We start from the raw sequence: 57208 nt of genomic DNA on the forward strand, positions 1-57208 counted from the left end.
GCAGACTTTAAAACTCGTAGGTTTCCCATTAGGCAATTTAGCGATTAACTGCTAGGTTGTATAAATTAACCCGCATATATTTTCATTACGGACAAAAGGACTAAGCAAGCATGACGCAAAACAAGCGTGCGTTGATTACTGGTATTACTGGTCAAGATGGTTCATACTTGAGTGAATTTTTACTAGAGCAAGGTTATGAGGTTCATGGTATAATTCGCCGGACTTCTACCTTTAATACTGACCGTATCGATCATATTTATGAAGACCCCCACAAAGAAGGCGTACGGTTGTTTCTGCACTACGGCGACTTGACCGATGGTACAACCCTGCGACGGATTTTAGAGGAAGTCCAACCTACAGAAATTTATAATCTAGGCGCTCAATCCCATGTGCGGGTAAGCTTTGATTCACCTGAATATACAGTGGATGCAGTGGGAATGGGAACACTGCGGTTGCTAGAAGCCATCCGCGACTATCAGCGACGCACTGGGATTCAGGTGCGATTTTATCAAGCTGGTTCTTCAGAAATGTATGGTTTGGTACAAGCTGTACCCCAAAGTGAAACAACACCGTTTTATCCCCGTAGTCCCTACGCCTGTGCCAAAGTTTACGCCCACTGGCAAACTGTAAATTACCGTGAGTCCTACGGGATGTTTGCTTGTAATGGCATACTTTTTAACCACGAATCACCCCGTCGTGGTGAAACCTTTGTCACCCGCAAAATTACTAGAGCTGTTGCCCGCATTGTTACTGGTAAGCAGAAAAAAATCTATATGGGTAATTTGGATGCTAAAAGAGATTGGGGCTACGCTAAAGATTATGTCCGGGCAATGTGGCTGATGTTGCAACAGGATCAACCAGATGATTATGTGATTGCCACAGGTGAAACCCACTCAGTACGTGAGTTTTTGGAGTTGGCGTTTAGTCATGTGAATCTCAATTGGCAAGATTATGTAGAGTTCGATGAGCGTTATCTGCGCCCAGCAGAAGTAGATTTATTAATTGGCGACCCAACTAAAGCCCAGCAAAAGTTAGGCTGGAAACCTTCAGTCACTTTTAAAGAGTTAGTGTCTTTGATGGTAGAAGCAGACTTACAAGTATTAGGTCATAAATCAGGCAACGGTAATGGTTCACTCCTGCCCCACGACCTTGCTACTATTCGTCAAGAACTGGGTGCTGTCCACTTCTGATTAATTCTTGTCAAGGATAAATATATGACCGCCTTAGAACTCAAAAATAAACGAATTCTCGTCACTGGTGGGGCGGGGTTTCTAGGTCGTCAGGTAATAAGTCAGCTTTGTCAGGCTGGGGCTGATCCAGCCAAGATTACCATACCGCGATCGCGCGAATTGGATTTACGTGTTTGGGAAAACTGCCAACGTGCAGTAGATCAACAAGATATCGTTATCCACTTAGCAGCTCATGTTGGCGGTATTGGTCTGAACCGTGAAAAACCGGCGGAGTTATTCTACGATAACTTGATGATGGGGACTCAACTAATTCATGCTGCCCATCAATCAAGTGTAGAAAAATTCGTCTGTGTGGGTACAATCTGCGCTTATCCGAAGTTTACTCCCGTACCATTCAAAGAAGATGACCTGTGGAATGGTTATCCAGAAGAAACTAACGCCCCATACGGAGTTGCTAAAAAAGCTCTTTTAGTTCAATTACAATCTTATCGTCAGCAGTACGGCTTTAATGGCATTTACTTGCTGCCAGTAAATTTATATGGACCAGAAGATAACTTTGATCCTGGGAGTTCCCACGTTATCCCGGCGTTAATTCGTAAAGTTCATGAAGCTCAAATTAACCAAGACAAGGAACTACCAGTTTGGGGTGATGGTAGTCCTACCCGTGAGTTTCTGTATTCAGAAGATGCTGCACGGGGCATTGTTATGGGAACTCAATTCTACAACGACTCCGAACCAGTGAACCTGGGAACGGGTTATGAAATCTCCATCCGCGATTTAGTAACTCTGATTTGCGAACTGATGGAATTTGACGGTGAGATTGTTTGGCAAACTGATCAACCCAATGGTCAACCCCGTCGTTGTTTAGATACTGAGCGAGCTAAGACTGCTTTTAATTTTACTGCTCAGGTAGAGTTTAAGCAGGGACTCAAGAATACTATTGATTGGTATCGTCAAAACGCTGCTTAGGATATGGGGAATTAGAGGGATGAGGAAGATGAGGAGGATGAGGGAGAAAATTAAGAATTGATTTCCCCTTCTCCTTTTCCTACTCTCTAGTCCCTACTCCTAATAAGTACAAAAATCAACGATATTATTAGTTGACGCTCTCAACTCATCTTCATGGCAACAGTTGACTGTCAACTTAATAAGGTAAAATTACGCCGGACTCTTTTAAAAACTCGCCAGTCAATGTCTGTGGAAGAATGGCGAGAAAAAAGCGATCGCATCTGTCATCTATTACAAAATTCTCTGATTTTTCAGCAAGCTAAGACTATACTTGCTTATTTTAGTTTTCGCCAAGAACCTGATATTAGCTGCCTATTTGCAGATACTACATACCGTTGGGGATTTCCTCGCTGCATTGATCAATCCCTGCACTGGCATATTTGGCAAACTGGGGAATCTTTACATATTAATGACTATGGGATTCAAGAACCCCATCATCAAGCACCAACTATTCATCCAGAAGAAGTTGATTTAATTCTCATCCCCAGCGTAGCTTGCGATCGCTGTGGATATCGTCTAGGTTATGGTGGCGGTTATTATGATCGTCTGCTCAGTTCGACTGCATGGGCAGATAAGCCAACCATCGGTATTGTTTTTGACTCTGCTTATTTACACCAACTGCCTATTCAACCGTGGGATAAACCTTTAGCTGCGGTTGCTACGGAAACTAAATTTTACAGCATATGATGAAATTAAAATTTAAAAATACCCTGACGCAAACAGTAATGATGTACTGTTTACTGGGAGCGATCGCTATCATCACGCTTTTCCCATTACTTTGGCTGATTAGCACAGCTTTAAAATCGCCCACAGAAAATATTTTGCAGTCGCCACCGCAGTTATTACCGAGTCAACCTACAATAGACAACTTCTCTAAAGTTTGGCAATCTTTACCGTTTGGGCAGTACCTCTATAACAGTACCTTGGTAGCAGTGCTGACTGTTGGTTTAAATCTGCTGTTCTGCTCCTTAGCGGCTTACCCCTTAGCTAGACTATCATTTCCAGGTAGGAATAGCATTTTTATTGCGATCGTGTCTACAATTATGATTCCTTTCCAAATTGTGATGATCCCCCTGTATATTTTGACAGTACAGTTAGGGTTAAGAAATACTTACTTAGGAATGATTTTCCCTAGCTTGGCATCTGCTTTTGGTATCTTTCTGTTAAGACAAGCTTTTATGGGTGTTCCTAAAGAAATAGAAGAAGCCGCCCGTATGGATGGTAGCTCAGAATTGGGTTTATGGTGGCATATTATGTTACCAGCCGTCAGACCAGCACTGGTAACTCTGGCTATTTTTGTATTTATCGGCTCTTGGAGTGACTTTCTTTGGCCTTTGATTGTCATTCAAGACGAAAACTTATATACCCTGCCCTTGGGAGTAGCCAAATTAGCAGGGACATTTTCTCTAGACTGGCGTTTAGTCGCTGCTGGTTCAGTGATTGCGATCGCACCTGTATTAATTTTATTTTTAGTTTTGCAGCGTTACATCGTAGCAACAGATACTGGTAGTGGGGTTAAGGGTTAGGATTGGGGATTGGGGATTGGGAAAACTTCTGATCTTCCTTATCTTCCCCTACACCCTTACACCCTTACACCCCTAACTACGAAATCAACGGTATATGGTTCATCCAAGGACTGCTGAGTGCTGGCTTTAATCGCATTTAGATAGCGATGGAGAATTTGTAATTGTGAGAAATTAGGACGATAAGTGAGATTGCCTTGTTTTTCAAATAGTGGTGCGGAGGCGATCGCTTGATAATCTAAATTAGCCTGAGAGTTTTGTGTCAGCCAGGTAGATTCGGGGGTTGCAGGAATCAAACCCGGAGGTAATTCCCCTTCTAAAAAGGCTAAAAGTCTTTGCTGACAAATACTGGTATTGATACCTCGTGCTTCAAATAGTTGCAGAACTTCGCCAAAGGCTAGGGTACGGTTTGGCAATAACCGCAGCAATTCTGTAAACAGAAAATAATCAGTGTATTGATGGCGAGATTCTTCTAAAACTTGGGGATGTAAAGGTAGTAATGCCAAACCATAAGCTACTCGACTACAGTTAGGCGCACCATTTTCACCCATGTAAGCATCCTGAATAATTTTGGCATTGGGGAGTTTCTGCCGTAGCCAACGGTTAACAACGCCCAAAGTTGCCACCCCACCAGTCAAAATTGCTTGATTAATCGCTTCTGTGGGGATACCACGCGCTACTAATAACTTGTTCAGTTCGCGATTGAGGCGACGGACAAACGGCACAAACACTTGACTTTCTAAATCTCGTCGCTGTAAAGTCCAGCATTGATCGGCTAATTCAAAGCTAAACGCATCTTGGTGTTGCAAAATCAGCTTCAAGGCTAAGGCTGCATCTAGTAGCGCCTGTCCAATTAAGGAGCTTTCTAATCGTTGCTGGAGACAAATCCGAGTCTGGATATCAGGTTCTCCGACGCGAGGTAACTCGAATTCATCTAATCCTAAACTCTGCCACTGAATCTGATCTAAACCTGTAAAAGCTGATTGCCATGGCCAAGGGTTACTACTAATTTTTTGACTATCTTCTGAGTTTTCCCAACGAGATTTGCGGTATTTGGGCGGTAAAAGTAACTGACAGATAATATCTTGCTCAATCCCCTTACTGGCATAAGCAAAACTGTGGAGCATGAAATGATTGTGGGTGAGTTGTTGCAGGCTATCTGGCACATCCAGTAGCCCCATTTCTGTGGCAGTTGCTCCCAGATTGATCACCAGGGTATTGCCTAGCAAGGAATGATCATTGATTTTGGCAGGAATTAAACCCTGGTAAGTGCTAAATTGTACTTTTTCACTGTTAGCACCATCTAGGATACTCAGTAAACTAGCGATCGCTTCCTCTACAAAAAATACTTGTTGGGGATGTTGGGCTAGTTTACTTGTCAGTAAAGCCTCCCGCACATTGAAACGATATTGTTCTGACCAACTAGAGGGACAGTTACAAATTACACCAGCAACGTTATTGATAATTTGGTGAAAGCTGTGTTCATCTAAACCAATAGCTGTAGCAATTAATCCTTGAGTGGTACTATGGCGGTCGGCTTTGAGAGTTAACAGTAATTTTGAAAGCGATCGCACCACCCAAATTAAAGGCCCGGCAGAAAACTGATTAAATTGCAGTACAGGCTCCCATTTTTGTTGTTCATTTTTATAGGGAATAGCTACCTGTAAATATGGTTTCAACTGTGCTGAACACGGATGATTCTTCGGATAAGCCGCTTGTGCTGGTGTTTTTGTGCTTTCAGTCTCTCCAGATGATGCAGACGTTGTAGGTAAATAAACCTCTGCGGGTAGACGAAAGGATTGCTGAAAGGAATGGCTGCCTGATTGGTGTTCTGCTGACCAGCAAATGGGATAAACAACACCCGTGGCGCGATTTAACAAGGTTGCAGAAATTCCTGTGGTACCCAAATCAATCCCTAAATACCAAACTGAGTCCAGAGTATCAGGCGCAACTTCTCCATTGTTGATCGTACTTCCAGAGGTGACTACAGAAGCTTCTGGAGTCGCAATTGTGGCTTCCTTTTTTTTTTCAGTCGTGGGACTAAAATCCAGGGCAGTTTCTGTCTGTGGTAAAGAAATAGGGTTTGCCGGTGAAACTTCTGGAGCGGAAACAGCAGGATTATATGTGCCGTCTACTACTTCTGGATGAAGATTTTGTTGGCGATTGCTCACCCAAAAATCAGCACTATCTAACCCAATTAAAGGTTGTGATTGTACCTGATGCTCATCAAGTTGGGCTAAATCCTGATGCAATTTGAGCCACTGCTCTTCATTGAGAGAAATTTCTGGCAGATCAGCTAAATAAGTTACTTCTGGTGACAGCAAATTCTCTTGGGGTGAAGCCGGAATAAATTCCTCGACAAAATGTTGTGGCTGTTCGTCTTGTTCTTGGTAAGTGGCTACTGATGGTTTTGGTTCAATAGTAACTACGGTCGATTTTTTGGCATCCTCTACAGGAGAATCTAGTACCGAGAATTGTTCTTGATGTGCTGCAAAATCTACATCTGCCAATAAATCTGTTAACGATGTGATTATATCTTCACTATTGGGCTGTATAGGGTTAATTTCTGTGAGTGGTACATTTGCCAACTCTACGGATGCGGGTTGAGTCGTTTCCTCAAAGAATAATGATTCTAGGGGTTGTATGGGCGGATCTGGTATCCCTGGTGAATCAAGGTGATCAAAAATATCTGCATCTGACTGGTCAAACCAAGCATCTGGCATCATTGCCGCAGTATCTGCTTCTGCTAGAGGATTGGTAGGAGGTAGAGGATCAGTAGGATTCAACTCAGGTAAATCCTTTGTAATAGACTCTGGGTTTAGCTCCAGACTGACATCACTGAAATTATGATCACCAAATAAGCTGGCATAGATCAGGTCAACTTCGTCATCACCATCTTCACCAATTAATTCCACAGCATCCTGGGATAATGTGGTCGGGTTTGACAAGTTCTGAGCCACAAACGGTTCATCAGCACCCAGCAGCAACAACATTTCATCCAATTCATCGGTTGCTATGTCAAAGCTGTCTTCTAAGATGCGTTCACCTTCTTCGGTGGGGCGTAGCCCATCGCCTTCCTCGAAACTTGCCTCATCGCTCATCAACGACAATTCTATAGATGCTGATTCCTCAATCGCTGTATCGAAGCTGTCTTCTAAGATGCGTTCACCTTCGGTGGGGCGTAGCCCATCGCCTTCGGTGGGGCGTAGCCCATCGCCTTCGGTGGGGCGTTGGCGAAGCCTCTCTCCGAGAAGCCCATCGCTCACCAACGGCAATTCTACTGTTTCTAGATTGATATCCTCTGTAGATAGAGACTCCAACTCTATAGATAAAGGACTAGCTGCTGATTGTGGCTCTTGAGTAATGGTACTGGCTGGCTTAGAACATGATAGTACGGTAGCTAGAGTCGGATTTGCGCCCTCAACTTTAGATGGCTGAAAACTGGATAACTGTTGCGTTAAATTATTCAGTAAATTTGCCACCAACTGTTCACCTTGCAATCCCGTACTGTGCATTCTTGCCAATGCTTGAGCTAAGGACTCATGATAAGTATTGATATTGCGCTGTAAGGCATCAAATACAACATTAACAGTGCCATCTAGAGATAACAATTTTTGATCTAACTCTTGAGTTATGTGTGCTAACTGCTCTGTTTGGGGTGATGGTTCCCAGAAGGTTTGCTGGTGTGGCGGCGTAAGTTCTATACTTGTTTGACTATTGTCCTGAGTATAATTACGCTCATCAACGGTTGTCTCAGCTATCTGGGATTTTAAAGTCGGTACTAGGCGACTCATCAGCACCTGTAAAAATTCAGTAATAATCTGCTCTTGGTTCGCCAGTTGCTGACTTAAGGAATAATTATGTAATCGCTTTTGCTCTAGCTGTCTAATTTCTTGTTCCAGAATGGTTCGCTCTTGCAAAAGTGCGGTAATTTCCCCTTTTAATGGCTGAATAAAAGTAGATAATTCGGTTTTTAATTGCTCGGCGATCGCATGAGTCTGTTCTTCTTGACTGGGAACTAGAGGTGTAACAGGCTGATTCTGAGCCTGATCAACAAACTTCAGCAATAGAGGCGATTTATGACCATAACCCACAGATGGCTGTGGTTCAAGATGTTCTGATGTCTCAGCTTCTTGTAAATTCATCAAAAAATGGCGAATTCGCTCTAAAACCTCTTTCGGCTCTGGCGCTTGACTAGAAAAAAGCCTAGACAAACGCTTACCACTGTTGTTTAGTAAGTTGTCAATATCTGCAATTAGGTTTTGAATTTCATTATTAGGGGAAGTCACTTTAAATTACCTGATCTAGAATTTTAGGTTAACTGAATGTGTAAATTAATTTACAATTATTTAAGTAACAAGGATAACTTAGTGCAATTGTTGTATGGATGAATAAAAGTGGTAGCTTGCCGTGAAGTTGTAGCAGGTATCACCTATGAACAACTATTTTGGGGTGATTAGCCCTCCTAAACTCTGGGATTGCCAGTATTCAGATAGTGTACAAGGGGATGTTACAGCCTCTAGGACTTCATAGTATAAAAACACAAAAAAATCCAAATCGCCAAGCCAGTTGTATAGCTGATGGATAATCGGGATAGTAAGGTAGCATTTGTTTTACTCACCTCCTGATGACAATGAAGGGTAAAAATTTTTTAGCAAAAATTAACTACTTTGAGTATCATTATTGTTGATTAACTATATTTTTGGAGTATTCATTTTTTCTGGGAGCTAGTCTGAACGCAATTTCACATCAAAGTTAAACATTGTCTAGAAAAAAGTTCTGATCACTTGCCTGTGTAACATAATTAATTTGCTTTTAAGAAATTGTACTTTTATCGCTTAGGCTGAATTTAACGCTCTTGTTTGCTTTATATACCTGCTTTGATAAAAAATCTCGTAATGGAAGACCGATATAACTTACAGGCAAACACTAACCCCTGGATAATCTCGGCTCCCTTTTTTCAAGGTTTACCAGAAACCTCTGTAGAAATAGCCCTCAACCACCTTGTAACTCGTACACATCCAGCTAATCAAGTAATTTTACTAGAAAATGACTGGGGTGGTTCTGTATACTTTATAGTTGAAGGCTGGGTAAAAATTCGTACTTACAATTTAGAAGGTAAAGAAGTAACACTGAATATTCTGGGTAAAGGAGAATTATTTGGTGAAATGGCAGCTTTAGATGAAGTCCCCCGTTCTACAGATGTCATTACTCTTACTACTACAATGATTGGTAGTATGCCATCCCAAGATTTTGTCAAGTTACTGCATACAGAACCTTTGGCGGGGGTTCACTTATCTCAACTGATGGCTCGACGCTTACGGCAAGTCAATCGAAGGTTGCGGCTACGGGAATCTGATAGTCAGTCAAGGGTAGCAGATACACTATTATTTTTGGCAGAAGGCCAAGGAAAACGGGGACAGACAGGAACCGAAATTCCTAACTTACCTCACCGGGAACTGAGTAGTTTGAGTGGATTAGCACGAGAAACAGTGACGAGAGTATTGACAAGATTTGAAAAAAAAGGCTTGATTAAGCGAGATCAGGATAATATTTGTATTCCCGATTTGTCAGCCTTAGAAAAAATGATAGTTTAACAACTTTTTCCCGATGAGTATTCTCAATTCTCTGCCAGATGAGCCAGAGGAAAATTCATCCCCTGAATCTCACAACTCACTAAATCAAGATTTAGATCAGCAAGAACAGCTCAAGCAGCCTCAATTAAAGGTAGATGCACCCTTGAGAATGGTAGAAACTGCATTTTTAGCAAGTGCTGCCAGTCTAATTTGGTTCATTAATTTTTACTTTCCCTTGGGGCCAGTATTGCGGATATTTTTCCCTGTACCCATTGCTTTAGTTTATCTGCGTTGGGGCAAACGAGCCTCATGGATGGCGGCTGTTACCTCTGGCTTACTGCTATCAGTTTTGATGGGGCCAGTTCGTAGTCTGTTATTCGTTATGCCCTTTGCGTTTATGGGTGTGCTATTGGGTGCAACATGGTATCGTCGTGTGCCTTGGCTTGTTTCTATTACTCTAGGAACTGTATTAGGCACTTTAGGTGTATTTTTTCGCCTGTGGTTGCTATCTATCTTGTCAGGTGAAGATTTATGGATTTATGTAATTAACCAAGTCACAGAACTGACAGAGTGGATATTTCTGAGGTTAGGACTATTAGCTACCCCTAGTGTATTTGTAATTCAAATAGGGGCGATCGCCTTAATTGTCATCAATAATTTTATCTACCTGTTTATAGTACATTTAGCTGCATGGCTATTGTTAGACCGTTTGGGAAATCCCATACCCCGTCCACCAAATTGGGTGCAAGTGTTGATGGATTATTAATCAGGTGGGAGTGGGGAGTTGTCCAGAAAACCCTGGTTTTAGGGTATCGGGGTCGTATATATGGTTCGTATTTATACACAAGCAGAGCAAGGAGAAGCATGGCTACGGCGTTATCGTGGTGATGTGCCTTTGTTTGTCTGTGTTTTAGGTTTTACCGAAACTGGTTTGATTCCAGGAATTTCAGCAGCTGGTTGCACTCCAGAGGATCGAAAATATACTGCTTGTGCTGATGCAGAATTTTTATACTATGGTGCCAAACATCAGCCTCAATATCCTTTACCACCACTGGCGGCGGGAGCATCCCCTGTACTAATATCTCGCGCTGTGGTGGAAGCATTTAACATACCTGTTTATTTATTTAATGCTGGACTACCTCAACCCCCAGCTGCGCCTATTATTGATTTGGGGGGTTTTCCGGCGAAGTGTTTAAGCACAGGCGCAGCAATGGCATTAACCAATGTCAATCATTTATTTAAGCAAGGATTGCTTTGGGGTGAACGCCTAGCGGCTAAATCTCAGACAGGTTATCTGATTTTAAGTGAATGTGTTGTTGGTGGTACTACTACTGCTTTAGGGATTTTAACTGGCTTGGGTATAGACGCGCTAGGAAAGGTCAACAGTAGTCACCCCATTTGTAATCACGAACAGAAGTGGCAAGTGGTGCAGGAAGGGTTGGAGAGGATGAAAAAGAGACACAAGGTAAAAGATCATTCTTCTCTCCCTATTGATCCTCTAGAACTAGCTGCGTCAGTAGGTGATCCCATGCAGGTAGTAGTGGCTGGAATGGCGATCGCAGCTAGTCGCCGTTGTGGTGTACTATTGGCTGGTGGTACGCAAATGCTAGCAGTTTATGCGCTCATGAATGCGATCGCACAGACTTACAGCTTATCTTGGCAACCAACAGCAGTAGCTGTCGGTACAACCCGTTGGGTAGCAGAAGATCCAACGGGTGATACTGTTAAACTTGCCCTGAGTTTAAATGAGCCAATCCCTACCCTATTAGCAACTGGACTGAGTTTTGCCGATTCTCGCTACTCCCAACTCCAAGCTTATGAACAAGGTTTTGTGAAAGAAGGCGTAGGTGCTGGTGCAGCTTGTATCGCCGCCCATCTTTGTCAAGATTGGCAGCAACATCAACTTTTGGCAGCCATTGAGAACCAGATTGAGCAACTTACCCAACTCCGTAGCTCATAGCAAAAATACCGGAATTTTTGATTCCGGCATTTTTTAGGAATATTGACTATTGACTATTGACTATGGATTATTGACTGCCACAACAAAAAATTTACGATAGCTGCGTAAGTCATTTTAATTAATGAATTCTCTCTTTGAGTAGTTGTTCTTCTAAAGCGGCAATACGATTGTATGCTGCCGTTAATTGCGCCGTCAGTCTTTGTATTTGAATTTCGGGTGATAAAGTTCTTTCTCCATCTTGGCGATTCATGTCTAGATAAATGCCATCTGTCAATATATCCTTATGTTCCAGTTCTGCACTGAAACTCATATTATGTCTTTTTAACTGAGAGTAACCAGTATCACGATTTTCCTGCAAATTATCCTTGGCTTCTGTTCTGGCTAAGGAGCATTCTGAAAAAGCTTGAGCGACTTTCAAGTCAAGCTGCTCTATGAACTGGTAGAGGGCATCCAGTTTATGACTCACAGTTAGGATCTGCTGTTGTAATGGCTCCATTTAATACCCTCGTCCGCACATTTTCTATATGTTATTCAATTTACTGGCAATGTTAAACATACTTATGAATTATTTAATGATTCAAATCTTCCGTTGGAATGCTACATACAGTGAATCATTTATAAATCTAATTCAATGATAACTAGAGCTATTACTCATGATTTTATTGAGATTAATTAACTTATATTGGTTAATGATGACAGATTTTTCCAGTTAATTAATACTGCTTTAGCCGCGAATGTGACCAATAACTGGATTTTAAAGCCATTAATCTTGTGATTTGAACTTTAATGTTGATTTTCAGTCTTTTGAAACTGAATTCGTAGACACAGAGGATAAACCACAAGGTACAGGGTATAGGAAAGAAGGGTTCTTTAGATGTACTGAGTTGTTTGAATCAAAAAGCGAAGCAGACTACTGTATCTGATAATTGCTAAAAACGGCAGGTGGTACATTGAATGACGGCTAGGTATGAGATAAGAGATATATTTGGAAAAATAGTAATTTTTTTACTGCTGAATAATAACTTATCTTTATATAACTTTATATCTTTATAGTTTTAAAGCAATGGATAGACGAGCTTTTTTAATCAGCGTGGGTGGATTGGCACTTTCACAACTGCTTGTTGGGTGTAATAACAGCAAACAAGCAAAACTTAACGTGCAATTGCTCAAAAGTTCTATACCTGCTCAAGTAGTTGATCAGTTTCGCCAAAATTTGCAGCAATCGGTGCAAGTCAAGTTTGCGCCAGTGGCACAGTTACAAGACATCTTTAAGCAATTACAAACTTGGCAGCAGCCGACAGCTAAAGAGGATCAAGGCTGGACTCGCCTCATTCCCTTTAGACAATCTCAATCATCTGCTGTAGCTAATTTGGTGACATTGGGAGATTACTGGCTCAAAACGGTAATTGAACAACGACTGATTCAACCACTAGAACCAGCACAATTAAAACAGTGGACTGAGTTGGATGCTAGATGGCAGCAATTGGTAAGGCGTAATGATCAAGGTTTCCCAGATCCCCAAGGAAAGGTTTGGGCTGCGCCTTATCGTTGGGGTAGTACAGTCATTGTTTATAACCAAGATAAGTTTAAAGACTTGGGATGGATGCCCCAAGATTGGAGTGATTTATGGCGAGAAGAGATGCGATCGCGTTTTTCTTTATTAGACCATCCCAGAGAAGTTATTGGTTTAGTTTTAAAGAAACTGGGCAAATCATATAACACCGAAAATTTAGATGCAGTTCCACAATTAGAGCAAGAACTACGAACATTAAACCAACAGGCTAAATTCTACAGTTCCAATACTTACCTGCAACCTCTGATTATTGGCGATACTTGGCTAGCAGTTGGTTGGTCAAATGATGTAGTACCAATTTTGAGTCGTTATCCCCAAATGAAGATGATTATTCCCCGTTCAGGAACAGCAATCTGGGCTGATTTGTGGGTAAGTCCAAAAGGTGCGAATCAAGATGATAATTTATCATCTCAATGGATTGATTTTTGTTGGCAGCCAAACATTGCCAAGCAAATTGTTGTGAGGACTAAAAGTAATTCACCAATTCCTACCAATATCGCCGATGATGATATTCAAGGGTCATTCGCTAGTTTGTTACTGAATAATCAGGAAGTCTTCGACAAGAGTGAATTTTTGCTGCCTCTACAGCTGACTACAGCCAAGCAGTACGAATCTTTATTTAATAACATTAAAGCTTAAATATGAGTCCTCTATTAATTTGGAGGTAAACCTAACTTGTTTTGGAAATTCATTTGAATATTGCAAGCAACTGCTTTAGGAGCAAAATTACAGGTATAGGTTGCCAACAGATCTTCTTGGTAGTTAAACACCCGCACGTTGTAATTGTCCTTCCTAGCTGTGTTACCCAAGCGATTTACAAAGTTGTAACGTTCTAGATAATCTAGTAAACTCCAGATTTGTTGATTAACTATTACATCTACTCTAGCTACTTCTTTCTCTGTAGCTGGGTATGCTATCCAGTTATCTAACAGCTTGTTCTCAGAAAGTGCTTGTGTCAGCCATAAACTAGGGATGGTCAATCCTTGTAACTTAATGGTGTTACCTGTGACTATAGATTGCTTTGGGTTAGTTAATAAACTGAGTTCCAAAGGTGCATCTGAGTGTTTTGGGATAGATGGTGTTTCAGCGATTGAGCTTGAAACTGGAAACAGAAAAATCGGGCTGAGAGTTATGGTTAATAATGATAATAATCTGTATCGGAGCATAACCAAACTTACTGTTTTGCAAAGTCAACTACCCACAATGTAACTGCTTTAGGTGAGTGTAGATATTTTAACAGGACTTACGCAAAGAAAGTTTTCGCTGGGCGGGGTATAAGGGTTTTGAACACCTACACCCCCATACCCTTTTGGTTGATAGTTACCCAGACGGCTATTCTTCAGCCCCTGGCAGCCTGGGGTGTTGAGCTGAGTATCTAGCAACTAATTTGGATATCTCAGGATTATACAGTCGGAGATAATTCCAATAGTTACCAAACACTTGGCGCACATAATCTCTGGTTTCGTTAAAAGGAATTGCTTCGACAAACTCATCTGGATCTTGAGTAGGTAGAGTTTGCACCCATCTGGCAACGTTACCGGGTCCGGCATTGTAACTAGCGATCGCTAACATAGAATTATTACCGTATCGCTCATGGGTATAATTCAAATACCATGTTCCCAGCATGATGTTATCGTTAGGATTTTCTAAATCAAGAGTTTTAGGATCTAACGAAATTTTAGAAGCTATCCATTTACCTGTATCTGGCATTACCTGCATCAAACCAGTAGCCCCGACCACAGATTTGATTTTCGGCTCAAATCTTGACTCTTGACGCATCAGTGCAGTTACCAACAAAGGATTAAGTTGGCGCTCAGATGACCATTTCTCAATTTCTCGCAGGTAAGGAAAAGGATAACGAGCTTGCCAGTAGATAATCTGTTGACTCAATTCCTGATATTGGGCTTGTTCTTGTGGTGTTTCCCGGTCTTCTAATTTAGATATGATGTCAATACCGGAGAGATTTTCACCGCGTGCCAGACGCATCAACCCTTCCGTAAATTGCTCTGCTACAGTGGGCTGCTGTTTATTGAGATATTCTGTTTCCCATTGCAACCAAGCATCACGGTCTTGAGCCAGCAGATACAATTCTTTAAAGGTTGCAGAACCAGCTGGCGGAATGGGACGCTGATGTGGTACTACTTCGGGGTTGAGTTGGCGGATATTGTTAAAATCGCCCACATTCAACCCTAAAAGATTCGCCGATCGCCAGGCATAATAAGATTGAGGAAAATTGCTAACTACATACTCATAAGCCGTTTTAGCCTCGTCCTCTTTACTTAGGTTATTTGCCCATTTCCCTACCCAAAAACCTGCTCTGGGAGCCAAAATATGATTTGGGTTATCGGTGACAATTGGCCTGGCCCATTTCCATGCAGCAACATAATCTCTAGCTTTAGCTTTTTCTTGAGCCATTTTCCAACGGTATTCTGCGGCTTCATCCGATTTACCGTACTGGTTAAGCAACACTTCCCAGGCTTGTTGCGCTGATTTTTGATCCTTGAGGGCTTGAAAAATTTCGGCTTTTTTCACCAAGGCCTTACTAGCTTGATCTGGGAACTTGACAATGATGCGGTCAAGATAGGGTAAGGCATCTTTGCCCGTTCTCGTCATTTCAGCTAGACGTAATAAGCCTAAACCGGTTTCTTTGGCCTCTGGAAATTGCTGTATGAGTTGATTATAAGTGGCGATCGCCTTTTCTCTGTTTTTACCACCTACTTGCCATCCCCGTGCAGTCCGGTAAAGGTTACGTGGTGTTTTAGGTGCTTTGCTGTAAGCATCTGCCGCTTTGCTAAATTGATTATTTTCCCAGTAAGCTGTACCAATGATGTCCCATTCTTCCGGTTTGAGGGTGGGTTGTTTCATTAATTGATCCAACACACCGACTATACCAGGCTGCTGATAAGCATATCTAGCCAAAGTTAACTGTAACTGTGGCTGATTGGGATTTTCCTGCAACCGCTTTCTGATAATTTCCCAAGTTAGGGGATGGGAAGGAAATTGCGCGATCGCTGTATCATGTAGCTTGGGTTGAGCTATGAGATACTTAGCTTTTACCGCCGCCGCTTCCTGGGGATATTCTTTTAGTACCTTTTGTCTCAAATCGGAAGCTTTGCCATCTGCACCCAACATATCTTGGGCTTGGGCCTGTTTTAATAAAATATAAGGCGCTAGAGCGGGATAATCTTTTTCTAGCCCTGTCAGTAATGGCAGTGCTTTTTGAGCTTGTTTCCTGTCTATATAGTCACTTGCCAACAAATAACGGGCCCGTTGACGGTCTAAGGAACTGCCATTTTGGACAATAGATTCTAATTGTGTGGCTCGTTCTGCGGGTGCTTGCGCGATGAGTGGGAACACAGCTGATTTGGCCTTGGTGGCTTCAGTTAGCTGTTCTGGCTGATTTTTAGATAAATTCAGCCATTGTCCCAAGGATTGGCCAATTTGAGGTGCTGACACCATTGCTCCAGCTGAAAAAGCAAACAGTGCCGCACCTGCAATGATAGCCATTGGTTTTTCTTGTAGTTTCTTCAGCATGAATACTCGCTGAAAAGTTGCGATGAATTTCCTGAAACTCTAGCATTCCTTGCCATGAGTGTAATCACCTTTTTACTAGAGATTTCTAATTTTATAAAAAACACCTGAAATTATAGATGATACCGTTGTTTGGATTGTGTAGCTAAAGCATACTTTTGGTGATGACATCTATCCTCAGAAGGTGTTCTGTTAATATTTTGGTATTTATGTAGATAATTACAGTTTTTTGGTAGCGATCGCCATGAATTTGGTATTCTGATTTATGATGCAATTATCAAAGTATTTTGGTTACATTAACCTATTGTATACCTAATCAATTTTAGTAATTGATCATCTGACTTAAGACTGTGACTTTCCTAAATTTTTAATACAGTCAACCAGAAAAATTTAATTTTCTGATCTTCTGAGGAGGGATATAGCACACTGGTTTTAAGAAATGCAGAGACCCCATATGTGATCAAAAATAGTCAAACTGATCTGATGAACTAAAGACTACAACCTAATCCTGTCAAAGCCTTAGAGAAACTGACTAATTCTAGGAAATCTGGGTTGTCCACAAAATTCTTTGCTGCTAATAATCCGGCAATGCTCCAAGTTTGATAAATCCTGGCTTCTTTACCAATTAAACGACCATTGTTACCATCGTAGTATTCTGGAAATTTGTCCTGAGTTAAACGAGCTTCAGCAATAGCGATCGCCTCTTGGGCTAGTTCTACCCTGCCAGTTTTGATGGCCGCAGCTGTAAACAACCATAATAAAACCGGCCAATGACCGCCATTATGGTACGACCAAGGTATATTTTTTGGGTCACATCCTGTAATAATCCGCCACTCTAAACCTTCTATAGCCGGGTAGCAGATTTTCACAGGCATATAGCCAATTAGGTCTTGCCAGCGATGGACAAATAAATTCATGATGCTTTGGGATTCTGCCTCCGTAGCTAAAGAAGCCAAAATCGCCATCAGATTACCCAAGGCAAAAAAGCGAAAATCCATCCGTCCCGGCCCTAGATTCCCAGCTAAATATCCGCCAGATTCGGGTAGCCATTCGATTACCCAACTAGGAATTGACTCTGAGTAGATATTGAATTTATTGGCGACTTCTTTACCAAATTCGTCACCTTTGTAACGGTAGATTTCTCGCAATCGTTTCAGGTTAAGCCAGTAATAGTTACTGATGTGATAGTGCAGAGCGCCCAATCGTCCATTGAGTTTATCGAGATAGCGTCCTCCATCCCCATCTGGCAAGAGTAATTCCTGTGCCGCCCGCAAAGTTGCGTAGAATAGCACTTGAATTTCTAAGGGGTGTTCATAAACTCCCATGCGGCGATCAATCATAAATGCGCCATCGGGAACTAACATTGTGGGGTACATGGCAAAGCGATGTACCAAGCACAAATCTAAAATGAGCTTGATTCCGGCTTGAAATTGTGGCTGACGGGCTAGTTCTGTATCGCCTGTGGCTTTTTCATAAGCACGCAATAGCAGAATCCACCACAAACAGGAATCAACGGGAGGAACCCGTGCGATCGCCTGTTCACCAAAATCAGCCACTAAATGTTCTTCACCATCATTGCATTCCACTTTAAAGCTAGCAGGCATCAACCCCGACCCTGGTTGAAAACAGTCCATCTGCTTTTCGTGACTTTGTAGTTTCAGTGTTTCTACTAAAAAGTTACGAACAATTTCTGACTTACCTGCCATGAGAAACACCAAAGCAGAAGGCACAAAATCCCGCAGAAAACACTGATCATAGTTGAGTTGATGAGATTCAGGATCTTGTGCTGCTACAGTACCAATGGGTCTTCCCTGGTAATAAATGATGGATTTTTCCAGGAGTTCCCAAGCTTCTGCTTGCAGGAAATATTTTTGATTGATTGTGCGAGTTGTCATAGGTAATATAGTTGCGCTACTACTATCTGCTCAATCTGGGAAAGCACCAAAACCAAACGCTGGAATTCTGGGCGGACTAAGGTAAAATCAAGGTTTTCTAGCCTGGGGAGACGGACTTTACTCGTGTAGCCGCGATTTTATTCTTTAGGTGCAAGATTCAGAGCCGGAGAAATTATTGGTATCTTTGATTTGGTGAAATGGTATCAACTCTCCAGTCAAGCTAGATAATATCTAAGTTCACCCCATAAATAGCCGTCAAATAGCAACTACTCCACACCAAAATCTTCTGTATTCTGACAATCTTGATGCCATGTCACTGTTTCCACATCGACCCTACTGTGGGGTTGTAGTAGTCATTTACGGCAATATTACAGGCTATTGGGCAAGTTGTAGTTATCGGCTGACAAATGCCTGCACTCACGCCTTAATTTCAGGCGTTCTTTCTTTTTAACCCTATCACACATTTCTCTGGTAGTGGTTGGGGGCTGGGGATTGGGATAACATCTTCCTTGCCCTAAACCCCTGCTTCCTCTTAACGCAAATTAGCTGGTATTTCTTCAGGAATCACCCAGTAGTAAATAGTTTTGCCATCTACTTGTAGGGTTTTGTCTGGTTTCCAATCACCCATATCAAAAGCGTGGGAGACTACCCTAGTACCGGGTTTGAGTTCTTTAAAGAGCTTAGGGCGTAGTTTGAGATTAATATCAGGTAACAGATAAAGGGTAACTACCGTCGCTTCACTCAAGTCAGTATTGAACAAGTCTTGCTGAATAAACTTTACCCGATCAGTTACTCCTGCTTTCTGGGCATTAGCGTTAGCTTCTTGAACACGTTCTGGATCAATGTCTATACCTACACCTCTTGTGCCATATTTTTGAGCAGCTGTATTCACAATTCGTCCATCACCACTACCCAAGTCGTAAAGAACATCGTCTTTATTGACTTTGGCTACTTCTAACATGGCATCTACCACTGGCTGAGGTGTTGGTACGTAAGGAACATCAGCAGGACGTTCTTGGGGTTTGGTGGGAGTTTCCGTTTCAGTTTGCGCTGTTAAAGTTGGTGCAGCAGGTTTTGCTTCTGCTTCTAAATCCTGTGTTTGTGTTGTGCATCCAGCAATGCCCAAACTAGCAATACTCAATCCTGTCAGCAATAAAAGCAGGATTTTTGGCAATTTCATGATTTTCTCCAATGTCTTTGTTTGAATTGTGAATTTTGTAGCCAGATACCGTAGGGTTTTGGGAATGTCTTATGTCCTCTTTTGGTGGTAACGATTCCAAACTAAAAAAGGAATACCAGCTACTACTACCAAAACACCAACCAATGCGCCCACATTTGTATAAACCAAGCTGGAGTAAAGTAAGTAGCCGCAGACGATACAAAAAAGTAAGGGTGTGAGAGGATAAAAAGGCACACGAAAAGGTCGAGTGATGTATGGTTCACGGTGGCGTAATACCAGTAGTGATATGCCAGAAAGCAGAAAAAAGAACCAAAATACAGGGGCGGTATAATCCACCATTGTTTCAAACCCTTTGCGGGTAAATGTGCCTAATACAACCAATGCTAGAGCGATCGCAGCTTGTACAACTAAGGCGGAGGAGGGAGAACTGGGGCGTTCCTGCCAACGTCCCATAAAACCAAATAAGGAAAAATCTTGTCCGAGAGCGTAATTGGTACGGGAACCTGTAAAAATCGTGGCGTTGAGTGCGCCTAATGTACAAATAGCAATCAAAACGCTGATTAGTAAAGCGCCTGGTTCACCCCAAATTGAGCGCATTAAATCTGCGGCTACGGCTTCTGATTTGCCCATGTTGGCTAACCCTAAGCCTTGCAAGTAAGCAAAATTGATCAGCAGGTAAATAGCAGTGATGATGCCGATACTCCAAAATAGCGATCGCGCTATGTTACGCTGTCTATTTTGGATTTCGGCTGAGATGTAAGCTGCCTCGTTCCAACCTCCATAAGACAGCAACACAAATACCATTGCTAGTCCCCAAGAGCCTGATCCAGCAGATTCCGTTGGCACAGGATCGGAATTACCAGTAACACTCAATCCTAGTATCACTACCAATAACAAACCTAAGACTTTGGCAACTGTTAGTAAGTTTTGTGTCCACTTACCTTGTTGTAAACCTACAATATTCAAGGCTGTTAATAAAGTAATCGCAACTGCTGCATATACAGCAGAGGAAAATGTGCCTAGTCGCCATATCTGAGAAGCATAGTCACCAAAAACAAATGCTAACAGAGTAATTGAACCAGTTTGAATTACCATGAGCCTCGCCCAGGCAAATAAAAATGCAATCACCCGTCCAAATGCCCGCTTCAGATAATAGTAAACACCACCGACATTAGGATAGGTTGTTGCTAACTCTGCATAGCACAATGCACCGATAATTGAAACTACACCACCAGCTAGCCAAAATAGCATTACAGCAATATTACTACCCGCTTGATTTGCTACCAATGCAGGTGTTTGAAAAATGCCTGCACCAATAACAATGCCCACAATTAGAGCAACTGCATCTGGTAAGGTTAACAGTGGCTTGGGTGCTGCTACATCAGTTATCTGTGTCTCCTCAAGAAAACTGTAATCTTGATGTCTGCTCACATTAGCTCCTTACAAGTTTTTGTACTGAGTGACAAATCTTGACCCTCCGAATTTTAGATTTTAAATTTTGGATTTTGGATTGTTTTTGGTACAAGCCCCAACGCCACTTGCTACCCTGCGGGAACGCTTGCAGCGAATATGCCCTCCGGGTTCGCAGTGGCTCCCCCTGGTGGATGGAACAAATCTAAAAGACGCTACGCACAGTCGGCTCTAAGCGTTGGCGCAGCCTCTCGCAGAGAAGCTATGGCGCAGGCTTTACGCTACGCTATCGTCAATCTAAAATCCCCAAGCTGCACCCATAAAGGGATGCAGTCAATCTAAAATCTAAAATCCAAAATCTAAAATTGATTGACCACTGGTTGTTAATACTCCTAATATTGAGGACTTGATAGTGCAGATATGGCAGTAAACATTGACTGTACCATGAATCTTTGATCATTATTTTCAGCAATAAATGTGACGAGAAAATGACAAATATAAAGGAAATATTAAAAGTACCAGCTTACATTTATTCATATAGTAATTAGATTCTCAGTACAAATTAAACCTACTCATTTCTGGTAGATATTTTGCCAGAATTAATAGATCATAAATTTAAGGTCAAATTATCTACTAACAGGCTATCTTCTAAGTCATTGACAATCTTTCCTCATTTGCTGTAATTCTAGTTAATCAAAGTCTTTCCATCGTTGATCCTAGTATCAGATGGCTGTTTTAGATAGTATAAAAATTGACATGATTTAGCGTCTGCCATTAGTAAGATTTACCAACGACTAAAGAAGTATTATCCAATCTCATGGTTATGAAGAAAAATTATGGACTTACCCAACTGGCGAACTCAAACAAGAAGTTAAGGGACTTCCAGATCAAAAAATATCCAAAATTTAGGGTGCGTCAGTGCGAGAAAACCTAGCTGTACCCAGAAATTATTCATACTGACGTACCCTACTAACCGTCAATTTGGAATAATTTATTTTTTTGTGTTCTCTAAGCAACACACATATTTTAGTATCTACCACTGGGTAGAAGTAAGATATCTATGATTTCACCAACCACCAAACCCAAACTAGCTAAAACAGTGATTGTCAAAAATGAATCTAGTTTGTTGAAACCAGCAAAACGCATTTCTAAGTCAGCTAAAAGTGTACTGGCTAAAGGGATAAGAAACAGACTAAATAATAATGACCAAGTTGCCACTAAAGCAATTGATATGCTTAAAAATAAAATTACTACTAAAGTACGAGAACCCAAAGCCACTAAATTTTCTAACCAAGAGATACTCTTGCGGACTATGGCTATAGCAACAGTGATGATAAAAGCTCCTACTAACCAGATAATATGATGAGCAGCGAGATACCATCCTAGAACAGCATAAGCTAGCCAGAGTAAGACTAGCGGTATGATAGGAATTTTCTGATTAGAGGGTAAATTGATGTTTTCCATACTGTATAAAAGAGGTAAAAATTACTATTAAGACTTCTATTAATCAATCGTAACTTTTATCTTACATTACAGGTGTAGCAAATTCTTGAAAAGAAATACTCGATTGCCAAGAAAAACTTAATTATATTTATGTTAATTTTCTGAGTACAACGCGGCGTAAATAGACCACCTATTCCCAATCAACAAAACATTTTGTAGCTTGCTTTCCTGCGGAGGCGTAAGCCTACTCTGGTGCGTAGTGTCTCCCATAGGAGAAGAGTATTTTAAATTTTCAAGAATGGGGTGTAGAGGTGTATAAATAAATCCCTAAACCTATGAGACTAGAAGGAGACAAGGCGAATAATTGATACCTGAAACATGACCCATTTTTTTCAACCAAAATTCTTCGCTTATGATAGGGTGAGTTTTGGTAAAATTCACATGGACAACAACCATCTCAAGACAGATAAAGTTTTTGGTGTGGTGGCGATCGCCACTTTTTTGGTAACTTGTTCTATTACTGTAGCCATGCTTTTGGCATCCCGAAATAACCAATCAGCAAACACTACTCAAGCTTTACCCATTCCCACTAATCAGCCACAGCCATCAGTTAAACCGCCATCACCACCAGCAGCTAAACAAGACAACTTAACTTTTTCTGTACCAGTTGCATATCAGGGAACAACAGTTTACAAAGTACAACTTAATCATAATGACAAAGCGATCGCTCTCACCTTTGATGATGGTCCTTGGCCAAATACAACCTCAGAAATTTTGGACATTCTCAAACAACATCAGATAAAAGCAACATTCTTTTGGGTAGGTCAAGCTTTACAAGCGCATCCTGACATAGCTAAACGAGTTGTAGCTGAAGGTCACGCTATTGGTAATCATACTTGGCATCATTGGTACAGACGCATGGATGCAGCTACAGCCAAGAGTGAAATTGAACGTACATCCGACTTAATTTACAGAACTACAGGAGTTAAAACGGATTTATTTCGCCCACCTGGAGGGGTTTTAAACAATGGGTTAGCAACCTACGCTAAAAGCCAAAAAAATGCTGTAGTGATGTGGTCTTTAACTTCAGCTGATACTGATCCTCGTGCCGAACCTCAAGCATTTGTGAATAATGTGTTAAAAGGTGCCAAACCTGGTTATATTGTGTTGATGCACGACGGTGGAGGCGATCGCCGCAGAACAGTTCAAGCGTTACCAGAAATTATCAGTGGACTAAAAGAGCAAGGCTATAGATTTGTGACAGTTTCTGAATTACTACAAATGAAACCATAGTAAATTACTAATAATTAGTAATTCGTGTAATTACCCACGCACAACTCAGCACTTTTATGACTCCAACCTTATTTGGTCGTTGGCAAACTAGATTCTTATTACTAGCAACGGTAGGCGTATTAGTATCCTTGCCTTTTGCAATAGGTTTAGTTGCACCTGCCGATTCTATTTACTTTTGGATACTTGGTTATGTTGCTCTTTTCGGTTTAGGGTGGGATGTACTTTATGATTATCTCCAAAAGTTCCGATGGGATAGAGACTGGCCAGCAGCTTATCAACTTTTAGCTGGTATTTGGGAATTATTATTTGTATTTTGCGGAGTCAATGTTTTTGGTTTGCCAGTCCCTATACCTAAAGAAGCAATACCATTAGACGCTTTCTTACTGCACTATATTGTGGTTTGGTTATCAGTATTTATCACCTCTCAAAGTCTGATGCGGATTGTATTTCCCCGTTGGCGTTTCCGGGGAGGACAATGGTTGTAATAAGGCAAAATTTCCACCCAAAAAACGTAGTTTTCTATGCTCAGAAACGATTGCGATAAAGACTGATGTACTGTCCATGAACATTCACGAAATAGGGAACTAGATAAGTGAGTGCTGCCGAAATCCAGCGATCGCGCCCCATATTACCTTGTAATAAAGCATGACCATGATTAATAGCAAATAAAATAGAGCCAACAATAACCGCTACTTTCAACGCCGTAGGCACAAACTTTGGCTGAATTAAACTAGCAAAATATCCTTTAATCAACTTAATTTTAACTTTCCCCATTTCACAAAAACACCCCATTTATTTGTTCAAAAAACTCAGCATCATTCTCTGTGTACCTCCGCGTTAAAAAGGCCAATTACCCCATCCTGACTTTAGGAGCATTCAGATAAGCTTGAGGATTTTCTGGATCAAACTCCAACCCATTAAAAAACCTTTCTACACCTCGTGATGTACTAACTGGAATCGCCGACTCTTGACCAATTAATTTAGCAGCTTCTCGCCATAAATCCTCACGGTTGACAGCATCAATTAAGGGTTTGGTGGCAAAATCAAAAGAACGATAACCCCAGCGCATATCTTCAATTAAAAACCACAAATCATGACTTTTGAAAGGATAGGAAGCATGATCACGCCAAAACTTGATAGCATGGGGGCTGTTTTCCACTACACGTCCATTGCCATAATCAAATTTACCAAGTAAGCGATCGCGCATGAAATCGCTTTTCACACCAATCCATTGGCGTTGTGCCATGATCTCCAACAGTTCCTCTTGATTTTCCGGTTGCTCACACCAGATTTGCGCCTCTAAAAATGCCGCCAACATCGCTTTAGCTGCTTTTGGATACTTATCAACCCACTCAGCACGCACTGCTAAAGCTTTTTCTGGGTGATTATGCCACAACTCCCCAGATGTCACCGTCGAATAACCGAGCTTCTGTTTAATCAGTCGGTAATGCCAAGGATCAACTACACAGAAAGCATCCATGGTACCACTACGCATACTTGCAACCATCTGCGGCGGTGCAATCACAATTACTGACGTATCACGATCCGGATCAATGCCACCATAAGCCAACCACCAGCGCATGAAAAAATCCCCCGTCACCCGCCGATAGGGAACTGCACAACGTACAGTTTCGCCTGTTTTTGTCTTTTGAGTAAAAGCAAATTTTACAGGAGAACTATCTAAGCCCAAATGTAAACTTTTATAAGTATTCGCAACCGATATTCCTTGGCCATTCACATTCATTCTTGCCAAAATATACATCGGGATTTTGCGCCCATAGCTAATTTCCCCGGTAGCCATCAGATAAGTCATGGGAAACAACAAATGAGCGCCATCTAAACCTTCATTGGCAGCACCTAACATGAGTTTGTCTCGCATTACTGCCCATGAAGGTTGTTTGGCTACAACAACATCAGGCATCCCATGTTTAGCAAAAAAACCTTTAGCTTTAGCAATAATCAAAGGACAACAACTGGTTACAGGAATGAATCCCAGTGTCGTCTTTGTCACTTCTGGAGTATCGCTATAGCCAGCATAAACACCATACTTTAATGGAGTATTTGCCACCCCAGAATTAGAACCGTTGCTGAGGGTATGAGTCAGTACAGATGCACCAGCAGCAGCAATAAATTGTCGTCTATTTAGCTTTGCCATATAAAATTTCAATCAATGCTGTCTATACTTGCAAGCGTTTAGCCTGCTCTTGCCCGTGTAAAAATTGCATCAATTCTTGACGTAAATGATGATATTTGGCACTATCTCGAACTTCCACGGAACGAGGATGTTCTAAGGGTATATCTAAAACTTGGCCGATAGTAGCAGCCGGGCCATTGTTCAACATTACTACCTGATCAGAAAGTAATAAAGCTTCATCCACATCATGAGTCACCATGATAGTTGTAATGTGGTAAATATCACAAATACGCATCAACTCTACCTGTAACGAACTACGAGTCAGTGCATCTAAAGCCCCAAATGGCTCATCTAATAACAGTAACTTCGGCTGAATAGCCAAAGCACGAGCCAAAGCCACCCTTTGTTTCATCCCTCCTGAAAGTTGGGCTGGTTTTTTATGAGCGGCATCTTTCAAACCCACCATCTCTAAGTGAGCAGCAATAATCTCACGGCGTTCATTTTTGGATTTTTGCGGCATGGCTTTATCAACGAATAAAGCCACATTTTCCCAAGCAGTCAGCCAAGGTAACAGGGAATAGTTCTGAAATACTACCATGCGATCGCGGAATGGTCGTTTGATTAATTGACCATCTACTCGCACTTGTCCTTGTGTTGGCTTTTCTAAACCAGCTACAATATTTAACAGGGTAGACTTACCACAACCAGAATGACCAATGAGCGATACAAAATCTCCCTGCTGAATTTCTAAGTTGATATCTTTGAGAACAATATTTTTACTACCATCTTGCAGGGTAAATTCTTTTCTAATTCCCCTGATTTCCACAAAACTAGGCATAGTATTTACTTTCACTACCCAAATATATACAACTTCATTGTCGGATTTTCCTGGCTATGAATTATTCTTGAGGAGTCACTTTTTCTGCAATATAAGCCATCATGCTATCTAGCACTAAACCAACTCCACCTAAATAAAGAATTGCCAAAATCATTTCATGAATATTGGCATTGTTGTAAGCATCAACAATGAAAAAGCCAATTCCATCATCGGAAAGTAGCATTTCGGCTGCTACAACGGCTAACCACGATAAACCAATGGCGATTCTCAATCCAGTAAAAATATATGGTAAAGTTGCAGGTAAAAGGATTTTCAGAAAGTTTTCTAATGGTGAAAAACCAGCTAACCTAGAGACATTAATATAATCTTTAGGTATTAGTTTTACACCCAAGGCAGTATTTAAAATAATTGGCCAAATAGCAGTTATACAAATTACGAAAATAGCTGAAGGATTGGGTTTTAGGAAAATAGCTTGCGCTAAAGGTAGCCAAGCCAAAGGAGCCACAGGGCGCAGTATTTGGATCAGAGGATCTATTGCTTTCCTACAAAAGCTGTTCAAGCTAATAATAAAACCAATGGGAATACCTATTAGAATGGCTAGCAAATAACCAAATATTACTCTATTCAGGCTGGCGAGGATTAGCCAAAAAAAACCTTTATTATTGCCTCCTTTATGGAAAAATGGGTCTTTGATTAAATCCCAAGTATTCGTCACAACGGCAACTGGTGATGGTAAAGATGTATCAGGGCGCAAGCTCAAAAAATGCCAGACTAGCAAGAATATAAAAATGCCAAAAATAGATGGTAATGACTGTATTAGTTTTTGGTAAGAGCCTTTTGCTAGTTGCCCAAAAAAGTGTGTTTGCCTATTTTCTGTGTACATTTATTTGTAACCTAAGTAACAAATGCTAAGTAATCTAAAATCATCAAGTGATCTCAATTTTCGCAGTCATTGATTGCAAACTTATAACCTTATTCATATCAGGGACTTCCAGATAAAAAAATATTCAAAATGTAGGATGCGTCAGTGCAAGAAAACCTAGCTTTACCAAGAAATGATTCATACTGACGCACCCTACTAACCGTCAATTTGGACTAATTTATTTTTTGATGTTGCCTCACTTGCTTTGCCAAATAATCGGCTTTCAGTCAAAATACTGAAACTAATTGTTTGAAAATAACTAATAATATAACTAAGTGCAAGTATTGTAAGTAACAATTAATATAAAAATTTACAAAATTTATAAAATTCTCCAATCAAAGTGTGATTAACTCAAAATTTCATTTGATTGTCATCATTGATTGATCACAAAATAAATTGAAAACTTTATTAATTAATAAACACTCTCTGATAGATAAATTACGCAAAATTTGGATAAATAACTACAGAAATTGCCAACCATTTGTTGACAGACAAGATACCTGGGAACTTAATTAAGTTGGTTATGGATGGCTATCGTTATATTCCCAAAGAGTAAATCGATTCTGTCTGCTGGATTATGAATCTTTAATTATTCACCTATTTTGGCAATTTTGGGGGGATTAGCTACCAAATGCTGCCTGATATATTGTTCTCCCAAATTCAGTGATGTGGCAACAATTATTCTCAGAGATCATAGAGTTAAGGTTGACATTTTCCACTAACTTGCAGAATTATCTTAGGGAAAGTAGTTGCTATTGAGGGAACTATGCACACAGTTATTCTGGTTTTAGTTGAAGTGTTGATTGTGATTGGCTTGTCGCGTCTAGTAGGACTAGCATTCAAATCCATCAAACAACCTTTGGTAATTGGTGAGATTGTGGCTGGGATTATGCTTGGTCCCTCGTTATTTGGTTTAGTAGCTCCCCATGTAGCAGCTACCTTGTTTCCTCCAGAAACGATTCCTTTTCTGAATGTTTTATCTCAAATAGGATTAATATTTTTCATGTTTTTGATTGGGTTAGAACTCAATCCAAAATACCTGAGTAGTCAGTTAGAAGTGGCGATTTTAACTTCTCATGTCAGTATTTTAGTTCCGTTTTCCTTGGGAACAGTGCTGGCATTACTGCTTTATCCTTTGGTTTCTAATGCTGGTGTCTCTTTTACTGCCTTTGCCTTATTTTTAGGGGCGGCAATGTCGATTACGGCTTTTCCAGTATTAGCACGAATTATTACAGAAAATAATTTGCAAGGTACACGTTTGGGAACACTAGCGTTAACGTGTGCAGCCGTAGATGATGTCACAGCTTGGTGCTTATTGGCAGTAGCGATCGCCGTAGCCAGAACTGGTAATATCATGGGTGCATTACCCACAATTCTGGCAAGCTTAGTTTACATCGGTTTTATGGTGACAGCAGGACACTGGTTTCTACAACGTCTGGCTACCCATTACCGCCGCACTAGACGGTTGAGCCAATTGGTACTAGCGGGAATTTACATCGCTGTAGTCGCCTCAGCACTAATTACGGAACTAATTGGGATTCACTTAATTTTCGGAGCATTCCTATTGGGAGCAGCTATACCCAAGAATGCAGATTTAGTGCGAGAATTAGCGATTAAAACCGAAGATTTTGTCTTAATCTTTTTGTTACCAATATTTTTTGCCTACAGTGGCTTGCGGACGCAAATTGGCTTATTAAACCGTCCCGAACTGTGGTTATTGTGTGCAGTCGTTTTAGTAGTGGCGATCGCCGGCAAGTTTATCGGTACTTATGTAGCAGCTCGCTTTAGTGGAATCAACAAGCGGGAAGCCTCAGCACTTGGTTGGTTAATGAATACTCGCGGTTTAACCGAGTTAATCGTGCTGAATATCGGTTTGGAATTAGGGGTAATTTCTCCCTTACTGTTTACCATGCTAGTAATTATGGCCTTAGTTACTACCTTTATGACTTCGCCGCTACTAGAGTGGACTTATCCCAAGAAATTGATCAAATTAGATGTCATAGAACCAGAACCAGAAGAATACACAGACTCAGAAGCTTCTGTAGGCAGCCAAACTTACATTCATCCTTACCGAATTTTAGTCCCAGTAGCTAACCCTAGCACTCAGAAAGGTTTAGTACAGTTAGCAACTGCGATCGCCCTCAACTATCGTCAGCCAGCTGTCGTCAATCCCCTGAGCCTGATTGAATTAGAAGAAGATTATGGCTTTGAAAATACTCCCTCTGAAGCTAACCGATTCATTATTCAGCGTCGCCAACAGCTAGAGGAATTAATCAGTACCCTAGAACCAGCAACAACTCAACCTTTTGTTCATCCCATTGTGCAGATATCTAGCAATGTAGCTAGGGAAACCGCACAGATTGCCAAAATTGAACAAGCTGATTTAATTCTTGTCGGATGGCATCGTCCCGCTTTCAGTAACAACCGCCTAGGTGGGCGAGTGGGGCAAATCCTCAGCACAGCACCAGTAGATGTAGCCGTGTTTGTAGATAGAGGAGGAGACAGATTAGAAAATTTGTTAGTTCCCTACTCTGCCAATATCCATGATGATTTGGCGCTAACACTAGCTTTGAGACTATTAATCAATCGTGACACTTGCACATTGCAAGTATTACAGGTATTGCCAGAACACCAAATTCAAGATGAATTGAGTTACGAACTGCACACCATGATTGAACAATTACCAAAAAGTGTGCGCGATCGCATCACCATCAAAATCATTCATTCTCCAGAGCCAATTCCAGCCGTAGTAGCCGCCTCAGAAACCTTTGATCTCACAATTGCCGGTACTAGCCGCGCCTGGGGGATTGAACGGCAAACCCTAGGAAGATACACAGATGCACTAGCTATTCAATGCCGTTCCTCACTCCTGATCACTCGCCGCTACAGTCAACTTACCTCTCATCTCACCTCCGCACTCTCTGATGCCAGTAGTCAAGAGTCCACAGTCAAACACTAAAACTATGAATCATTTCAACACCAAATCTCTCACATTTTATACAGTAGCAATAGGTTCAGTTCTACTGTTATTTAAAACCGTTACCGTTTATGGAGAAGACAACCTCCAAGCCCCTCCTATGATTAACGGTTCTTATCGTCTGACTTTGGGTAAAAATTCATCAGAATGTCAGCAATCAGAACCGCTAAGGCTTAATCTTCAGCAATCTGGTATTTATTTAAATGCTTCCTTGTTACCTGTAAATAGCAGTGCAGATACCCAAAAGCAGTCTTCTCTCAAAGGCATCTTCAAAAATCAGCAGTTAAGTTTAACTGGAGAAGTTGATCAGACTGTTATTTGTCACATTGCTCCTCCTCATTCAATTCAAGCCCAAATGCAATTAGCAGATAACCGTAGTTTACAAGGCAAAATAATTGTCAGTACCATCGCGCAAAATTTAGAATTTAATGCTACACCTGAAGCAACCCAGGCAGAACCCTAAAACTCAAACAGCCATTAAAATATGGCAATCAATGAGATAAAGTAAATCGGTAATCATTTTACCCTTTACCCACAAAGAGCGGATGCCTGACAGTTGAACACATAACAGATAGATCATGATGTTTAAGGTAATCCCAATTCAGCAATTTTTCCAAAGAAGCAAGCGGCTGTTTGGCATGAGTGTGTTTGTAGCCATTACTCTTCAAACAGTCAGTAGTATTGCTGCACAGGTAGCCAAGTTAAATAATTGGCGTTTCTACCCAGAAGGCGGGAAGTTAGAAATTAACCTCTCATCTGGCAAAACACCCAGCTATTTCTACCTAGCCCAGCCGCCACGAATTGTCTTAGATATTCCAGATACCACATTAGGTAACATCCCTACAGAGCAAAATTACAACGGTGCAGTCCAAAGGATTCGCGTTGCTCAATTAAACGCCAACGTCACCCGCATTGTTTTAGATTTAGCTGCTGGCGTGTTCGTAGATCCCAGCCGAGTACAACTGCAACCCATATCTCGACAAAACCCTACTCGCTGGGTTCTACGTCCTTTTATTACTGGCTCTAGACAACTGGGAAACAACCGCAATTCACCCAGTAATTCTGCTCCTCCACAATATAACTACCTGCAATTACCCACTAGCCTACCCTTTGCCACTACTAACCCACAGCAGCCCTTTGTAACTGTACCGCCCCTCAATTCTATTACTCCTACTCAAATTCCTAATTTTCCCAATCAATCTAATAATCCTGTAGTTAGTCCTAACTTTCCTACTCCCACAACCCAGCCCAATCCTACCAATCCAATAGTGATTGAGTTTGGTCAACCTCTGCCAAAAATGCAAAATTAAGCAGTCCTAATGAACTGCGTACATTACCTAAGCATGAAAAAGGGGTTAGAGGCTGCCTTGAAGTGCTGTTAGCTTTCTTCGGGACAATGAGCTGCGTGCTGAGTTGTGTTAGCGGCAGCGCGGCGTTTAGCTGATGCTAAGTGCTAAGTAAAAATCCCAGCCCCCAGTCCCTAATCCCGCTTTCAAACACTAAAATCTTTCTGTTTCCTGACTTGGTGCTACTGCTCCCGGCTGAGACAGGAAGAAATTTTGTGCTGATTCATTTTGATAAATACATCTAATATCAGGTTTTTCGCTATCTAAGCTACCAGTAAAACCAAAAGTATTCAGGCGATTTTTGCATTCTCTCACTTGGTCAGAAGTGACAAGTTTGCGTTGCTCTAAAATTGCCCAGTTATTTTGACGTAGCACACATCCAGGACGCATACTTGGTTGAGCCACATAAACATTAAATGGGTTAAGAGTCACAAATAATCTAGCATCCATCACCATTGCACTGGCTCCATACTGTACGCAAATCTCTGGATTCGGCGCTTTAGTGTCAATGAATTCACGAGAAGCCACATTTGATGGAGTCAAAGTAGTTGTGGAACTAAAAGCAATACCAATCCCAATCCCCAGAACTAACACCCCTCCCAAAATGGCAATAGTAGTGAAGTTAAACATGGAGGATTGAAAACCAGAAGGTTTAGATGTAGTGGCTGATCTACCAGTTGATTTACGTCTCATTTGTGTTTGTTAACCTTCACGCCTGAAAAAGTAGGGAGTGTCTCCCTATTTCAGTATGCCGATTATTGACTAAATTTGCCCGTCACTTTCCAGACAATATTGAAGATTAAGCACTGCTAAAAAATGCTAAGTAATACTTAAGAATATTTTTTACACCTGACTGAAAAGAAAGTGAAATCTCCAACAGCCTTACTCTGGGATAACAAGTTCAAAGCTTCGCAGTTACACATTCTGTTAGCAGATAGTCTGACTATCTTTTGGGGAGAGTGGTTAGATTTACGTGTCAGAGTGGCGCAAGTTGCAGCATCTGGGTTGGTATCTCCATTGATATACATTTTAGCTTTTGGGTTGGGTTTGGGTAGCTCAATTAGACCGGGTTCTGGGATTAGTGGCAGCTACGATAACTATCTAGAATTCATGTTGCCGGGAATGGTAGCTTTATCATCCATGACTATCAGTTTCGCTGGCACAACATTCTCAATTTGCGGAGATAGACTTTTTAGCAAAACCTTTGAAGAGTTATTACTTACCCCCATACATCCTTTAGCACTGCATATAGGTAAAATGCTGGCGGGAGTAGTACGGGGGTTAATGACTTCTGGTTCTGTGATTCTGGTGGCACTGGTATTAACTAGGAACTGGAATTTTCTCAATCCCTTATTTTTGTTGTTGCTGGTGTTGAACTGCGCTGTATTTGCTGGTTTGGGTGTAATTGTTGGCTTATCGGTGCGATCGCTCGAATCAGTCGGGCTATACAATAATTTTGTCATTATCCCCATGTCTTTTTTAGGGGCAACTTTCTTTGACCCCACTACCTTACCAATAGCTCTCAAAGTTGTAGTTTACTTATTACCCTTGACCTACGCTAGCACTGGCTTACGTGCGGCTGCCCATTTACCTTTATCGCAGTTTCCCTGGTATAGCGTACCAATTTTATTTGTGATAGCGATCGCACTTTCTCTTTGGGGTGGTTACAAATTCGCCCATCAACAAGACTAGCCACAAACAAAGTTTTTCAAAGTTTATCGCCTGTGATGTCAACAAAACGCTAATCTGACTGGGTAAGTGGATTAAAACCCAGCAATGACCCAATCTTCTAACATTCGTCAGTTGTTAACTGATGCCAAACTAGGGCTAATACCATATTTAGACCAACGTCTTCAGGAAATTGTCAATAGTTGGCAGCAACGGCAAAATATCGAATTACAGCCTTACGATATCTACCTCGGAGAATGTAACACTTCCGCCGCCAACGAACCCAGGCCACTCATCAGCCAGTCAATTTCCTTGAAGTTTTTCATTATTGGCAGCATTCAAGAGAGATTAGAGTTGTTTCTGCTAACTTCCGAATTACAAAACGACTTAGATGCCACCATTTTTGAGTGGAGTAACCGGGAATGGTATCAGTTTGAGAAACCTTTAAAGCGACCAGTTACACAAATTACCGGTGGATTAGATTATGAAGTTCTAGAAAACCCTAGTAATACTTGCCGGATGACTCTTTATCGTGAATTTGATTTAATTTACTCCGTTAGTTTTTGAAAAAATTAGGCGATCGCACCCTCCTAAAGCTTTGGCACAGGCGATCGCCCAATTTTTATTCTCACCAGACACAAATAAACAAGAAGCTAACTATCAAGACAGAAATAGTTAGAGTGACAACTTTCTGCCTTCTCTAGCTTGCCTGATAACTTGTAGAGAATGTATCTTTCAGAGGTCGCCAACGGAAGGAGCGATCGCCACCTCTTTCTACAACTACTTTTACTTTTGGCTCTAGACTAGGCAGAGTGGTCAAGAATTCTACTTCCTGATCGGAAAGAATATGTCCTTCAATGATCCACAACACCAAACCTTTAGACTTGGGTGGCAGCTGCTCTAGTTGATAGTTAACTGTTGGTGGCAGATAGTAGACATCACCTACTGCCGCACCACTACCAGTGCTTTTTTTACCAAGATGGGGTGGTCTAACTCCATGCACCCCTGTGAGATAGGCGGCTACATCGCCCAATCCCCTAGCAGTCATGTGTAGAGTTACATAGCCGGCTGCACGCAGGCGGCGACGATATCGACCTTCATAACCCCCTTCCAAGGGTACGTAAACACCTAAAGATCCAAATTTTTCCAGATCGCGGATTAAACCGTTGCCAGTGGTAATTAGTGCCATAGATTTTTCGGAGTTTTGTCCTATCCCACTTTGTTATCTCTATTATTTACTTTGAAGTGACAATCAGTAAGATAACAAAGCTTATACTCTAAATAAGCTAAACTCAATTCTATCAGTCCCACCCTCTGACTTGAAAGAGCAGGGGTAGCAGGGGTAGCAGGGGAGGCAGGGGGAGAAAGACATCTTTCATGTTTGACTGTGAAACTTGCTTCATCGGGACTATCTTCCAAAGCAGGCAAGATTTTCTACGTCTTTATCACTTTGTACCCATATTGCCCAGAATTTTCATAAAATCAGGACTAATACCGCAAATTGCTTTCTTTTGTTGTCTATCTTTGTAAAATACTACCGTAAGAGCCATATTACTTGAAATTATTCATGCCCTCAGAAAACTTCAGAAATTTGTTACAAATTTTCTAGACAACAAGCAACTAATAGTTTATATTATTAGATTGTGACCAAAATTGCAGATTAAGATAGTTATTGCCAATGTAAGCGATCGCGCTCAAAGCTGAATGACTCAAATATTTAGAGAAATAAGCTCGCTAAAATTGCTCAAACACTGGTACACTTAAAAAGCTTTGAGGTCAAATTCAGGGTACATGACTCCAAAAATAGAGCCTGTATTGACTTTCAGGCTACACTCATCTTTGTAGTCATGAAACGGCAAGCAAAACCTCAAAATCAGGATTTGACTTGTTAAGTCAAGTAAAACTGAGAAGTAATGTTAGCTGCATGACATTACACAAAACTCAGCCAAACGGATACTGAGCAGTAAGGACTGCTTAAGTCCCACTAACAAACGGCAGTTACCATGAATCGGGAGACCCGCTCATCGGACTGCCGCCAGAAAGTGCCTAAGTAAGTGCTTGGACGAAAGCATTACTGCACAAAGCGCAAAGCTCTAAAGCCTTGCCTTGCTACCAGAAGTTATTCCTTCTCTAAGGGAAGGTACTTGTGGATGTTCTGGTGATTAAGTGAGTGCAACTAAATAGATTCACCAAACACTAAAGACACCGCCTGTTGTATCCGGAAGAACTTGGAGCAGCATCAGCCGCTTACAAGTTCAAAATTTCGTCCGTTCATCACCGGAGTTTACGCAGTGTGTCACCAAATCCGATTTAGTAGAAAGGAGAGCCAGTTACTGTGTCAGTAGGGATTCTCGGCACCAAGCTGGGCATGACCCAAATCTTCGACGAAGCAGGAGTTGCTATTCCTGTAACAGTTGTCCAAGTAGGGCCATGCGTTGTTACCCAAGTCAAAACGCAACAAACCGATGGTTATGCCGCCATTCAAGTTGGTTATGGCGCAGTTAAACCAAAAGCACTAAACAAGCCCTTGCTAGGGCATTTAGCCAAGTCTTCCGCCCCAGCATTACGTCATTTGCAAGAATATCACGCAGATAATTCTAGCGAATATGCTTTAGGTCAAGAGATTAAAGCAGATATTTTTAGTGCAGGTCAAATTGTAGACGTTATCGGTACAAGTATCGGTCGCGGCTTTGCAGGCAACCAAAAGCGGAATAACTTTGGTCGTGGGCCTATGTCACACGGTTCCAAAAATCACAGAGCGCCAGGTTCCATTGGTGCTGGTACAACCCCAGGTCGTGTCTATCCCGGTAAACGGATGGCAGGACGCTTGGGTGGTAGCCGTGTCACAATTCGCAAATTAACAGTAGTGCGAGTAGATACCGAGCGTAATTTGTTGCTCATTAAAGGCTCTGTTCCTGGTAAACCAGGGGCATTACTGAATATTGTGCCAGCCAAGCAAGTAGGCAAGTAGTCAACAGTCAACAGTCGATAGTCACTGGACTATGGACTACAAGCTCTGGACTATGGACTAACGACAAAGGACACAAAGATGGTTGAAAGTATAGTTAAAAATTGGCAAGGAGAAGAAGTTGGACAAAAAGCGTTCGACTTGCCCTCTGCTAAACCAGAAACAGCATCTCATATAGTACACCGCGCTCTAGTCAGACAAATGACCAACGCTCGCCAAGGAACTGCCAGTACGAAAACTCGTGCTGAAGTTAGAGGCGGTGGTCGTAAACCGTGGCGGCAAAAAGGTACTGGTCGAGCTCGTGCAGGATCTATTCGTTCTCCATTGTGGCGTGGTGGTGGTGTGATCTTTGGACCAAAACCCAGAGATTTCAACTTAAAAATGAACCGGAAAGAGCGGCGGTTAGCACTGCGGACAGCATTAGTTAGCCGTGTAGATGACTTGATTGTAGTAGAAGAATTTAGCAACGAGCTATCTCGCCCCAAAACCAAAGAACTGCTAGCAGCATTTACTCGTTGGGGTGTAGCAGCAGAACAAAAGTCACTATTAATATTGTCTGAGCTTTCCGAGAATATCTACTTGTCAGGTCGTAACGTAGAGAATCTCAAGCTGATGCCAGCTGATCAACTAAACGTTTACGATTTGCTGCACGCTGACAAGATTATAGTCACCACATCAGCCCTCGATAAAATTCAGGAGGTCTACAATGCCTAAGTTTGACCCCCGCAACCTCCCCGATTTAGTGCGTCGCCCCATCGTGACTGAAAAAGCGACCATTATGATGGAGCAAAACAAATACACCTTTGAAGTTACTCCCAAATCAACCAAGACACAAATTAAGGCCGCCATTGAGGACTTATTTCAGGTCAAGGTTGTTAAGGTTAACACCGCACTACCACCCCGGAGAAAACGGCGTGTAGGTAAATTCATTGGTTTTAAACCCCAATATAAGCGAGCAATTGTCACCGTCGCACCTGGGGATGTAGAGAAAATTAGACAAGTTCTATTCCCAGAGGTCTAAGATATCATGGGTACCCGTTCTTATCGCCCCTATACCCCAAGCACCCGCCAAGTTACCATCTCTGACTTTGCGGAAATTACCAAAACCGAGCCAGAAAAATCTCTGACGGTCTATAAACATCGTGCCAAAGGTCGCAACAACCAAGGGCGGATCACTAGCCGTCGTCGCGGTGGTGGACACAAGAGACTGTATCGCATCATCGACTTCAAAAGAGACAAACGGAATATTCCCGCCACAGTAGTAGCTATTGAGTACGATCCAAATCGCAATGCTCGGATTGCCCTAGTTTCCTATGAAGATGGGGAAAAGCGGTACATCCTACACCCAAATGGTTTAAAAGTTGGGACAACAATTATTGCTGGTCCTGAATCTCCAATTGAAGATGGAAACGCTTTACCCTTGGCAAATATCCCCCTGGGTACAACCGTTCATAACGTCGAATTAATTGCTGGTAAAGGCGCTCAAATTGTCCGTTCTGCTGGTGCGGCTGCCCAAGTAGTGGCCAAAGAAGGTAACTACGTCACACTCAAGTTACCTTCAGGAGAAGTCCGGATGATTCGGCGGGAATGTTACGCCACCATCGGACAAGTAGGTAACACTGATGCCAGAAACCTCAGTGCAGGTAAAGCCGGAAGAAATCGCTGGAAAGGTCGCCGCCCCAAAGTTAGAGGTAGCGTCATGAACCCAGTAGATCACCCACACGGCGGTGGTGAAGGTAGAGCGCCTATCGGTAGATCCGGCCCTGTAACACCTTGGGGTAAACCCACTTTGGGTGCAAAAACACGCAAACCGAAGAAGGCCAGCAGCAAGTTGATTGTACGTCGTCGCCGTAAATCTTCTAAACGCGGTCGAGGTGGTCGGCAGTCCTAGAATTTGAGATTTTAAGTTTGGGATTTTAGATGAGGGTTACTGATAAAATCTCAAATTTATCAACCTAATTAAAATCCGCAATTTTTAATCCAAAATCCACAATCCAAAAGCCAAAATCAAACTATGGGTCGTTCTCTTAAAAAAGGTCCTTTCGTTGCCGATCATTTACTCAGCAAAATTGAAAAGCTGAATGAAAAAAACGAAAAACAAGTAATTAAAACTTGGTCAAGAGCTTCGACAATTCTGCCCCAAATGGTTGGTCATACCATAGCAGTGCATAACGGACGGCAACACGTTCCAGTGTTTGTCAGTGAGCAGATGGTAGGACACAAGTTGGGCGAATTTGCACCCACACGCACCTACAGAGGGCATGGGAAAAGTGACAAAAAAGCAGGGAGATAGTCAAAGGTCAACAGTCAAAAGTCTCAATTAAGCACTAGATGACTATTGACTATTGACTAAAGGAGAAAATTATGGCTACAGATACTACTGAAGTAAAGGCGATCGCCCGTTATATACGCATTTCTCCCTACAAAGTACGTCGTGTACTTGATCAAATCCGGGGGCGCTCCTATCGGGAAGCACTGATCATCCTGGAATTCATGCCTTATCGAGCCACTGAGCCAGTTTTGAAACTACTCAGAAGTGCCGCCGCTAACGCTGAACATAACGCTGGGTTAGATCGCACTCAGCTAGTAATTACTAAGGCATATGCTGATCAAGGCCCCGTACTGAAACGTTTCCAACCTAGAGCGCAAGGTAGAGCTTACCAAATTCGCAAGCCAACGTGTCACATCACTTTGGCAGTTGCCGCTAGTACCAATGCTGAGTAAGTTCTCCACCAAAAATATTGCGTAAAGTGAGAAATTTTAGAGGAAACATTTGTGGGACAGAAAATTCATCCAGTTGGTTTTCGCCTGGGGATTACCCAAGAGCACCAATCACGTTGGTTTGCAGATCCTGATCGCTATCCAGAACTACTACAAGAAGACCACAAACTTCGTAAATACATAGAGCAAAAGCTCGGTAGATACGCACAAAACAATGCCGGGATTTCTGAAGTACGCATTGAGCGTAAAGCCGACCAAATTGATCTAGAAGTACGCACCGCTCGTCCAGGTGTAGTTGTAGGTCGTGGTGGTCAAGGTATTGAAGCATTGCGTACCGGACTGCAAGAACTGTTGGGTAATAACCGCCAAATTCGCATCAACGTGGTCGAAGTCCAAAAAGTAGACGCTGATGCTTACTTAATTGCCGAATATATTGCTCAACAGCTAGAACGTCGGGTTTCCTTCCGCCGGGTAGTTAGACAGGCAATTCAACGCGCTCAAAGAGCAGGTATTCAAGGCATTAAAGTGCAAGTGAGTGGACGACTCAACGGTGCAGAAATTGCCCGAACCGAGTGGACTCGTGAAGGTAGAGTACCCCTACATACCTTACGAGCTGACATTGACTACTCTTACTGCACAGCCAAAACCATTTACGGAATTTTGGGGATCAAAGTTTGGGTATTCAAAGGAGAAATTATTCCTGGACAAGAAGAAACTCCAGCCCAACCAGCAACCCGTGAGCGCGAACCTCGCCGTCGTCAGCAACAGCGTCGTCGCCAACAGTTTGAAGACCGCTCTAATGAAGGATAGTCATTAGTCCATAGTCCATAGTCATTAGTAGATGACTTTTGACTTTTGACCAATGCCCAATCACTAACGACCAATGACACATCATGTTAAGTCCTAGAAGAACTAAATTCCGCAAACAACAGCGCGGGCGGATGACAGGTTTAGCCCACCGTGGTAGTACCCTCAATTTTGGAGATTTTGCACTCCAAGCTCAAGAACCAGCTTGGATTACCTCTCGACAAATTGAAGCTTCCCGTCGAGCTATGACTCGTTACATTCGCCGGGGTGGTAAAATCTGGATTCGTATTTTCCCTGATAAACCCGTAACCATGCGAGCAGCTGAAACCCGGATGGGTTCCGGTAAAGGTAATCCAGAATTTTGGGTAGCTGTAGTCAAACCAGGGCGGATTTTGTTTGAAATCGCTGGTGTCACTGAAGAAATCGCCCGCGAAGCTATGCGCTTGGCTGCTTACAAGTTACCCATCAAGACTAAATTTATTGTGCGCTCTCAACAAGTAGAGGAGCAGGAGTAGGTTATGCCTCTTCCCAAAATTTCAGAAGCTAGAGAATTAAGTGACGAGCAACTGGCCCAGGAAATTATCGCTGTTAAAAAACAACTATTTCAGTTGCGCTTGCAAAAGGCTACTAGACAGTTAGAGAAACCCCACCAGTTCCGCCATGCCCGCCATCGCCTCGCCCAACTATTGACAGTCGAGGGAGAGAGAAAACGGGCAGCAAGTCAACCGCCTCAAGGATAGAAGTAGGAGATTATGGCAGTCAAAGAACGAGTTGGCTTGGTAGTGAGCGACAAAATGCAAAAAACGGTGGTAGTCGCCGTAGAAAACCGCGCTCCCCATCCCAAATACGGCAAGATTGTAGTCAAAACTCGGCGTTATAAAGCCCACGACGAAGAGAACAAATGCAAAGTGGGCGATCGCGTACGCATTCAGGAAACCAGACCCCTGAGCAAAACTAAACGCTGGCAAGTGACAGAAATCCTCAACACTAAAGCTACAACCTAAAGTTGTGCAGAAGGGAGACCAATTGTGATTCAACCCCAAACTTATCTGAATGTGGCCGATAACAGCGGCGCTCGCAAACTAATGTGTATCCGTGTCCTAGGCGGAGGTAATAGACGTTACGGTTTTGTGGGCGACAAAATTATCGCTGTTGTCAAAGATGCCATCCCCAACATGGCTGTGAAAAAATCTGATGTAGTGGAAGCTGTAATTGTTCGCACTCGCCACAACATCAACCGTGATAGCGGTATGAGTATCCGTTTTGATGATAATGCTGCCGTAATTATCAACAAAGATGGTAATCCCAAAGGCACACGGGTATTTGGCCCAGTAGCACGGGAACTGCGTGACAAGAACTTTACCAAAATAGTCTCTCTGGCTCCGGAGGTGCTGTAATGGCAAATAAAAAGGACAAGCCAAAATTTCACAAAATGCACGTCAAAACTGGCGATACAGTACAAGTAATTGCTGGTAAAGACAAAGGCAAAGTGGGTGAAGTAGTTAAAGCACTACCCCAAGAAAGTAAGGTCATTGTCAAAGGTGTAAATATTAAAACTAAGCACGTTAAACCCCAACAAGAAGGGGAATCGGGACGAATCGTTACTCAGGAAGCACCAATTCATAGCTCCAATGTGATGCTTTATTCCACTAAACAAAACGTTGCTAGTCGTGTTTGTTACACTTTCACCGCCGAAGGCAAAAAAGTAAGGAAACTCAAGAAGACAGGCGAAATCCTGGATAGTTAAGGGATTGGCTGACTTGAGATTTTAGATGGTAAATTTAATCACACATCTAAAAGCAACAATAAAGTTTCCCTGACCAAGCCCAGGGATTATCAGGACAAAAAACTATGGCGACACCCAGACTCAAAACCTTATATCAAGAAACGATTGTCCCCAAATTGACCCAGCAGTTTCAGTACACCAACGTTCATCAAGTACCAAAATTGGTGAAAGTTAGTGTGAACCGAGGTCTAGGGGAAGCAGCGCAAAATGCTAAAGCACTAGAAGCATCTTTGAGCGAAATTGCGGTGATTACTGGTCAAAAACCAGTGGTGACAAGGGCAAAAAAAGCGATCGCTGGCTTTAAAATCCGTCAAGGTATGCCTGTGGGGATTATGGTGACTCTCAGAGGCGAGAGAATGTATGCCTTCCTCGACCGATTAATTAGCTTGACATTGCCGAGAATCAGAGACTTTCGTGGTGTCAGCCCCAAAAGCTTTGATGGTCGCGGTAACTATACTCTGGGTGTAAGAGAACAGCTAATCTTTCCAGAAATCGAGTACGACAGCATCGATCAAATCCGTGGTCTAGATATTTCCATTATCACCACTGCAAAAAACGACGAAGAGGGCCGCGCCTTACTTAAAGAATTGGGAATGCCCTTTCGCGATCAATAAGTTCATCTAAAGAGGGAACGATGGCGGCTAACGACACAATTGCAGATATGCTGACGCGCATCCGCAATGCTAATATGGCAAGGCATCAAACTACACAAGTGCCAGCTACAAAAATGACCCGTAGCATCGCTAGAGTGCTACAAGAGGAAGGCTTTATTGCTGAATTCACAGAAGTAGAAGAAGGCGTAAAACGTAACTTAGTGATTTCCTTGAAGTACAAGGGCAAAAATCACCAGCCGCTTATTACCGCCCTCAAGCGAGTTAGTAAGCCTGGGTTGCGTGTTTACTCCAACAGAAAAGAATTGCCAAGGGTACTAGGCGGCATCGGTATTGCCATCATTTCTACATCCAGTGGCATCATGACCGACCGGGAAGCACGGCGGCAGAACCTGGGTGGTGAAGTGCTCTGCTACGTTTGGTAGTCGTCAATAGTCAATGGTCAATTCGCATTGACAACTGACAAAGGATAAAGGACAAAAAGTCATGTCTCGTATCGGTAAACGTCCAATTACTGTTCCCGCCAAAGTACAAGTGACTGTTGATGGTAGTAAGGTAATCGTGAAAGGTCCTAAAGGTGAACTTTCACGGGACTTACCCACCCATGTCACAGTTGCTCAAGACGGGCAAACCCTGCTAGTTACCCGTAAGGATGACTCCCGCACCTCCCGGCAAATGCACGGATTAAGCCGTACCTTGGTTGCCAACATGGTAGAGGGAGTTTCCCAAGGTTTTCAAAAGCGTTTAGAAATCCAAGGTGTAGGTTATAGGGCGCAAGTACAAGGGCGTAACCTCGTGTTGAACATGGGTTATAGCCATCAAGTACAAATTGCTCCACCAGACGGAATTCAATTTGCTGTAGAAAATAACACCAATGTCATAGTCAGTGGTTATGACAAAGAAGTGGTAGGTAATACAGCAGCCAAAATTCGTGCCGTTCGGCCACCAGAACCTTATAAGGGTAAAGGTATTCGCTATGCCGGTGAGGTGGTCAGACGCAAAGCTGGTAAGACTGGTAAGAGTGGTAAGAAGTAAACATGAAACTTACTCGTAAAGAATCAAAACAGCGTCGCCACAGACGTATTCGTGGCAAAGTTCAAGGTTCCCCGGAACGTCCACGGCTATCTGTATTCCGTTCTAATGAGCATATTTATGCTCAAGTAATTGATGACACTCAGCACCACACTTTGGTAGCAGCTTCAACTGTAGAACCAGAGTTGAAATCTAATTTAGCTTCAGGTGCTACCTGCGAAGCATCAGCACAAATTGGTAAATTGATTGCGGTGCGATCACTAGAAAAAGGCATTACCAAAGTAGTGTTTGATCGCGGTGGCAACTTGTATCATGGTCGCATTAAAGCACTAGCTGAAGCAGCACGCGAAGCTGGTTTAGATTTCTAGAGTCATTAGTCATTAGTCATTAGTCATTGGTCATTCAACAAATGACAAAGGGCAAATGACAACTGACAAATGACAACTGACAAATGACATTGAGAGAACAGTAATTATGGCAACAGGTCGTCGTAAAGCTAACCGCGCGAAAAAAGAAGAAACCAACTGGCAAGAGCGGGTAATTCAAATCCGACGGGTAAGCAAGGTCGTTAAAGGAGGTAAAAAACTCAGCTTCCGGGCGATCGTAGTCGTTGGTAATGAACGAGGTCAAGTTGGTGTCGGAGTGGGTAAAGCCTCTGATGTAATTGGTGCTGTCAAAAAAGGCGTAGCCGATGGCAAAAAACATCTGATTGATATTCCGATCACTAAATCTAACTCTATCCCTCATCCTATTGATGGTGTTGGTGGCGGTGCCAAAGTGATCATGCGTCCAGCCGCACCCGGTACTGGTGTAATTGCTGGTGGTGCAGTGCGAACTGTCCTGGAACTAGCTGGGGTTCGCAATGTCCTTGCCAAGCAACTCGGTTCTAACAACCCCCTCAACAATGCCAGAGCCGCAGTCAACGCTTTATCTACCCTGCGTACATTGTCAGAAGTAGCTGAAGACCGGGGCATTGCTATTGAAAAACTTTACATCTAAGTAGTCATTTGTCCGTATTTTTGGCATTGCTGACAAAAGATAAATGACCACTGACAACCAATAACTGTTAGCTTATGAGACTCAACGATGTTAAGCCCCAAAAAGGCTCTAAAAAACGCCGTCGCCGTGTAGGTCGAGGTATTTCTGCTGGTCAAGGTGCCAGTGCTGGTCTAGGTATGAGAGGTCAAAAATCTCGTTCTGGTAGCAGTACCAGACCAGGGTTTGAAGGGGGTCAACAGCCATTGTACCGCCGCGTACCAAAGCTCAAGGGTTTTCCTTTAGTTAATCGGAAAAATTACACTACGATTAATGTAGAGAAGCTAGCCTCTCTTCCTGCAAATACAGAAGTAACTCTGGATTCATTAAAAACAGCAGGTATTGTCACTGCTGTTAAAGGTCCATTGAAAATTTTGGGTAATGGGGAACTGGGCGTAGCACTCCAGGTTAAAGCGGCAGCTTTCACAGGGCAAGCTCGTAGCAAAATTGAGGCAGCTGGAGGGAGTTGCGAAGTTTTAGGGTGAGCCAGAAAAGCGCACTTACTTAACTGCCAGCCAACTCGCTTCCAGTGCCTGGTTCACGACAAAGGTAGCACTCTATGATCAGTCGAGATAAAGCCCCAACGGCTCAAGAAACTTTTATGCAGATGGCACAAGCAGCTGGACTGAGAGGTAGGCTGCTTGTTACTGTCGGTATTCTAATTTTGGTTCGCCTGGGTATATTTTTACCTGTACCGGGAATTGATAGAACTAGGTTCGCCGAAGCCATATCAGGCAATAATTCCATATTTGGTTTGTTGGATATATTTTCCGGGCGAGGACTTTCTACACTAGGGATCTTTGCCCTAGGGATTTTGCCCTTTATTAATGCGTCCATTATTATCCAATTGCTGACTGCGGCTATTCCATCTTTAGAAAATTTACAGAAAAATGAGGGTGAAGCAGGTCGGCGGAAAATATCCCAAATCACCCGCTATGTAGCACTAGGTTGGGGAATTGTTCAAAGTGTGGCTTTTTCGGCTTTATTTCTCCAGCAATTTGCTTTAAATCCAGGGCCGATATTCGTAGCGGAAACAGCGATAGCTCTAACTGCTGGTTCCATGTTTGTCATGTGGGCTTCGGAACTGATTACAGAACGTGGTATTGGTAATGGTGCATCTTTGTTAATTTTCGTTAACATTGTTGCTTCCTTGCCCAAATCTTTGGGTGACACCATTGACTTGGTACAAGTTGGCGGTAGAGAAATAGTTGGGCGCGTCATTGTCCTCGTCTTGGTGTTTATGTTGACCATTGTGGGGATTGTATTTGTCCAAGAAGGGCTGCGTCGTATCCCCATTATTTCGGCTCGTCGTCAAGTAGGTAGAAGAGTATTAGCAGAACAACGTAGCTATCTACCCTTACGTCTGATTTCTGGTGGTGTTATGCCCATTATTTTTGCGGCTGCCATCTTAAGTTTGCCGTTACTGATTGCCAATTTTACAAAAAATCCGGAACTAGCAAACATCGTTAATACTTATCTGAGTCCCGGTGGTTCTGGTTCTTGGGTTTATGCCCTAGTCTACTTGATTTCCATTGTTTTCTTCAGCTACTTCTACTCTTCTCTAATTATCAACCCAGTAGACATAGCACAAAACTTGAAGAAAATGGGTTCTAGTATTCCAGGGATTCGTCCAGGTAAGGCAACTAGCGAGTACATTGAACGAGTCATCAACCGACTCACTTTGTTAGGTGCTGTCTTTTTGGGCTTGGTGGCAATTATTCCTACCGCCGTAGAAAGAGCCTTGGGAGTGCCAACTTTTAGAGGATTGGGTGCTACTTCCTTACTCATTCTTGTGGGTGTGGCGATTGAGACAGCCAAGCAAGTCCAAACCTATGTGATTTCTCAGCGATATGAAGGAATGGTGAAGCAATAGTGACGCGATTAATCTTCTTGGGGCCGCCGGGAGCTGGTAAGGGAACTCAAGCTCAAATTTTGGCAGAACATCTACATATTCCTCATGTTTCCACTGGCGAAATCTTGAGACAAGCCATGAAAGAGCAAACTCCTTTAGGAATTAAAGCTCAAAGCTATGTTGATAGCGGCGAGCTAGTTCCTGACCAGTTGGTGCAAGACTTAGTAGAGGAACGTTTAGAACAACCAGATGCTAAGTCTGGCTGGATTCTAGATGGTTTTCCTCGCAAAGTCACCCAAGCAGCTTTTTTAGAGGAGTTGCTGCACAAAACGAACCAAGGCGGCGAAAGGGTGGTCAATTTGGATGCGCCTGATGATGTTGTGGTATCACGTTTACTAGCTAGGGGACGCAAAGACGATACTGAAGAGGTAATTCGCCGTCGCTTAGAAGTGTACCGTAACGAAACTGCGCCGTTAATTGATTATTACCGCGATCGCCACAAACTCCTAACTATTAATGGCGATCAGAGCCAAGAAGAAGTCACTGATGAATTACAAAATGTGATCTGTTCCTAGCCTGAGACCAGGGAGTAGTAGATAGATACCGGATTGGCAACGCTCTACTCCCTGATTGTTCAGGATGGCAGCCAATTTTAGCTAAGATATATTAATAAACTGTTGATATATTTATCAATTTGTGTTCTTTTGCAGATGATCGCAGCAAAAGCAACCAAAATTGTTGAGTTGAGGAAAAAATAAGTTGTCTAAGCAAGATTTGATCGAAATGGAAGGTACAGTCACCGAATCATTGCCCAATGCGATGTTTCGTGTTGACCTAGATAACGGCTTTAATGTTTTAGCCCACATCTCTGGCAAGATTCGGCGTAACTACATCAAGATTTTGCCTGGCGATCGCGTCAAAGTGGAACTAACACCCTACGACCTGACAAAAGGCAGAATTACCTATCGACTACGGAAAAAGTAGATATATGTAAGGAAGTCTACCATAAAACAATTTATTTGGGTGTTACCCACTTAATTAATTGGATAATTTTTCCTAAAAATGCTATAATTTAATATTTGGAGTCAAGTGCAAAAGGCATGAAAGTCAGAGCCTCAGTCAAAAAAATTTGTGAAAAGTGTAACGTGATCAAACGTCGTGGTCGTGTGATGGTGATTTGCGTCAATCCTAAACACAAGCAACGCCAAGGATAATAGTCTCTCAATACCCAGAGAGACTGGTAAACAAGATCATCACTAAACGACATCCAGACGCGTTCAACGCGTTTTTCTATCAGCAAATGCGAAAACAATAGGGAGAGTTCATTGTGGCACGTATTGCCGGAGTAGACCTGCCACGCGACAAACGCGTTGAGATTGGTCTAACCTATATTTACGGAATTGGGTTAACAAGGTCGCAAGAAATTTTAGCGACTACAGGAGTTAATCCTGATACCCGTGTGAAAGAATTAAGTGATGCTGATGTGGCAGCCTTACGCGCCGAAATAGAAGCCAACTATCAAGTTGAAGGTGACTTGCGGCGCTGGGAAGCGATGAACATCAAGCGGTTGATTGACATCGGCACCTATAGAGGTCGTCGTCACCGCATGGGCTTGCCCGTGAGAGGACAAAGAACTCGTACTAATGCTAGAACCCGTCGTGGGAGAAGGCAGACAGTGGCTGGTAAGAAGAAGGCTCCCGGTAAGTAATTTCTCTCTACTTGCTGACTCAAGCAAGTTTTCCTTTAGATTAACTGAACCAATATGGCAAGACAACCAACTAAAAAATCTGGGAGTAAGAAGCAGAAGCGTAACGTCCCCAACGGGAAGGCCTACATCCAATCTACTTTCAACAATAGCATTGTCACTATTACCGATCAAAATGGAGATGTCATCTCCTGGGCAAGTGCTGGTTCTAGTGGCTTCAAAGGTGCTAAGAAGGGAACTCCCTTTGCAGCGCAAACTGCTGCGGAAAGTGCAGCCCGCAGAGCTATTGACCAAGGAATGCGCCAAATTGAGGTGATGGTGAGTGGTCCAGGCGCAGGACGAGAAACTGCGATTCGTGCGCTCCAGGGTGCAGGACTGGAAATTACACTCATTCGGGATATTACACCGATTCCTCATAATGGTTGCCGTCCACCCAAGCGCCGCCGCGTGTAAAGGGTAAGAAGATTCAGCAACATTAATCACCTGCAATTACTACTGGGAAGTTTAGTTGACAAACTATCAAGTAGGGTGAGCGCAAACTTCCGGCGGCTAGGGCAAAGAGAAGCTTTTCAGCTCTTCCATGAGGGAGGGCTGCCAAACTTCAAATTACCCAAAATTATAATGAACGCCATGAGGCTCAATCAAGTCATCAAATATTGCCACCATGATTATTTGGCAGTTTGATACATATCAGAGCAACCTAGGGCAATAAATTAAATTCGATAGGCAATAAATTTTGCCTGCTAGCAGCACCTTAAATAAGGGAGGCTACTCCGTGGCGCAATTTCAAATTGAATGTGTAGAGTCCAGTACAGAAGAAAGTCGGAGCCATTACAGTAAATTTATCCTAGAACCTCTAGAGCGGGGTCAAGGAACAACGGTTGGCAACGCGCTGCGGCGGGTATTACTGTCCAACTTAGAGGGGACAGCAGTTACAGCAGTGCGAATTGCAGGTGTGACCCACGAATTTGCCACAGTTCCGGGAGTGCGGGAAGATGTACTAGACATCCTCATGCGAATGAAGGAAGTAATTCTCAAAAGTTATTCTTCTCAACCCCAGATTGGGAGATTACTGGTCAACGGACCAGCAACAGTCACTTCAGCCCATTTTGATTTACCAAGCGAAGTAGAAGTCATCGATCCCACCCAGTATATAGCCACAATTGCAGAAGGCGGCAAACTGGAAATGGAATTTCGCATTGAGCGAGGTAAAGGTTATCGCACTGTAGAAAGAGGGCGGGAAGAAGCTACATCTTTAGACTTTTTGCAAATTGACTCGGTGTTTATGCCAGTGCGAAAAGTTAACTATAGCGTTGAAGAAGCCCGTGGAGATGGTTCGATTACCAAAGACAGACTACTGATAGAAGTTTGGACAAATGGTAGTCTTTCGCCCCAAGAAGCACTATCTTCAGCAGCTGGGATTCTGGTGGATCTATTCAACCCCTTGAAAGATATCTCACTGGAACCAACCGATACCAGTTCCGAGATTCCAGATGACCCCACTGCTCAGATTCCCATCGAAGAGTTGCAACTTTCTGTACGGGCTTACAACTGTCTCAAGCGAGCGCAGGTTAACTCAGTGGCAGACTTGTTGGATTTTACCCAAGAAGACCTATTAGAAATTAAAAACTTTGGTCAGAAGTCGGCAGAAGAGGTAGTGGAAGCTTTACAGCGACGCTTAGGTATTACCTTGCCACAAGAAAGAAGCTCTAAACACAGCTAAAGCCAAACCGTTCACAGTTCACAGTAAATTCTTATGCGTCACCGTTGTCGAGTTAAAAAACTGAGCAAGCCAGCCGATCAGCGTCGCGCCCTATTGCGATCGCTTGCTACCGAACTGATCCGTCATGGTCGGATTACCACGACTTTGGTGCGGGCTAAAGTGCTACGCTCCGAAGTAGAAAAAATGATTACCCTAGCTAAAGAAGGTTCCCTAGAAGCACGTCGAGAAGCTTTAGGTTACATCTACGATAAACAGCTAGTTCATGCTCTGTTCGAGCAAGTCCCCTCTCGGTATGGTAATCGTCAAGGTGGTTACACCCGCATCCTGCATACCGTGCCTCGTCGGGGAGATAATGCCCAGATGGCTATCATTGAATTAGTCTAAACAGCAGGCAGAAGGCAGAAGAGCAAAGGAGTAGGGGAGCAGAGGAGCAGGAAAAATAATTTACTCAAGTCTCAGCACTCGTTACTCAGCAATATACTTGACGCTTTATACTTCAGCCTCTATTAGATTTTATGTTAGTCAGCCACCAGCCTAAACCAACTCAGCGAGTTGCCTTAGTAATACAATACTTAGGCACTCATTTTCATGGCTGGCAACGGCAAAAGCAGCACAGAACAGTTCAAGAAGAAATCGAAACAGCGATCGCCCAGATTTTGGGTCATCATGTCACACTCCACGGTGCTGGACGTACTGATAGCGGAGTACACGCTGCTGCTCAAGTAGCCCATTTTGATGCTACAGGTTTTATACCTGCTCACAAGTGGGCAGCCGTTTTAAATAGTTACCTGCCTGAGGATGTATTGATAAGAGCTTCAGCAGGTGTAAGTGACCGTTGGCACGCTCGTTTTAGTGCAGCTTATCGACGGTACCGCTACACAATTTATACAGAAGGTCGCCCGAACTTGTTCGTGAAACCCTTCAGTTGGCATTATTATCATCCATCCCTGGATGAATTCCTCATCCACGCGGCTCTCAAACCACTATTAGGAAAGCATGACTTGGCAGCTTTTCACCGAGCTGGTTCCAAGCGATCGCACTCCTGGGTGGAAGTACAAGCAGCAGAGTGTCATCGTCAAGGCCCATTTATCCATATTGAAATTCAGGCAGATGGATTTTTATATGGCATGGTGCGGCTATTAGTAGGGATGCTAGTACAAGTAGGTTCTGGACAAAGAACTGTTGCTAGTTTTACCGAACTTTGGAAAGAGCAACGTCGGGAAGAAGTAAAATACGCCGCACCCCCACAAGGCTTATGTCTGTTGCGAGTTGGCTACCCTGATTTTCCCTTTTCCCCCAACGTTTGGTATGACACCATGCCAAAGTTAGTTATTAGTCAAGAGTCAAGAGTCAATGGTCAACAGTCAAATGCTTTTAATATGGATGATGGACTATTGACTATAGACTCTCTAAAAAAATGATAAAGGATCAACAAAAATGACTAAAACCTACCTTCCCCCTCAAGACACCCTTGAGCGTGATTGGTACGTAGTAGATGCTACGGACAAACGCCTTGGTCGCCTCGCTAGCGAAATCGCTATGATTTTAAGAGGCAAAAATAAAGCTCACTATACCCCTCACCTGGATACAGGTGACTTTGTGATTGTCGTCAATGCTGAAAAAGTAGCAGTCACAGGTAAAAAGCGTACCCAGAAACTTTACCGTCGTCACTCTGGCCGTCCCGGTGGGATGAAGACCGAAACCTTCACCAAGCTGCAACAGCGTTTACCAGAAAGAATTGTGGAACACGCTGTCAAGGGTATGCTACCTAAAAACAGTCTAGGTAAGCAATTATTCACCAAATTGAAAGTTTATGCTGGGCCTACTCATCCCCACGCAGCCCAAAAACCAAAAGAACTCAACATTAATACAATTCCTGGAGCAGAAAGTTAATGGTAGTAGCAGAAGCAAATAGCGGTCGCGCTATGTACTGGGGTACTGGTCGCCGTAAATCCTCAGTAGCACGGGTAAGATTAGTTCCTGGTAGCGGTCAGTTGATTGTAAATGGCAAACCTGGAGATTTATATTTTCAATTCAATCCCAATTACTTGGGAGTGATCAAAGCTCCTTTGGAAACCCTGGGTTTAGAAAACGAATACGACATCCTAGTAAAAGCAGAAGGCGGTGGCTTAACAGGACAAGCTGATTCTGTGCGCTTAGGAGTTGCTCGTGCCTTATGCCAACTAGACCCCGACAACCGCCCACCTTTAAAAACAGAAGGTTATTTAACTCGTGATCCTAGAGCTAAAGAGCGGAAAAAATATGGTTTGCACAAAGCTCGCAAAGCTCCTCAATACTCCAAGCGATAAGCAATTGGGGATCGGGGATTGGCTCCTGGGTATTGGGAAACATTTCAACTTCCTAGTCCCCAGTCCCCACTCACCAATACCCAGTCTCTAATTACAAGCAAAAAGTTATAATTTCTATAGATTCACCACAAAAGGAACAATGGCTAAACCTGATATTCATCCCCAGTGGTATCCAGAAGCAAAAGTGTACTGTAACGGTCAAGTTGTCATGACTGTTGGTTCTACCAAACCAGAATTACACGTAGATGTTTGGTCTGGAAACCACCCATTTTATACCGGAACTCAGAAGATTATTGACACTGAGGGTCGAGTAGAAAGATTCCTCCGCAAATACGGTATGAGCAGCACTCAAGCTGCTGGCGACCAAAACAAAAAGTAGCGGGTTGGCTCTGCTGTTAACGACGACCCTGCGTCTGCTGGGTCGCTTGTCATTTTTTGCCGAGCCAACTTGTTATTTTTTTAAGGAGCGATCGCACTCGTTATGGCTGAAACATACCTGCTGGAGAAACTTAAATCCGTTGAACAAACCTTCAATGAATTAACTCGTCGTCTTGCTGACCCTGATACGGCCCAAAACCCCGATGAGTATCAAAAAATTGCCAAGTCTCGTTCTTCTTTAGAAGAGGTAGTCAATACTTACGAAACTTGGAAAATAGCTCAGGAAGAATTAGTAGGGGCGCGTCAGGTACTCAAAGAGGCAAACAGTGATCCAGAGTTGCAAGAAATAGCAGCCCTGGAAGTTGATGAATTAGAAGAGAAAATCGAATATCTAGAGACTCGTTTGAAGGTGTTGCTACTACCCCGCGACCCCAACGACGATAAAAACATTATGTTGGAAATTCGCGCTGGTACTGGTGGCGACGAAGCCAGTATCTGGGCTGGAGACTTACTGCGAATGTATTCTCGCTACGCTGATAGTCAGGGTTGGCGAGTCAAGTTGGTGAGTGAATCTCTGGGTGAAATGGGCGGCTTCAAAGAAGTGATTCTGGAAATTCAGGGTGAGAGCGTTTACAGTAAGCTGAAATTTGAAGCTGGTGTACATCGTGTGCAGCGTGTACCCGCAACTGAAGCTGGGGGAAGGGTTCATACATCGACGGCGACAGTGGCAATTATGCCAGAGGTGGATGAAGTAGAAATCCATATTGACCCGAAAGATATTGAAATGACTACAGCGCGTTCCGGTGGTGCGGGTGGACAGAACGTCAACAAGGTAGAAACTGCCGTTGACTTGATGCACAAACCCACAGGAATAAGGATTTTTTGTACAGAAGAACGTAGCCAGTTGCAAAACAAAGAACGGGCGATGCAAATTCTGCGGGCGAAATTGTATGAAATGAAGTTACGGGAACAACAAGAAGAAGTAACTTCGATGCGGCGATCGCAAGTTGGGACTGGATCGCGCTCAGAAAAAATTCGCACTTATAACTATAAAGATAACCGCGCGACCGACCACCGTTTAGGTCAAAACTTCTCCCTTAACCCTGTTTTGGAAGGAGATATAGAATCACTCATCCAATCTTGTATTTCTCAAGATCAGCAAGAACGATTAGCAGAGTTAGCTGCTTCTGGTGCTGCTGGCTAATCGTCACTATAATTAATCATGATCAAACCGCTTGTGGTGCTGTATTTGTTAACACACTCAGGCGGTTTTCTAATGCCGTTTGCAGTTCTGCTTCCATCTCGCTGGGATATTGGTAATAAGCAAATTCGTGTTTTAACAAATAATTTAACTTCTGCCATTCTTTGAGGATTTGGCATCCATAGATTAAATTTTCTACTTCCTTTTGCCAACGGATAAAAATTCGATAGCTAAAAAAGCTGCTGCATATATTGCCTTTTGTATCCCAGTAAGAGATACAGACTTGATATTTGAGACAATAAATTTTTTTTATTTGTTTGACGTTATAGCCTTTAGCGTTTAAAGCTGCTTGGGCTTCAGTGTTAGATATGCACCATTTTTCTGGTTTAATTTTATTAGCTGCAATTAAATTTTTATTTTTACGGCGATATTGATTAATTCTGCGTAGCGTCCGAGACATGATGCACCTTTCTTGAATACACATACTGATATTGCAGCCTTAGCAAATGAATTTGCGCTCAAGACTACCTATGTCACAGTATTTTTACTTATTACTTGAGTTGCAGTATTAAAACCTGAGATTATATACTCTACAGCTAAAAGAAAACTCTGTCAATCAAAAATCGGACTTACTTAACTAACAGACTACAGTCAAAATATACGTGATTAATCGTAATAAATGTTACTTTTGGCTTTTAACTATTGACTATTGACCATTGACTAATTCCTGAAAAAGTAAACTGATAGTGTTACAACTAAATTTGTAAATTAAAGTTGACTAGCCATAAAAGCAGTGAACGTTGAAAGCAGACAAAAACTGATTGAAATAATTAAATTGGCTCGTGGTTCGCTAAGTCAGCGAGCCTTTGGTAAATCGTTGGGGGTTTCTGCAACGGCTGTTCAGATGTGGGAGAAAGGCTTAAAAGTGCCAGACACAGAGAATTTGGCTCAAATTGCAGCTAAAGCAGGCTACACAATGGAAGAGTTACTCTGTTGTTTAGAGGGTAAACCAATCCCAGAAACTTCTGATTTGACTTTGATTCTACGACAAATCAAGCATATGCCTTTGAGTCATGTAGCTTTAGTTGTGCAAGCGGCTGCGGATAGACTAGCGGCTGTTGCACAAGCATTAGATGAAGAAGCGAAAGCTAGTTAAATGAAACAATTATGGAGATTTTTATTACCATTTGTGCTGATGAATTTATAACATGGGAATAGTTAAAAGTACCCGGACTAATCCCGCAATCAAATGGTAAAAGCAACACCTGAAAGCCTGAATAAATTTGTTAGTTTTTGCCAACAACACATTACAGGACAAGAAAGGAAAGAAGCACAAACTTTTTTAGACCGCTTTTTTAGGGCTTTTGGACACGAGGGCGCATTGGAAGCGGGAGCTATTTACGAAGAAGCGATTAAAAAAGGTAGCAAGAAGGGTAAAACGGGTTTTGCTGATTTGGTATGGAAACCCCGCGTGTTAATTGAAATGAAGAAGCGCGGAGAGGATTTGAGCAAGCATTACTCCCAAGCATTCGATTATTGGACACGGTTAGTACCCCAACGTCCTAAATATGTTATTCTTTGCAATTTTGATGAGTTTTGGATTTTTGATTTTGATATCCAATTAGATACACCTGTAGATGTAATTCCCCTAGAGCAGCTACCAGAACGGGCGGGAGCATTTGGATTTATGGAATTAGGAGAAAAAGCTCCTATCTTCCGTAACAATCAGGTAGAAGTGACAGAACGGGCAGCACGTCGCATGGGTGAGATGCTGCTGGAATTAGAGAAACGCAAAATTGAAAAGTTAACAGCACAGCGATTTATCCTGCAATGTGTATTAGCAATGTTTGCAGAAGATAGACAGCTTTTACCCCGTGATATGTTTATTTCTTGTGTTGAAGATTGTATCAATGGGTCGAGTTCTTATGATATTTTGGGTGGATTATTTCGGGAGATGAATCAACCAGGAATTACACCTGCTGGTCGTTATCAGGGAGTAGATTATTTTAATGGTGGGTTATTTTCGGTTATTCATCCTATTGAATTAACTAAGGAAGAATTAAATTTTTTAGAGTTATCAGCTAAGGAAAATTGGAGTCAAGTACGTCCAGCTATTTTTGGCAATTTATTTGAAAGTACGATAGATACAATAGAGCGTCATGCCAGAGGTATTCACTACACCTCAGAAGCGGACATTATGAAAATTGTGCGTCCGACAATTAGCCGTTATTGGGAAGAAAGAATAGAAGCGGCTAATACAATTGGTGAACTGTCTAAGCTGCAATTAGAATTACAAAGTTATCGTGTACTTGATCCGGCTTGTGGTTCGGGAAATTTTCTCTACATTGCTTATCAAGAACTCAAGCGGATAGAAATGTTGTTGCTTGATAAAATTTCCCAGCGTCGGAAGTCAGAAGATAAACAAATGCAAATGGGATTTGTGACACCATTGAATTTTTTTGGTATAGATACAAATCCTTTTGCGGTGGAATTAGCTAGAGTGACGCTGATGATTGCGCGGAAGATTGCGATTGATAATTTAAAATTGACTGAGCCTGCTTTGCCTTTGGATAGTTTGGATAACAATATTGTTTGTCAGGATGCACTATTTAAGAAATGGGTAAAGGCTGATGCAATTATTGGGAATCCACCTTTTTTGGGTGGTAAGCACATGAGAATAGTTTTAGGAGATGAATATATTGATAGAGTTTTTAATCGGTTTACTGATGTTAAAGACTCTGTAGATTTTTGTGCTTATTGGTTTAGGTTGGCGCATGAACATATTGATAAAAATGGTAGAGCAGGATTAGTTGCTACTAACTCTATTAGTCAGGGTAAAAGTAGAGTTGCGGCATTAGATTACATTACTCAAAATGGTGGCTATATTCATGAGGCTGTTTCTACTCAGCCTTGGTCTGGTGAGGCTAATGTTCACGTTAGTATTGTTAACTGGAGTAAAAGCAACCCGCAAAAGTATTATTTAGATGATCAGATAGTTTCACAAATTAATTCTTCATTGAAGTCTACAATTGATGTTTCTCAAGCTGTTAGATTAAAAGCTAACTTAAATAAATGTTTTCAGGGGGTAATTCCAGTTGGCGAGGGATTTATAGTCACTGAACAGCAGGTACAAGACTGGATTAAAGCTGATACCAAAAATCAAGAGGTATTAAAGCTATTTTCAATGGGTGCAAATCTCGCTAAAAATCCTCATGGTAAGCCGGAACGTTGGATTGTTGATTTCAATGATATGAGTATTGAGGAGGCTAGTGATTATCGATTACCGTTTGAACATATTAAATCGACTGTGAAGCCACAACGAGATAATAATCGCCGAGAAGTCACTAGGATTAATTGGTGGAAATATGGGGAAAAAAGGCCAGCTATGAGGAAGGCTTTATTACCTCTATCTCGCTATTTTACAGTTCCCAGAGTTTCAAAATGGGCTGTATTTATTCCTGCTCCTTTAAATTGGCTACCTGGGGATAAATCAATTGTTGTCACTACTCATGATTTCTATATCTTTGGTATGCTCTCATCTAAAGTTCATCGTATTTGGATGAATACTCAAAAATCAACTTTAAAATCAGATATTGCTTATACTCACAATACC

The 57208-nt window shown here is 42.3% G+C and carries 63 protein-coding genes (1 of these 63 cut by a window edge); 48 read left to right on the forward strand and 15 right to left on the reverse strand.

The window, feature by feature from the left end:
• Positions 1-110 precede the first annotated feature (110 nt).
• The 4 genes from gmd (at position 111) to NOS7524_RS23825 (ending at position 3724) form a co-directional block, all read left to right on the forward strand.
• Positions 111-1190 carry a GDP-mannose 4,6-dehydratase gene (gmd, locus tag NOS7524_RS23810; protein ID WP_015141034.1) on the forward strand — a complete coding sequence of 360 codons (1080 nt, stop codon included), beginning with the start codon at positions 111-113 and terminating at the stop codon, positions 1188-1190.
• 24 nt (positions 1191-1214) lie between these two features.
• Positions 1215-2159, forward strand: a complete 945-nt coding sequence (locus NOS7524_RS23815; protein WP_015141035.1) for a GDP-L-fucose synthase family protein — start codon at positions 1215-1217, stop codon at positions 2157-2159.
• 153 nt (positions 2160-2312) lie between these two features.
• A complete protein-coding gene (locus NOS7524_RS23820; RefSeq protein WP_015141036.1) occupies positions 2313-2885 on the forward strand; it encodes a 5-formyltetrahydrofolate cyclo-ligase in 573 nt (190 codons plus the stop codon).
• Positions 2882-3724 (forward strand): carbohydrate ABC transporter permease, encoded by an 843-nt coding sequence (locus tag NOS7524_RS23825; RefSeq protein WP_015141037.1) that lies wholly within the window; start codon positions 2882-2884, stop codon positions 3722-3724. The genes NOS7524_RS23820 and NOS7524_RS23825 overlap by 4 nt, the downstream gene beginning before the upstream one ends.
• Before the next feature lie 56 nt (positions 3725-3780).
• Here the strand turns inward: NOS7524_RS23825 and NOS7524_RS23830 are convergent, their stop codons facing one another.
• Complete coding sequence (locus NOS7524_RS23830; RefSeq protein WP_015141038.1) at positions 3781-8010, reverse strand: hypothetical protein; 4230 nt, start codon at positions 8008-8010, stop codon at positions 3781-3783.
• A gap of 609 nt (positions 8011-8619) precedes the next feature.
• Here NOS7524_RS23830 and NOS7524_RS23835 point away from each other — a divergent pair.
• The 3 genes from NOS7524_RS23835 to cobT are packed head-to-tail and all read left to right on the forward strand — an operon-like array spanning position 8620 to position 11257.
• On the forward strand, positions 8620-9318 hold the full coding sequence (locus NOS7524_RS23835) for a Crp/Fnr family transcriptional regulator (protein ID WP_015141039.1): 699 nt from the start codon (positions 8620-8622) through the stop codon (positions 9316-9318).
• 13 nt (positions 9319-9331) lie between these two features.
• Positions 9332-10063 carry a DUF2232 domain-containing protein gene (locus tag NOS7524_RS23840; RefSeq protein WP_015141040.1) on the forward strand — a complete coding sequence of 244 codons (732 nt, stop codon included), beginning with the start codon at positions 9332-9334 and terminating at the stop codon, positions 10061-10063.
• Positions 10064-10123: 60 nt separating this feature from the next.
• Positions 10124-11257, forward strand: a complete 1134-nt coding sequence (gene cobT / locus NOS7524_RS23845; RefSeq protein WP_015141041.1) for a nicotinate mononucleotide-dependent phosphoribosyltransferase CobT — start codon at positions 10124-10126, stop codon at positions 11255-11257.
• A 118-nt stretch (positions 11258-11375) separates the two neighbouring features.
• Here the strand turns inward: cobT and NOS7524_RS23850 are convergent, their stop codons facing one another.
• Complete coding sequence (locus NOS7524_RS23850; protein WP_015141042.1) at positions 11376-11753, reverse strand: hypothetical protein; 378 nt, start codon at positions 11751-11753, stop codon at positions 11376-11378.
• A 567-nt stretch (positions 11754-12320) separates the two neighbouring features.
• Here NOS7524_RS23850 and NOS7524_RS23855 point away from each other — a divergent pair.
• On the forward strand, positions 12321-13469 hold the full coding sequence (locus tag NOS7524_RS23855; RefSeq protein ID WP_015141043.1) for an extracellular solute-binding protein: 1149 nt from the start codon (positions 12321-12323) through the stop codon (positions 13467-13469).
• A 14-nt stretch (positions 13470-13483) separates the two neighbouring features.
• On the opposite strand, the gene NOS7524_RS23860 is transcribed toward NOS7524_RS23855, so the two are convergent.
• The 6 genes from NOS7524_RS23860 to NOS7524_RS23885 all read right to left on the reverse strand — a co-directional run bounded on the left by NOS7524_RS23860 (position 13484) and on the right by NOS7524_RS23885 (position 22310).
• Positions 13484-13996: a hypothetical protein gene (locus NOS7524_RS23860; protein ID WP_015141044.1), complete on the reverse strand. Its 513-nt coding sequence runs from the start codon at positions 13994-13996 to the stop codon at positions 13484-13486.
• Positions 13997-14162: 166 nt separating this feature from the next.
• Positions 14163-16364 carry a lytic transglycosylase domain-containing protein gene (locus NOS7524_RS23865; RefSeq protein ID WP_015141045.1) on the reverse strand — a complete coding sequence of 734 codons (2202 nt, stop codon included), beginning with the start codon at positions 16362-16364 and terminating at the stop codon, positions 14163-14165.
• 485 nt (positions 16365-16849) lie between these two features.
• Positions 16850-18256: a glycoside hydrolase 100 family protein gene (locus tag NOS7524_RS23870; protein WP_015141046.1), complete on the reverse strand. Its 1407-nt coding sequence runs from the start codon at positions 18254-18256 to the stop codon at positions 16850-16852.
• Positions 18257-18788: 532 nt separating this feature from the next.
• The gene (locus NOS7524_RS23875; protein WP_015141047.1) at positions 18789-19436 is read right to left on the reverse strand and encodes an SAM-dependent methyltransferase; all 648 of its coding nucleotides are present in this window, start codon (positions 19434-19436) and stop codon (positions 18789-18791) included.
• A 69-nt stretch (positions 19437-19505) separates the two neighbouring features.
• Complete coding sequence (locus NOS7524_RS23880) at positions 19506-20867, reverse strand: APC family permease (RefSeq protein ID WP_015141048.1); 1362 nt, start codon at positions 20865-20867, stop codon at positions 19506-19508.
• 1005 nt (positions 20868-21872) lie between these two features.
• The gene (locus tag NOS7524_RS23885) at positions 21873-22310 is read right to left on the reverse strand and encodes a hypothetical protein (protein ID WP_015141049.1); all 438 of its coding nucleotides are present in this window, start codon (positions 22308-22310) and stop codon (positions 21873-21875) included.
• Positions 22311-22667: 357 nt separating this feature from the next.
• Here NOS7524_RS23885 and NOS7524_RS23890 point away from each other — a divergent pair, with 357 nt between their 5' ends.
• Together NOS7524_RS23890 and NOS7524_RS23895 are read left to right on the forward strand one after the other, a co-directional pair.
• Positions 22668-23582, forward strand: coding sequence for a polysaccharide deacetylase family protein (locus tag NOS7524_RS23890; protein WP_015141050.1), 915 nt, complete (start codon positions 22668-22670; stop codon positions 23580-23582).
• 56 nt (positions 23583-23638) lie between these two features.
• Complete coding sequence (locus NOS7524_RS23895; RefSeq protein ID WP_015141051.1) at positions 23639-24067, forward strand: hypothetical protein; 429 nt, start codon at positions 23639-23641, stop codon at positions 24065-24067.
• A gap of 40 nt (positions 24068-24107) precedes the next feature.
• On the opposite strand, the gene nrtS is transcribed toward NOS7524_RS23895, so the two are convergent.
• The 4 genes from nrtS to ntrB form a co-directional block, all read right to left on the reverse strand.
• Positions 24108-24356 carry a nitrate/nitrite transporter NrtS gene (nrtS, locus tag NOS7524_RS23900; protein ID WP_015141052.1) on the reverse strand — a complete coding sequence of 83 codons (249 nt, stop codon included), beginning with the start codon at positions 24354-24356 and terminating at the stop codon, positions 24108-24110.
• A 76-nt stretch (positions 24357-24432) separates the two neighbouring features.
• Positions 24433-25737, reverse strand: a complete 1305-nt coding sequence (locus NOS7524_RS23905; RefSeq protein WP_015141053.1) for a CmpA/NrtA family ABC transporter substrate-binding protein — start codon at positions 25735-25737, stop codon at positions 24433-24435.
• Positions 25738-25759: 22 nt separating this feature from the next.
• Positions 25760-26554 (reverse strand): ABC transporter ATP-binding protein, encoded by a 795-nt coding sequence (locus tag NOS7524_RS23910; RefSeq protein WP_015141054.1) that lies wholly within the window; start codon positions 26552-26554, stop codon positions 25760-25762.
• A gap of 61 nt (positions 26555-26615) precedes the next feature.
• Complete coding sequence (ntrB, locus tag NOS7524_RS23915) at positions 26616-27437, reverse strand: nitrate ABC transporter permease (protein ID WP_015141055.1); 822 nt, start codon at positions 27435-27437, stop codon at positions 26616-26618.
• A gap of 805 nt (positions 27438-28242) precedes the next feature.
• On the opposite strand from ntrB, the gene NOS7524_RS23920 reads away from it, so the two are divergent.
• From NOS7524_RS23920 to NOS7524_RS23930, 3 genes are all read left to right on the forward strand, one after another.
• The gene (locus NOS7524_RS23920; RefSeq protein ID WP_015141056.1) at positions 28243-30435 is read left to right on the forward strand and encodes a cation:proton antiporter; all 2193 of its coding nucleotides are present in this window, start codon (positions 28243-28245) and stop codon (positions 30433-30435) included.
• 4 nt (positions 30436-30439) lie between these two features.
• Positions 30440-30916, forward strand: a complete 477-nt coding sequence (locus NOS7524_RS23925) for a hypothetical protein (protein WP_015141057.1) — start codon at positions 30440-30442, stop codon at positions 30914-30916.
• A gap of 118 nt (positions 30917-31034) precedes the next feature.
• The gene (locus NOS7524_RS23930; protein WP_041555936.1) at positions 31035-31763 is read left to right on the forward strand and encodes an AMIN domain-containing protein; all 729 of its coding nucleotides are present in this window, start codon (positions 31035-31037) and stop codon (positions 31761-31763) included.
• Positions 31764-31952: 189 nt separating this feature from the next.
• Here NOS7524_RS23930 and NOS7524_RS23935 read toward each other — a convergent pair whose 3' ends face one another.
• Positions 31953-32492 carry a DUF3172 domain-containing protein gene (locus tag NOS7524_RS23935; RefSeq protein WP_015141059.1) on the reverse strand — a complete coding sequence of 180 codons (540 nt, stop codon included), beginning with the start codon at positions 32490-32492 and terminating at the stop codon, positions 31953-31955.
• 171 nt (positions 32493-32663) lie between these two features.
• On the opposite strand from NOS7524_RS23935, the gene NOS7524_RS23940 reads away from it, so the two are divergent.
• Positions 32664-33491 carry an ABC transporter permease gene (locus NOS7524_RS23940; RefSeq protein WP_015141060.1) on the forward strand — a complete coding sequence of 276 codons (828 nt, stop codon included), beginning with the start codon at positions 32664-32666 and terminating at the stop codon, positions 33489-33491.
• 84 nt (positions 33492-33575) lie between these two features.
• The gene (locus tag NOS7524_RS23945; RefSeq protein ID WP_015141061.1) at positions 33576-34034 is read left to right on the forward strand and encodes a hypothetical protein; all 459 of its coding nucleotides are present in this window, start codon (positions 33576-33578) and stop codon (positions 34032-34034) included.
• Positions 34035-34167: 133 nt separating this feature from the next.
• Here NOS7524_RS23945 and NOS7524_RS23950 read toward each other — a convergent pair whose 3' ends face one another.
• The gene (locus NOS7524_RS23950) at positions 34168-34656 is read right to left on the reverse strand and encodes an NAD(P)H-quinone oxidoreductase subunit N (protein WP_015141062.1); all 489 of its coding nucleotides are present in this window, start codon (positions 34654-34656) and stop codon (positions 34168-34170) included.
• Between the two features lie 1146 nt (positions 34657-35802).
• Here NOS7524_RS23950 and rplC point away from each other — a divergent pair.
• The 31 genes from rplC (at position 35803) to prfA (ending at position 53598) form a co-directional block, all read left to right on the forward strand.
• Positions 35803-36438, forward strand: a complete 636-nt coding sequence (rplC, locus tag NOS7524_RS23955) for a 50S ribosomal protein L3 (protein WP_015141063.1) — start codon at positions 35803-35805, stop codon at positions 36436-36438.
• A 78-nt stretch (positions 36439-36516) separates the two neighbouring features.
• Entirely contained in the window at positions 36517-37149 is a 633-nt protein-coding gene (rplD, locus tag NOS7524_RS23960; RefSeq protein ID WP_015141064.1) for a 50S ribosomal protein L4, read from the forward strand.
• Positions 37142-37456, forward strand: coding sequence for a 50S ribosomal protein L23 (locus NOS7524_RS23965; protein ID WP_015141065.1), 315 nt, complete (start codon positions 37142-37144; stop codon positions 37454-37456). The genes rplD and NOS7524_RS23965 overlap by 8 nt, the downstream gene beginning before the upstream one ends.
• Positions 37457-37462: 6 nt before the next feature.
• Positions 37463-38326 (forward strand): 50S ribosomal protein L2, encoded by an 864-nt coding sequence (gene rplB / locus NOS7524_RS23970; RefSeq protein WP_015141066.1) that lies wholly within the window; start codon positions 37463-37465, stop codon positions 38324-38326.
• A gap of 123 nt (positions 38327-38449) precedes the next feature.
• Positions 38450-38728 carry a 30S ribosomal protein S19 gene (rpsS, locus tag NOS7524_RS23975; RefSeq protein ID WP_015141067.1) on the forward strand — a complete coding sequence of 93 codons (279 nt, stop codon included), beginning with the start codon at positions 38450-38452 and terminating at the stop codon, positions 38726-38728.
• Between the two features lie 71 nt (positions 38729-38799).
• Complete coding sequence (rplV, locus tag NOS7524_RS23980) at positions 38800-39159, forward strand: 50S ribosomal protein L22 (protein WP_015141068.1); 360 nt, start codon at positions 38800-38802, stop codon at positions 39157-39159.
• A gap of 51 nt (positions 39160-39210) precedes the next feature.
• Entirely contained in the window at positions 39211-39966 is a 756-nt protein-coding gene (gene rpsC / locus NOS7524_RS23985) for a 30S ribosomal protein S3 (RefSeq protein ID WP_015141069.1), read from the forward strand.
• An 83-nt stretch (positions 39967-40049) separates the two neighbouring features.
• Positions 40050-40478, forward strand: coding sequence for a 50S ribosomal protein L16 (gene rplP, locus NOS7524_RS23990; RefSeq protein ID WP_015141070.1), 429 nt, complete (start codon positions 40050-40052; stop codon positions 40476-40478).
• 3 nt (positions 40479-40481) lie between these two features.
• Entirely contained in the window at positions 40482-40703 is a 222-nt protein-coding gene (rpmC, locus tag NOS7524_RS23995; protein WP_015141071.1) for a 50S ribosomal protein L29, read from the forward strand.
• Between the two features lie 12 nt (positions 40704-40715).
• The gene (gene rpsQ, locus NOS7524_RS24000) at positions 40716-40967 is read left to right on the forward strand and encodes a 30S ribosomal protein S17 (RefSeq protein WP_015141072.1); all 252 of its coding nucleotides are present in this window, start codon (positions 40716-40718) and stop codon (positions 40965-40967) included.
• A gap of 24 nt (positions 40968-40991) precedes the next feature.
• A complete protein-coding gene (gene rplN / locus NOS7524_RS24005) occupies positions 40992-41360 on the forward strand; it encodes a 50S ribosomal protein L14 (protein ID WP_015141073.1) in 369 nt (122 codons plus the stop codon).
• Entirely contained in the window at positions 41360-41710 is a 351-nt protein-coding gene (gene rplX / locus NOS7524_RS24010; RefSeq protein ID WP_015141074.1) for a 50S ribosomal protein L24, read from the forward strand. Before rplN ends, rplX begins: the two co-directional genes overlap by 1 nt.
• 104 nt (positions 41711-41814) lie before the next feature.
• Positions 41815-42363: a 50S ribosomal protein L5 gene (gene rplE, locus NOS7524_RS24015; RefSeq protein WP_015141075.1), complete on the forward strand. Its 549-nt coding sequence runs from the start codon at positions 41815-41817 to the stop codon at positions 42361-42363.
• A gap of 20 nt (positions 42364-42383) precedes the next feature.
• Positions 42384-42785 (forward strand): 30S ribosomal protein S8, encoded by a 402-nt coding sequence (gene rpsH / locus NOS7524_RS24020; protein WP_015141076.1) that lies wholly within the window; start codon positions 42384-42386, stop codon positions 42783-42785.
• Positions 42786-42846: 61 nt separating this feature from the next.
• A complete protein-coding gene (gene rplF, locus NOS7524_RS24025; protein WP_015141077.1) occupies positions 42847-43395 on the forward strand; it encodes a 50S ribosomal protein L6 in 549 nt (182 codons plus the stop codon).
• A 2-nt stretch (positions 43396-43397) separates the two neighbouring features.
• Complete coding sequence (gene rplR / locus NOS7524_RS24030) at positions 43398-43760, forward strand: 50S ribosomal protein L18 (RefSeq protein ID WP_015141078.1); 363 nt, start codon at positions 43398-43400, stop codon at positions 43758-43760.
• Positions 43761-43866: 106 nt separating this feature from the next.
• Positions 43867-44391 carry a 30S ribosomal protein S5 gene (rpsE, locus tag NOS7524_RS24035; protein ID WP_015141079.1) on the forward strand — a complete coding sequence of 175 codons (525 nt, stop codon included), beginning with the start codon at positions 43867-43869 and terminating at the stop codon, positions 44389-44391.
• A gap of 74 nt (positions 44392-44465) precedes the next feature.
• Positions 44466-44912 carry a 50S ribosomal protein L15 gene (gene rplO / locus NOS7524_RS24040; protein WP_015141080.1) on the forward strand — a complete coding sequence of 149 codons (447 nt, stop codon included), beginning with the start codon at positions 44466-44468 and terminating at the stop codon, positions 44910-44912.
• A 74-nt stretch (positions 44913-44986) separates the two neighbouring features.
• Entirely contained in the window at positions 44987-46300 is a 1314-nt protein-coding gene (gene secY, locus NOS7524_RS24045; RefSeq protein ID WP_015141081.1) for a preprotein translocase subunit SecY, read from the forward strand.
• On the forward strand, positions 46300-46854 hold the full coding sequence (locus NOS7524_RS24050; protein WP_015141082.1) for an adenylate kinase: 555 nt from the start codon (positions 46300-46302) through the stop codon (positions 46852-46854). The genes secY and NOS7524_RS24050 overlap by 1 nt, the downstream gene beginning before the upstream one ends.
• Positions 46855-47038: 184 nt before the next feature.
• On the forward strand, positions 47039-47263 hold the full coding sequence (gene infA / locus NOS7524_RS24055) for a translation initiation factor IF-1 (RefSeq protein ID WP_006276978.1): 225 nt from the start codon (positions 47039-47041) through the stop codon (positions 47261-47263).
• A 116-nt stretch (positions 47264-47379) separates the two neighbouring features.
• Positions 47380-47493: a 50S ribosomal protein L36 gene (rpmJ, locus tag NOS7524_RS28940; protein ID WP_015129703.1), complete on the forward strand. Its 114-nt coding sequence runs from the start codon at positions 47380-47382 to the stop codon at positions 47491-47493.
• Between the two features lie 113 nt (positions 47494-47606).
• Complete coding sequence (gene rpsM, locus NOS7524_RS24060; RefSeq protein WP_015141083.1) at positions 47607-47987, forward strand: 30S ribosomal protein S13; 381 nt, start codon at positions 47607-47609, stop codon at positions 47985-47987.
• A gap of 54 nt (positions 47988-48041) precedes the next feature.
• Complete coding sequence (gene rpsK / locus NOS7524_RS24065; protein ID WP_015141084.1) at positions 48042-48437, forward strand: 30S ribosomal protein S11; 396 nt, start codon at positions 48042-48044, stop codon at positions 48435-48437.
• Positions 48438-48759: 322 nt separating this feature from the next.
• Positions 48760-49707 carry a DNA-directed RNA polymerase subunit alpha gene (locus NOS7524_RS24070; RefSeq protein WP_015141085.1) on the forward strand — a complete coding sequence of 316 codons (948 nt, stop codon included), beginning with the start codon at positions 48760-48762 and terminating at the stop codon, positions 49705-49707.
• Positions 49708-49740: 33 nt separating this feature from the next.
• Entirely contained in the window at positions 49741-50091 is a 351-nt protein-coding gene (gene rplQ, locus NOS7524_RS24075; protein ID WP_015141086.1) for a 50S ribosomal protein L17, read from the forward strand.
• Between the two features lie 131 nt (positions 50092-50222).
• Complete coding sequence (truA, locus tag NOS7524_RS24080; protein ID WP_015141087.1) at positions 50223-51128, forward strand: tRNA pseudouridine(38-40) synthase TruA; 906 nt, start codon at positions 50223-50225, stop codon at positions 51126-51128.
• Positions 51129-51144: 16 nt separating this feature from the next.
• Complete coding sequence (rplM, locus tag NOS7524_RS24085) at positions 51145-51600, forward strand: 50S ribosomal protein L13 (RefSeq protein WP_015141088.1); 456 nt, start codon at positions 51145-51147, stop codon at positions 51598-51600.
• Entirely contained in the window at positions 51600-52016 is a 417-nt protein-coding gene (gene rpsI, locus NOS7524_RS24090) for a 30S ribosomal protein S9 (protein WP_015141089.1), read from the forward strand. Before rplM ends, rpsI begins: the two co-directional genes overlap by 1 nt.
• 139 nt (positions 52017-52155) lie before the next feature.
• Positions 52156-52395, forward strand: coding sequence for a 50S ribosomal protein L31 (gene rpmE, locus NOS7524_RS24095; protein ID WP_015141090.1), 240 nt, complete (start codon positions 52156-52158; stop codon positions 52393-52395).
• 102 nt (positions 52396-52497) lie between these two features.
• Entirely contained in the window at positions 52498-53598 is a 1101-nt protein-coding gene (gene prfA / locus NOS7524_RS24100; RefSeq protein WP_015141091.1) for a peptide chain release factor 1, read from the forward strand.
• Between the two features lie 22 nt (positions 53599-53620).
• On the opposite strand, the gene NOS7524_RS24105 is transcribed toward prfA, so the two are convergent.
• The gene (locus NOS7524_RS24105; RefSeq protein WP_015141092.1) at positions 53621-54055 is read right to left on the reverse strand and encodes a hypothetical protein; all 435 of its coding nucleotides are present in this window, start codon (positions 54053-54055) and stop codon (positions 53621-53623) included.
• A 333-nt stretch (positions 54056-54388) separates the two neighbouring features.
• Here NOS7524_RS24105 and NOS7524_RS24110 point away from each other — a divergent pair, with 333 nt between their 5' ends.
• On the forward strand, positions 54389-54751 hold the full coding sequence (locus tag NOS7524_RS24110; RefSeq protein ID WP_015141093.1) for a helix-turn-helix domain-containing protein: 363 nt from the start codon (positions 54389-54391) through the stop codon (positions 54749-54751).
• A 93-nt stretch (positions 54752-54844) separates the two neighbouring features.
• On the forward strand, positions 54845-57208 hold the 5' portion of the coding sequence (locus NOS7524_RS24115) for a DNA methyltransferase (RefSeq protein ID WP_015141094.1). It continues 336 nt past the right edge of the window; only the first 2364 of its 2700 coding nucleotides appear in the window; its start codon is at positions 54845-54847; its stop codon lies off the right edge, out of view.

Origin of the sequence: Nostoc sp. PCC 7524, assembly GCF_000316645.1 — a bacterium.
Lineage (GTDB): Bacteria > Cyanobacteriota > Cyanobacteriia > Cyanobacteriales > Nostocaceae > Trichormus.

Excerpts from the sequence above, each read along its gene's own strand:
- gmd (WP_015141034.1), top strand. The coding sequence starts at position 111 with ATGACGCAAAACAAGCGTGCGTTGATTACTGGTATTACTGGTCAAGAT.
- NOS7524_RS23815 (WP_015141035.1), top strand. The coding sequence starts at position 1,215 with ATGACCGCCTTAGAACTCAAAAATAAACGAATTCTCGTCACTGGTGGG.
- NOS7524_RS23820 (WP_015141036.1), top strand. The coding sequence starts at position 2,313 with ATGGCAACAGTTGACTGTCAACTTAATAAGGTAAAATTACGCCGGACT.
- NOS7524_RS23825 (WP_015141037.1), top strand. The coding sequence starts at position 2,882 with ATGATGAAATTAAAATTTAAAAATACCCTGACGCAAACAGTAATGATG.
- NOS7524_RS23835 (WP_015141039.1), top strand. The coding sequence starts at position 8,620 with ATGGAAGACCGATATAACTTACAGGCAAACACTAACCCCTGGATAATC.
- NOS7524_RS23840 (WP_015141040.1), top strand. The coding sequence starts at position 9,332 with ATGAGTATTCTCAATTCTCTGCCAGATGAGCCAGAGGAAAATTCATCC.
- cobT (WP_015141041.1), top strand. The coding sequence starts at position 10,124 with ATGGTTCGTATTTATACACAAGCAGAGCAAGGAGAAGCATGGCTACGG.
- NOS7524_RS23850 (WP_015141042.1), bottom strand. The coding sequence starts at position 11,753 with ATGGAGCCATTACAACAGCAGATCCTAACTGTGAGTCATAAACTGGAT.
- NOS7524_RS23855 (WP_015141043.1), top strand. The coding sequence starts at position 12,321 with ATGGATAGACGAGCTTTTTTAATCAGCGTGGGTGGATTGGCACTTTCA.
- NOS7524_RS23860 (WP_015141044.1), bottom strand. The coding sequence starts at position 13,996 with ATGCTCCGATACAGATTATTATCATTATTAACCATAACTCTCAGCCCG.
- NOS7524_RS23865 (WP_015141045.1), bottom strand. The coding sequence starts at position 16,364 with ATGCTGAAGAAACTACAAGAAAAACCAATGGCTATCATTGCAGGTGCG.
- NOS7524_RS23870 (WP_015141046.1), bottom strand. The coding sequence starts at position 18,256 with ATGACAACTCGCACAATCAATCAAAAATATTTCCTGCAAGCAGAAGCT.
- NOS7524_RS23875 (WP_015141047.1), bottom strand. The coding sequence starts at position 19,436 with ATGAAATTGCCAAAAATCCTGCTTTTATTGCTGACAGGATTGAGTATT.
- NOS7524_RS23885 (WP_015141049.1), bottom strand. The coding sequence starts at position 22,310 with ATGGAAAACATCAATTTACCCTCTAATCAGAAAATTCCTATCATACCG.
- NOS7524_RS23890 (WP_015141050.1), top strand. The coding sequence starts at position 22,668 with ATGACCCATTTTTTTCAACCAAAATTCTTCGCTTATGATAGGGTGAGT.
- NOS7524_RS23895 (WP_015141051.1), top strand. The coding sequence starts at position 23,639 with ATGACTCCAACCTTATTTGGTCGTTGGCAAACTAGATTCTTATTACTA.
- nrtS (WP_015141052.1), bottom strand. The coding sequence starts at position 24,356 with ATGGGGAAAGTTAAAATTAAGTTGATTAAAGGATATTTTGCTAGTTTA.
- NOS7524_RS23905 (WP_015141053.1), bottom strand. The coding sequence starts at position 25,737 with ATGGCAAAGCTAAATAGACGACAATTTATTGCTGCTGCTGGTGCATCT.
- NOS7524_RS23910 (WP_015141054.1), bottom strand. The coding sequence starts at position 26,554 with ATGCCTAGTTTTGTGGAAATCAGGGGAATTAGAAAAGAATTTACCCTG.
- ntrB (WP_015141055.1), bottom strand. The coding sequence starts at position 27,437 with ATGTACACAGAAAATAGGCAAACACACTTTTTTGGGCAACTAGCAAAA.
- NOS7524_RS23920 (WP_015141056.1), top strand. The coding sequence starts at position 28,243 with ATGCACACAGTTATTCTGGTTTTAGTTGAAGTGTTGATTGTGATTGGC.
- NOS7524_RS23925 (WP_015141057.1), top strand. The coding sequence starts at position 30,440 with ATGAATCATTTCAACACCAAATCTCTCACATTTTATACAGTAGCAATA.
- NOS7524_RS23930 (WP_041555936.1), top strand. The coding sequence starts at position 31,035 with ATGTTTAAGGTAATCCCAATTCAGCAATTTTTCCAAAGAAGCAAGCGG.
- NOS7524_RS23935 (WP_015141059.1), bottom strand. The coding sequence starts at position 32,492 with ATGAGACGTAAATCAACTGGTAGATCAGCCACTACATCTAAACCTTCT.
- NOS7524_RS23945 (WP_015141061.1), top strand. The coding sequence starts at position 33,576 with ATGACCCAATCTTCTAACATTCGTCAGTTGTTAACTGATGCCAAACTA.
- NOS7524_RS23950 (WP_015141062.1), bottom strand. The coding sequence starts at position 34,656 with ATGGCACTAATTACCACTGGCAACGGTTTAATCCGCGATCTGGAAAAA.
- rplD (WP_015141064.1), top strand. The coding sequence starts at position 36,517 with ATGGTTGAAAGTATAGTTAAAAATTGGCAAGGAGAAGAAGTTGGACAA.
- NOS7524_RS23965 (WP_015141065.1), top strand. The coding sequence starts at position 37,142 with ATGCCTAAGTTTGACCCCCGCAACCTCCCCGATTTAGTGCGTCGCCCC.
- rplB (WP_015141066.1), top strand. The coding sequence starts at position 37,463 with ATGGGTACCCGTTCTTATCGCCCCTATACCCCAAGCACCCGCCAAGTT.
- rpsS (WP_015141067.1), top strand. The coding sequence starts at position 38,450 with ATGGGTCGTTCTCTTAAAAAAGGTCCTTTCGTTGCCGATCATTTACTC.
- rplV (WP_015141068.1), top strand. The coding sequence starts at position 38,800 with ATGGCTACAGATACTACTGAAGTAAAGGCGATCGCCCGTTATATACGC.
- rplP (WP_015141070.1), top strand. The coding sequence starts at position 40,050 with ATGTTAAGTCCTAGAAGAACTAAATTCCGCAAACAACAGCGCGGGCGG.
- rpmC (WP_015141071.1), top strand. The coding sequence starts at position 40,482 with ATGCCTCTTCCCAAAATTTCAGAAGCTAGAGAATTAAGTGACGAGCAA.
- rpsQ (WP_015141072.1), top strand. The coding sequence starts at position 40,716 with ATGGCAGTCAAAGAACGAGTTGGCTTGGTAGTGAGCGACAAAATGCAA.
- rplX (WP_015141074.1), top strand. The coding sequence starts at position 41,360 with ATGGCAAATAAAAAGGACAAGCCAAAATTTCACAAAATGCACGTCAAA.
- rplE (WP_015141075.1), top strand. The coding sequence starts at position 41,815 with ATGGCGACACCCAGACTCAAAACCTTATATCAAGAAACGATTGTCCCC.
- rpsH (WP_015141076.1), top strand. The coding sequence starts at position 42,384 with ATGGCGGCTAACGACACAATTGCAGATATGCTGACGCGCATCCGCAAT.
- rplF (WP_015141077.1), top strand. The coding sequence starts at position 42,847 with ATGTCTCGTATCGGTAAACGTCCAATTACTGTTCCCGCCAAAGTACAA.
- rplR (WP_015141078.1), top strand. The coding sequence starts at position 43,398 with ATGAAACTTACTCGTAAAGAATCAAAACAGCGTCGCCACAGACGTATT.
- rpsE (WP_015141079.1), top strand. The coding sequence starts at position 43,867 with ATGGCAACAGGTCGTCGTAAAGCTAACCGCGCGAAAAAAGAAGAAACC.
- rplO (WP_015141080.1), top strand. The coding sequence starts at position 44,466 with ATGAGACTCAACGATGTTAAGCCCCAAAAAGGCTCTAAAAAACGCCGT.
- secY (WP_015141081.1), top strand. The coding sequence starts at position 44,987 with ATGATCAGTCGAGATAAAGCCCCAACGGCTCAAGAAACTTTTATGCAG.
- rpmJ (WP_015129703.1), top strand. The coding sequence starts at position 47,380 with ATGAAAGTCAGAGCCTCAGTCAAAAAAATTTGTGAAAAGTGTAACGTG.
- rpsK (WP_015141084.1), top strand. The coding sequence starts at position 48,042 with ATGGCAAGACAACCAACTAAAAAATCTGGGAGTAAGAAGCAGAAGCGT.
- rplQ (WP_015141086.1), top strand. The coding sequence starts at position 49,741 with ATGCGTCACCGTTGTCGAGTTAAAAAACTGAGCAAGCCAGCCGATCAG.
- truA (WP_015141087.1), top strand. The coding sequence starts at position 50,223 with ATGTTAGTCAGCCACCAGCCTAAACCAACTCAGCGAGTTGCCTTAGTA.
- rplM (WP_015141088.1), top strand. The coding sequence starts at position 51,145 with ATGACTAAAACCTACCTTCCCCCTCAAGACACCCTTGAGCGTGATTGG.
- rpsI (WP_015141089.1), top strand. The coding sequence starts at position 51,600 with ATGGTAGTAGCAGAAGCAAATAGCGGTCGCGCTATGTACTGGGGTACT.
- rpmE (WP_015141090.1), top strand. The coding sequence starts at position 52,156 with ATGGCTAAACCTGATATTCATCCCCAGTGGTATCCAGAAGCAAAAGTG.
- prfA (WP_015141091.1), top strand. The coding sequence starts at position 52,498 with ATGGCTGAAACATACCTGCTGGAGAAACTTAAATCCGTTGAACAAACC.
- NOS7524_RS24105 (WP_015141092.1), bottom strand. The coding sequence starts at position 54,055 with ATGTCTCGGACGCTACGCAGAATTAATCAATATCGCCGTAAAAATAAA.